This is a genomic window from Leptolyngbya sp. AN02str, from assembly GCF_050565595.1.
GTDB lineage: Bacteria > Cyanobacteriota > Cyanobacteriia > Elainellales > Elainellaceae > Kaiparowitsia.
The window spans coordinates 230,687-288,357 of record NZ_JBNXVR010000001.1 but is presented as its reverse complement, the minus strand read 5'-3'; the positions used below and the strand labels follow the sequence as shown (position 1 = coordinate 288,357).

The window sequence follows — 57,671 nt, the reverse complement described above, 5'->3', positions numbered from 1 at the left end:
GAGAACTGGCGGAGTAGCTGGCTTGTGATGTGATGGGGCGATCGCTAACGGAGGTCATACGGTTTCAACACAATGTTTGGTAAATGGTGAGGTAATCCCAAACCTAGCCTAGAGGCTCAACAGCAGCAGATGCATTCTTGGCGGCGCCAATCATCATACACGGTGCGCCCAATAATCTCGTAAATCATACCGATAGTTGATCACTTTGCAACCCTTTTGTTACAGGATTTACGAGTTTTGCGTTCACTTGGGCGATCGCCAGGCATCTCTTTCGGCTCAAGCTATGGCCAGGGAGAGCTTTCGGCCCAAGCTTAAGCCTCAATCGGGGCACGGTTGGGTTTGCCTGCGCGTCACCCAGCAACCTTGCTTCTAAACGATCGAGCTATTGCCTTTGTAAAGCAGAGATTTCCATGCAAACTTTGGCAAAGCTAACATGCGTCGCCAGCGCCAGGGCTCTTGATAAAGCCGATACAACCATTCCAGGTTGTTATTTCGCAGCCAGCCAGGAGCGCGAACTTTGGTTCCTGACCAAATATCGAAGCTACCACCTACCCCAATCCACACTGAGTTGGGACACAGGTCGCGATGGTTCAAAATCCAAAATTCCTGCCGGGGAACACCCAAACCTACCAAAATTAAATCAGGCTGGAGGTCTTGCAGGGTTTGCTGGAGCTGGTTTTGATCTTCGACAAAGCCATGCTGGACTCCCGCGATCGCCAGTCCTGGGGCTCGCTGTTGCCACACGGCGGCGGCGCGTTCTGCCACACCAGGTGCGCCTCCATAAAAGAAGACGGTGTAGGGTTTTTGCGGCGATCGCTCTAGCAGGGTTTCCGCCAGCTCAATGCCTGGGCAGCGGTTCACCCGTTTGCCTCGCACGCGCAAATACAGGACAACTCCAGCCCCATCGGGAATCACCAGTTCCGCCTGCCGAATTACCGCCGCTAGCGGTTCATCTTGTTCGGCCTGCATCGCCATTTCGGCGTTGAGCGTGACCACATGAACGCCAGCCTTTGCCTCAAGCTGTTGCATTAACCAGTCGGCATAGCTCGGTAAAAGATGAATGGGTAAACCCAGAACAGAGGCCAACTCTGGACTAGAAGCTTCGCGTGAACTGTTGACGGTTTTGGGCATGGTACCGAGTGTGTTGGGTGCCCCAAACGGGCTGCATTTTTCACCCCAAATCTTAACGCTAATTGCGGTGATTATTGCTGTATCGCACCAAAGCCCCTGCCCATTGCAGTTTCTCTCGCAGTGTTTGAAAGTAGGAATAATTTTCTCGCAAAATAATAAACTGCGCCTGACAGTCTGCCATGCGAATATCGACCCGTTGCCCTGGCCAAATAGAGGTCGCCAGTACGCCATCCATCCACAGCTTGGTGGATAGGTCGCGATCGGCTAAGGGCCAAATGCTCACGACCGAACCTGCCGGTAGAACGATGGGCCGACTGGAGAGACTGAGCGGGCAGATGGGTGTCACGGCGATCGCATCCATTCCTGGATGAATAATGGGGCCATTGGCCGCAACTGTGTAACAGGTGGAACCTGTGGGTGTCGCAACAATCAGTCCATCTCCCTGATATTGGTCAACAACTTCGCTATCAATCTCCATTTCCAAAATGGAGGTAATCATGCGATCGGCAGAGGCTGGCTTAACGCACATTTCGTTGAGTGCCAAGAAGCGATCGCTCATGGGCTCCAAATTCGTGCGATTTCCCTCAAAAGTGGTGGCTTGCAGCATCATCCGGCGCTGCACCGCAAAGCGATCTTCTCGCAACCGTTCCCAAACGACTTCCGTATCTTGAAACAGCTCAAGCGACTCTGTCAAAAAGCCCAAATGCCCGCCCACATTCACCGCCAAGATGGGAATTCCATCCGCAGCAAGGTTGCGTGCTGCTGCTAGGGCAGTGCCATCGCCTCCCAATACCACCGCAAGATCGATGGGCTGGGCTACAGATGCCAAAAACACGGGGTAAGGATTGTCTTTGGCCCCACTTGGCCCCAACAAAACCCGGCAACCCCGTGCCTCAAGTTCTTTTGCGCAACGCTCTGCCCAACGTTGACTGTTAATATCTCCGGCCTTGTGAGCAATAATGACCTGTTTTAACTGCACGTTCTTCGGCTATTTGCTAGCAATCACACAAGGAAGAGATTCGAAGCTTACTGCGCTTTGGCAAGCCAAAAGCCTCAAATGGTTGCTCCTCGCTCTACCACTTCAGCAGATTGAATTCCTGCATATCAACCGTATCGCGGTTTCGGTAGATCGACAGTACGATGGCCAAGCCAACCGCAGCTTCAGCAGCGGCGATTGTAATCACAAATACCGTAAACACCTGTCCCTTCACTTGAGCAGAATCTAAATAGTTGGAAAATGCCATCAGATTCAGGTTCACCGCATTCAGGAGTAACTCAATCGACATGAGCACCCGAATTGCATTGCGACTAGTGACGAGGCCATAAATGCCGATGCAGAACAGAGCCGCAGCCAAAAGCAAAAAATACTGAAGTTGCATAATCAAACTCAACGCTATATCGAATCGTGCACACAAAGCCTTAGCGGCGGCCCCCAGTGAGTTCACGAGGACGCTCTGGCAACGTCAAAACTGACTTTCGTTCGGCTGCAGTATCTGGCAAGAACTCGCGGCGTGCCAGCACGATCGCCCCAATCAACGCCATCAGCAGCAACACCGAAGCCAACTCAAACGGTAGCAAAAAGTCGCTAAAGAAATGCTTGCCAATCTCAACCAGTGCCGCATCTCCTGCAATAGGCCCCGACGAAATGACCCAAGGAGTTGACAGAATCATGGCAGACAAGAGACCAAACAATCCCACGCACACCAACGCAGTGGCGGCACGTCCTAGCCAAGCATTTTTCACCGGGTTGAAATCCTCCCGTTTGTTCACCAGCATGATTCCAAACAGGATCAAAACGTTGACAGCTCCGACATAGATGAGAATTTGGGCTGCAGCCACAAACCCCGCATTCAATAAAATGTACAGGCCGGAAATGCTAATGAAAACTCCGCCCAACAAAAACGCTGAATAGACAATGTTGTCGAGCAGTACGACACCCAAAGAAGTTGCCAGCATCATAAATGCCAGGATGCCGAGAGATACAATTTGAACGCCTTCTGCCAGGTTCACTGCGTTGTGTACTCCAAGTAAAGGGTGTATAGACTCAAGCGTCACTGCGACTATCGTGACAGGTTTGGTTCATTTCTGAGCCAGAAGTGAGAATGACATTCTGCATCTAGTCAGCGCTAGGAGCAGGAGGGGTTGCCTCTTCCAATGCTTCTAGAATTTCGGCAGGTAGTTTGCCAGCTCGCTGTGAGCCTTTGGGGAGGTCGTGCGGCTCGGTGATCCCTTTGGGCAGATAAACCAGCTCGCGCAATGGAGTCACCATGGGGTCTTCTGTCACCTTGTAGGGCAGGCGACCAAGGGCTACGTTGTCGTAGTTCAGCTCGTGGCGATCGTAGGTTGACAGCTCATATTCTTCGGTCATGGAGAGGCAGTTGGTAGGGCAATACTCTACACAATTGCCGCAAAAAATGCAGACTCCAAAGTCGATGCTGTAATGGTTGAGCTTCTTCTTTTTCGTCTCTTTATTAAATTCCCAATCGACAACGGGCAGGTTGATTGGACACACTCGAACGCAGACTTCGCAGGAAATACACTTATCAAACTCAAAGTGAATGCGACCCCGGAATCGCTCGGAGGGAATGAGCTTTTCGTAGGGGTACTGCACCGTAATGGGACGACGCTGCATGTGGTCAAAGGTGACAGACAGACCCTGCCCAATATATTTGGCGGCCTGAACTGCTTCTTTGGTGTAATCGCCAACTTGTTTGAGAAATTTCAGCATTGGAATGTTCTCTCAGGCTCAAAGGATGGTCGGTAGGGGGTGGAACTCAGGCGAGTTTTGAGTTCTCAGAGTGGTTGGGAGGCCAGGCTGGGCGATCGCCCTCATGGATTACGGATATCCAGATTTATGGAAGAGCTCGGATCACTCTAGCCCCCAAAGGCAATGGGGAAGGCTAACTTGAGGCCAGCAGTTGCGAGTAGATTGACCAACGAGATGGGCAACAGGAACTTCCAACCCAAATCCAACAGTTGGTCAATACGAACACGGGGCACCGTCCACCGCAGCAAAATGGCCAGGAACAGCAGCAAATAAGCTTTGAACAGCGTCATCACAATCCCAAGGGCTGCTGCGATCGCCTGGAACCACGAGGCCGATTCGCTAACGCCCAGCATATTGGCCAGCCAGCTTACAGGCACGGGCGATTCCCAGCCGCCCAGGTACAGCACCGAAAACAGCAGCGCCGACAGCACCAAGTTGGCATAGGAACCGGCGTAGAACAGCATGAACTTAACAGCGCCGTACTCAGTTTGATATCCGGCTACCAGCTCTTCTTCTGCTTCGGGCAAGTCAAAGGGCATGCGTTCGCACTCTGCCAAAGCGGCAATCCAGAAGATGATAAAACCGATGGGTTGACGCCAAACGTTCCAGCTCAGGATGCCGTAGCCCGACTGCTGGTTCACAATGTCAACCGTGCTGAGGGAGTTGGACATCATGACGATCGCCAGGACCGACAGCGCCAAGGGAATTTCGTAGCTAATCGACTGGGCCGCCGCCCGCAGGCCACCCAAAAGCGAGTACTTATTGTTGGAAGCGTATCCCGCCATTAGCAAGCCAATGGGCACAATGCTCGACAGCGAAATCCACAGAAAAATGCCGATGCCCAGGTCTGTAATGAGGATATTTTGACCGAAGGGAACAATCAGAAACGACAAGAACACTGGCACAAACACGATGATAGGAGCCAGCGCAAAGAGCCACGGATCTGTCTTGGCTGGAAAGACATCTTCCTTGGTTAAAAGCTTGAGTACGTCGGCAACAGGAACCAGCAGACCCTGTGGCCCCATGAATTCTGGACCAATCCGCTGCTGAGCTGCCGCAGAGATTTTGCGCTCCATCCAGGTGGAAACTAGGGCAAGCACAGTGACCGCCCCGACAATGATGACCATCGGCAGGGGAAGCCAAACAACTTTGGCGACGGCATAGGGAAGGCCCAACCCGTGAAGGAGTTCAATAAAACTTCGCTGTAGGTCGATTCCTGAATCCATGACAGTTCCGGTGCTGACGAATAGATAGGTAAGCTGAGCCCAAAAGATGGAAGATTCCAGCAAATTGCCCAGAGGTGCCCAGTTGATGAAGTTCTCTTATTTAAGATTTCTTACCAACTCTCTGATTCAGTATACCGATTAACTGAGTCGCTATAGGCTTGCTGGCCATCTTCAAACATGACAAATTCCTGGCTTATGAATAAGTCTGACTGAATACAACCCAAAGCTTATCCATTTCATGGAACAAGGACTATCATTAATTGCTATCGCAAGCGAGTCGATCCGCCAAAGTAGTTGTGCAAATTCCCAGTTTTCCGGAAGCGAATCATCCATTGGTCAAATCCCTCTCTCACTATGGGGATCAGGAATTGCTGGCACTGTTTCAAAAAAATCCTGATGCAGGGCAGTACTTCACCGCGATTTTTTGCCGCTACAGCCCTCTGGTGTATACGCTCATTGCCAATACGGCGCGATCGCCTGTGCAGGCCGATTATTTGTTTGCCCAAACTTGGCGGCATGTGTTCTACGAGCTCAACGGTTTAGAATTGCCGCCCGATCCGTCCAAAAAATCGCTGCAATCCTGGCTGCTCAATGTAACGGCGAACTGTGTCAACACGATTGAGCTGCCGCCAGTGGAAGAAATTCACTATTCGTTGGATTCGGCACCGCCGCCACTGTGGTGCTATGTGGAGCGATCGCTCGGCCAACTGTCGCCGCTCCAACGACTGATGGTGCTCATGTCGCAAACCTACCATTGGAGCGAAACACGTATTGCTGCTTATCTTCAAGCAGAGGGCGAATATATTTCTCCTGCCGATGTCAAGGCACAGTTGGTAGAAGCCTATCGCCAACTCGAGACTGGTTTGCCAGAGGATATTTCCACAATTTACCTGGAGCGCAATTCGCTGGTGCGGCCTGTGAATGATGATTCCACCCGCTCTGGCACAAATTGATCAGCCCAAGGAATGGGGGGCGATCGCATCATTTGCCAAAAGTTCACTGAAAAAACTGTCAGGTTTGGAGAATAGGACTTACGCACTTTATCCAAAAAACATTCAACTGCGTCAGTCCTGGAGAATTTAGATAAACCGAAGCGCTCATATTTGCGTAGGCGTTGAGCAAGCAAACATGGGCGCTTCCGAAAATTGTGCACTGCAAAACCCCTTAGCTACGCCCTGAACCAAAACTCATGTTGGAGCACGAGGTTCGCGCAGGACGATCCATACATTAGCTTTGACGAGTGCAAGGGATGCTAGGTGAACAGTTGAATGCCGTGGTATGTCAGGCAGTCTCTGGCGTTAGTTTACGTCTACGCCGCCTTCAAGATCGATGCTAATGGCTGTGCGATCGATGGCAAAATCTTCAGTCGCCGTTAGATTTACTTGAAGTGTGCCGGATGGGCTATCGGGAACGATGGTGGCTTCTAGCAATCCACTATCAATGCGACGAAATGTGAGCGTGCTGGGTAGAGCTACGCCAGAGAGCTCTACACTTTCAAATGCTCTCAGCGTGCGAACATTGGTATCGTCTACCAGTTGGTAGGCGATCGCGGCCCCAGTTTGGTTAGTTAGGGTAATAGTGACCCGACCAACCACTGGAGTAATGTAAGCTTCGGGAATGGGCAGAGGCTGGGCGATCGCCGATTCGGTGACCATCGCTGTCAATCCACTACTCAGCAGCACTCCCAGCATGCCGCCTCCCAACATCAACCGTTGGAGACGGGAGCGATCGCCAGGGTGTTTGTTGTGATTCCGCTTCATAACCTTTCCTCCAGTTCTTCATCGCCGTGGGGCTCTAGGCCTGTTTCCTGCATCAGCGTTCCAGACGTTTTGGCTCAAGGGGGTGGCTTTACGGTTAGGAACCTTGCTCGATGTAAAACTTCCTACTCTTCAGAACCAACACCCATCGCCAAAATTCCGTACAGCTAGGGTGTAAGACTTCACATAAGTTCAATATGTTTCAGCGAATGGAATTTTCTTGGAACGGGGAGCGCTAATCTGAATGGGCGATCGCGCTACCCATGAGATGCCAGCATTTCTCTGAAACTCTTGTATATAAAGCCTTGTGTGGGAGAAATTCTGTTGGGTTGCCTACCGTTCAGCTAGCATTAGGTTGGCAACTCTGCCGAAAAATCTTCACATTTTGTAAATTCGTAAGGCCCCAAGATGGCTCCCCATAGGGATTTGCCTGTGGCGGGATCAACCCCCCGGTCGTAACTCTTAAACCAGCCCTGTCCAGCCTCAAACCCCAACACCACCTGCCGCGTTTCGCCAGCATATTGAAAACAGCATTTATCCTCTGGGTTGGGAATGGCGCGGCATGCGGTCGCCTCCAGAGTCAGGTTAAGCCCACATCCCGGTAATAGCTCCAAGTCATTGGGCGAGAGCTGGCGCAACCGCTCGGGATCGGCTCCAGCCCCGATCACCCGCTCGGCCTGCCGAAATGCATAGTACTGCACGCGACTGGGGGTACCATCTATGGCTTCTTGCAAAACCAAAATTCGCTGTCGATAGGCATTGGTGGGGTAGAGTGCGTTAGCCTGCTCGGCAAAAATTGCCAAATGGCCGTTCAGCCGAAAAGGCAGGGGCCGATGCCAAAGTTGCAAATGGACAAACCATGTGGGTTGCTCCATGGCTTGGGCTTTGTTGTTGAAGGTGCCAGCAAGCCATTGGGCAAGGGTAGTTACGGATGGGGTGCTCATGTTGCAAAGCCGATGTGTGAATGGAACGAAACGTTTAGCCTGATCAGTATCTGATCAATACAGTACCGTTTGATGGAATGGGGCTTTTGTTTTGCCGTGCGATCGCCCCCATGCTTCTCTCTCAATCTAGAACTCTGCCTTGACCGAGATCTGCATGATGGACACCGAGACCCTAAAGCGCAATTTACACCACCATTTGCGAGAGGTTGTGCGCGATCGCGACCCGTTTTTGGCAACGGCAGGACACTTCTATGTGCAGCAATACCTTCAGCAGCAGTTGGGGCAGTGGGGCGGGGTGCAAGCTCATGAGTTTACGGTGAAGGGTCGCCAGCACACCAACTGGATTTTGACACTGCCGCCCATTGATGTGGCGCAACAGCATAGACCCTGCTTGGTCATTGGGGCGCATTACGATACTGTGCCGGGTTCTCCTGGTGCAGATGACAACGCGACAGGCATTGCTGTGCTATTAGAACTGGCCCGAGCGTTGCAGAGCCAGGGCGCGCGGTATCCAGTTCGGCTGGTTGCGTTTGATTTAGAAGAATATGGCCTACAGGGAAGTCGGGCGTATGCGGCGATGCTGCACCAACAGCGGCAGCCCATTCGCCTGATGCTGTCGCTAGAAATGTTGGGCTATTGCTCAACGCAGCCGCACTCTCAGCGCTATCCGGCCGGGCTACAGCGCTTTTATCCCAATTGCGGCAATTTTATTGGGCTAATTGGTAACTGGAAAACAATTTTAGACATGCGGCATCTGCGATCGCACATTCTTCGTTCGGGCCATGTCGGATGTGAGTGGCTGCCCGCAGGCGATCGCGGCCATCTTGTGCCCGATACCCGCCGGAGTGACCATGCCCCCTTCTGGGACTTAGGCGATCGCGCCATCTTAGTCACGGATACCGCCGATTTGCGCAGTCCCCACTACCACAAATCCAGCGATCGCTTGGATACGCTGAACCTGGATTTTTTGACTGGTGTGTGTGCCGGACTGATTGCTGGAATTCGGACCTTGAGGTAGCTAAAAATGGTGGAACGATCCTGCAACGTTTATCGCCACAGGTTTTTCCAACATGACTTGTGACCTAATTCTCCCAGCGCACCAACGATGTGAGCAGAAATAGCACAATCGCTGAGCCAATAATTGCCGGGATGATCAGCACACCCTGAAAATCCCAGTAGAGCCATGGCAAGCTCAAGTTAAAGCGGGTTTGCAGGAGGGCAAAAGCCCAATCGCCTAGCCAAACGCCAACCAATCCAACCAAAATCAGACCCATCAACCCACCTGGAACTCGGCGGGGCAATAAAATCGTTGCAATGCCAGCACATATCAGCGCTACAACGACTTGAACGGTTAATTCAGAGATGTTCATGTTGCTGCACTTGTTATAAAGCTATCGAGCAAATCAGAGGGTTACCAATCTGCCCAAACAATCTGCATGATGGCGTACGATCGCGGTTTGTCTATACAAACTTGCACCACCCTCAATATGCCCAGAAAAACGCTAAAAGTATTGCGATGCCTAACATCTGGTGAGGTCTTGCAATCTAATTTAATGGGGGTGCGATCGCTCTGCTTCTCTGTACAGCACCAACCAGTCTGAGAACCAACCTGCTGCTTTTAGATGGTTCAGATGTACGGTATCGATCCCAAGTGTGAGCGCGTTACCGCCCCAACTCCTCCGCCCGTTGGCTTGCGGCTCGTACCGCCTCAATGAAGGCCGATCGCATCCCAGCCTTTTCCAACGTGGCAATCCCTGCAATGGTTGTCCCACCTGGGCTTGTCACGCGATCTTTCAATTCGGCAGGGTGCATTCCTGTGCTCCGCAATAATTCTGCTGTGCCCAATACTGTTTGCAGGGCAAGCTGTGAGGCGATCGCCCGGGGTAAGCCCGCTGCTACCCCGCCATCCGCTAATGCTTCAATCACCAAAGCAATATAGCCAGGGCCCGAACCCGAAAGTCCTGTCACCGCATCCATCAACTTTTCGGGAACTTCCACCACATCTCCCACAGCCCCAAAAATGCGACGAGCGGTATCCGTATGGGTCGCTTGGGTGTATTGGCCCAGGGCGATCGCTGTCATCCCTGCACCCACCGTTGCAGGCGTGTTGGGCATGGCGCGCACTACAGGCTGCTGAGGAAAAGCCGCCTCCAATTTCGACAACGGCACCCCAGCCAAAATAGAAATCACAAGCCGATGGGTAGAAAAATGAGAATCTTTCAGCTCCGCAACAATCGCATCAAACCCCTGTGGCTTAATGGCCAGCAGCACTACCTCCGCCTTGCGAACAACAGCGGTATTATCGGCCGTAACTTCGACTCCATATTGCCGCGTTAAAAAATCACGCCGACTTTCCAATGGATCACTCACCCAAATGTGATTTGGTGCGTAAATTTGCTGTTCTACCAAGCGGGAGAGCAGCGCCTCGCCCATTACGCCGCCACCAATAATTCCCAACACGGTCAAAAAGCCTCCCTATCGCCACCCGAATCAACAGTTCAAACAAAAACGACTCAAATAAAAACGAGTAGAGGCGGGCAACACAAAGTTACCCACCTCAAGCTTCGACAAAATCCCCAGATTAACAAGCGCTCGAAACGTAACCGCTTAGCTAAACGTTACCCTACAGTTTTATCACTGCAAAATAGCACTGAAAAAGAGGGCCAACCTCAAGGCAGCACGATACACGTCAGCATTGCTGAGGCTGTAATAAAGCTAGGCCTAGGCCATCCGAGCTTGATCCGCAGTCCAAGCAGGAGCAGGAGTCATGGGACGGGTGGTCCGCATAGGCTGCTGCATGCCCAGATCGTTCATACCCTGCTGCTGAGTACTGACCTGTACGCAGTTGGGGGTGAAGAGGAAAATGCTTTCGCCAATGCGCTCTTGATGGCCGTCAATGGCATAGGTACCACCAGCCACAAAGTCAACCGCACGTTGGGCTTGATCTGGGTCCATGATAGTGAGGTTCAGCACAACTGACTTGCGCTCACGCAGAGCCCGAATAGCTTGGGGCATCTCTTCGAAGGTGCGAGGTTCCATCACCACGACTTCGGACATACCGCCAAGGGCACCAGGCATGCCAATTACGTTGCTTAAGCCAGCGCTTACAGGTGCTTCGGGTGCCATGACTGGACGCTCTCTCATACTACGACGACGACGAGGTTCTTCATCTTGAAGAGGCTGAGCATGCTCTTCTTGATAGAGATTTTGGTACTCTTGACCATCCATCTCTTCGTACTCGTACTCATAATCTGCTGGGTCATTCAGACCAACAAAGTCTCGCAACTTACCGAAGATACTCACGGCTTACGCTCCATCACGACTAGTTAAGTTAACTGGAGATTGCATCTAAATCAATCAGATTCTAAAGCTTTTAACACAGATCAATGCTTCATCAGGAATGCGCAATCAATGTGGCTCTTTAGAATGAATTAATCTTTGAACCTGTACGAAGCTGGGGCAACAAACAGGTTAAGGTTTCCTGGTTTGAGTCCACAGTATACATCAAATTCAGAAAATCAATCCTTTTTTGCAATTGAGTTAGGTGGAAAAATCCTAATATTTTTGTGGTAGTTCACGCTTTGTTACACGATCGCCCAGGGGATGGCCTACTTCTACTGCAGGGTGACCCTTGTTTAATATGAGAAAAGAGGTTTAAAGGGGGCTTGGAAGATGCCGGTTCTTGAGTGATGGAGTGCTAACTTCATCACGTTGTAATTGGGAAAAGATCGGCTAGGCTTTGCAGTAAGAGAACGGTTGTATGAAGCTTGTCATGAATCGCGTTGGGCGATCGCGTGGTTAATTTCCCTTTAAACCAAAAATAGAAGCTATCGATCAAATCGATCGATAGATCAGGTCGACTTGATAGAAAAGAATTTTGAAAAAGGATAGCCTCGTTTTTGGATTACAGCTCACCAAATATTAGGTATTTAAACTCGGTGGTAGAAGGGGCGATCGCCTCTACAGAAACACACTTTGCTGTCCAACAGAGTAAAACCTATCCAGCGCGATCGCCAAATAGAGTCCGCCCTAGCCGCACAAAAGTTGCTCCTGCCTGTACCGCCAGCCGATAGTCATTCGACATTCCCATCGATAGCTCTTCCATCCGGATAGATTTTAGAGAACGTTGCTGAATGGTTTGCGCAAGCTGATGAGTTCGTTTAAAGACATCCAGCGTTGCCTCGTCCGGTAACCCAAACGGCGGAATGACCATAAGCCCAGTAATATCCAGATGCTGGCATTCATCCAGCGCCGCCAAGTCGGCCAAAAGCTGCGCCTCATCCCACCCAAACTTCGTTGGGTCCGGCAGCATCTTAACCTGAAGACAAACATGAGGACGCAGTTGGTGCTGTGCTGCCAAACTGTCTAACCGCTGGGCCAGCTTCAAGCTATCAACGGAGTGAATCCATTGAAAGATTTCAAGCGCTTTTCCAGCTTTGTTGCTTTGTAAATGACCGATGAGATGCCAGGTGACATCTGCTAAGTCGGTAAGCTGTTCTTGTTTCGTGATAGCTTCTTGAATGCGACTTTCACCAAAGTGGCGAACGCCAGCCGCGTAAGCAGCCCGCATGGCTGCGACCGATACTTGCTTGGTAACCGCAATAAGCTGAACTGACACAGGCAAAACTTCGCGAATCTCTTGAATTCGCTGAGCAATCTGACCTGCATCAAAAGAGCCGAGGGAATTGGCTACAAAATCGGCCATGACGGAATCTTGTCTGAACAAACCCTCATCATGCTAAGCCGAAATGAACGTTTCGCGTCAACAGATTGATCCTGCAACCGCCGTGTTTTGGACTAAGGATGGGTTATTTCAGGTACGGATTGGTCACAAGACCGTTTGTGCGATTTTGCCGGGCACCCATGGATGCTGCCCAATACTGTCAGAGGCGCTCATGGTTCAACTCGGATCAGGATGACTTTCCTGGCTGATACGAACTCGCTACCCGGCATCTGTGACAGCCACGGAGGGCATCGCACAAGCTTGTCGGCTTGAATACCAATCTAAGTTACTGGAACGTTTGCTTATAAACGCGCTGAAGTTCGGTATACGCTAGCGCATCGCCTTCCCGGCGTAAGGTGCGCAGGCGGTTTTCGAGAAGAACGCGAGCATCGGCACGGCTCATGGGATCAAACTGTACGCCGTCGCTGCTGGTCGTCACCATGAAGAAGAGACGCTGAGCGTATAGCGTCGCAAATAGCTCTTTTGCAACTTCGAGATGACACACGCGGTAGAGTAACCCAAAGGTGGGATGGTTGAGGTAGGATTCTGAGTTCATGGAACCTTGGGCTGCTACTGAAGCCGCAATCTGAGCGATTTGAGCGGATTTCATAGAGGGTATGGAAAGGGTAGGTGGGTGATAGAGAGAGAAACACCGAGGGAGCGGTGCAGTTCACGTTTTCTAACGTTGAGACGAAAGAATTCTGGTCTCTTTGGGGCAGTACAGCGGAACACCAACGATGGACATCGATTGTGCAAGCTTGGCTGTGAACCAGCTCTTGAGGGAAGGGATGAATGAAGCTTTTGATAATGGTTGGACGCTAAGCGGTTGAGCTTAACCCGAAGGGTGGCTAAAAAATATTGCGGTCGCGATCGCATAATCGGTGTCGTGGCTGAGGCTGAGTTGCCACTGACCGTTGCCCTGTTGAGCTGCAATGACGGCCGCTCGACGGTGGAGGCAAACCTGAGGGGCTCCATTGGCAGTACGTTGAATTTCAACGTCCACATATCGAATATCTCGCCAGCCTGTGCCTAATGCTTTGACGATGGCTTCTTTGGCGGCCCAGCGGCCTGCCAACTTTGCGATGCCCGATGCGATCGCTCGGTCAGCAAAAGGTTGCCAACAGTCTTGCTGTTCGGTGGAGGTGTAAACGCGCTCTAAAAAGCGATCGCCAAATCGTTCTAGAGCTGATTTAATACGCGGGATGTAGACGATATCTGTACCAATGCGAATGTTCAAATCAGCACACCCATACGGATATGCTATTACTTTATGTTAAATTGTGCCGCGTCGCTACAAAAACAAGTTTTCCATCGCTTTGTAAATGTAAACTACACGACGTTACTATCCGTTGCATGGCATTGCAGGTGTAGGATGTCGCCTCAAGCGTTCATCCCGCCCCAAACAACACGTGCCACAATGAGCGCACTCAACGCCACAAAGACGAGTCCATCAATAGGCCGAAATCGCAACTGATGCCACGGTAAGCGATGCTGCTGGGCATTGGCAAACCCTCTCACTTGCATGGCGGTCGCAGTTTGCTCGGCCCGCACCAGCAGGTTGTCCACCAGCCGTTCCGACACCATAACGCCCACCTGGGTCGAGCCGCGAAATCCTAGCTTTTTCCAATTAATGGCCCGAGTGCGGACCGATCGCACCAAATTTTGAATTTCTTCCAATACCAGTGGAATAAAGCGTAGCGCCAGCGTCAAGGTCAGCACTACTTCCGATACGGGCAACCCAAACCGATTGAGCGGGCGCAAGAACTGTTCAATACTTGCGGTCACCTCTTCCGGGGCTGTGGTGAGCAGATACAAATTTGTACTGGCCAGCAAAGTAAAGATGAGGGTGCCAACTCGGGTAGCCAAATCGAGCGATCTGCGAGTGACTCGAAGTGGCCCTTGTTGCAGCATGATGTATCGATAGTCGGTGGGCTGCGGTAGCTCTGGAACTGGTTCAGGTTCGCGAATACTAGCTGTTTCTGCGAACTCATCGATGGGCAAGCGTGGCTGATGGCTCACATTTAAGCCATCTGGCGCAAACACTGTGACACAAAATAGCAATAGGCTAAACAGGGTGACTAAGCCCATTTGCTTCCACCAAACCCGGAAAGGCAAGCGAGTACTCAACATGAGCAACAGCGCCCATCCAGCTAACGAAAGCCGCCAAAATGGGCTAGCGGCAATTGGCGTCAGCAAAAAGGCCATCAGCCACGCAAACTTCATCCGGGGATCAACCCGATGCAGCCATGTGACAGGCTTTTCCAGGTATAAGCCAATCGGGAGCGATCGCAGTAAATCCATGCCGCCTACACTCGAGTTGCCCGGTTTGCAGTTGAGCGTTCCATTTCTCGAACCTTTTTGCCTCGCCAGAAGAGACGCACTGGCGTGCCAGTAAAGCCAAGGCTTTGCCGAATTTGTCGCTCAATGTACCGCTTGTAATTATCGCCAAATAACTTGGGATCATTCACAAATAGGGCTATCGCAGGGGGTTGTGCAGATACCTGGGTGCCGTAGTAGATTTTGCCTTGACGCCCCTGGCGTGTTGCAGGTGGTGAGTGCCAATTCACAGCTTCTTCTAGCACTTCATTAATAACTGACGTAGAAACTCGGCGCTTGTGCTGTTCGGCGGCGGTATCCACCAATTCCAAAATCTTCTCAACCCGTTGTCCAGTCTGGGCACTCACAAAAATCATTTCTGCCCAATCGACAAACCGGAGGCGATCGCGCACGATTTTTTCGTAGTCATAAATGGTGTAAGAGTCTTTCTCAACCGCATCCCATTTGTTGACAACAATCACGCAGCCCCTACCATCTTCAGCAATACGGCCTGCCAGCTTTTGATCCTGCTCGGTCACATTATCTAGCGCGTCAATCACCATCAGCACAACATCGGCCCGCCGAATGGCCTTGAAAGCGCGATTGATGCCAAAAAATTCGGGGCCGTACTCTACATTTTTCTTTTTTCGGATACCTGCTGTATCCACCAAGCGGTAGCGTTTACCATCCCGCTCAACCACGGTGTCAATGGCATCCCGTGTGGTACCCGAAATTGGGCTAACAATAGCCCGTGACTCGCCCACAAATGCATTCAGCAAGCTTGATTTGCCCACGTTTGGTCGCCCTACAATCGCAACGCGGGTTTCTTCAATGGCCTCAAGTTCGTCTGTGGTTGGCAAATGTTCAATGAGCTGATCCAAGACTTCGCCAGTGCCATTGCCATGAATGGCCGATACGGGATGAGGTTCACCTAGCCCCAACTGCCAAAACTCGGCTGCTTGAATCGCACCCTGTTCAACCGATTCGCACTTGTTGACCACTAACACTACAGGTACCGATTGCTGACGCAGCCAACTGGCAATCGCCTCATCTGAGGTGGTAATGCCTGCTTGCCCATCTACCACGAATAGCGCCGCACTCGCCTCGGTTAGCGCGGTCATCGCCTGCTGCCGAATGTAAGGCAAAAATTCGGAATCGTCATCAAAGACAAGGCCACCTGTATCCACCACTTGAAATTCGCGATCGCGCCAATAGGCATCCCGATATGTGCGATCGCGAGTTACACCGGGCTCATCATGCACAATTGCATCTCGCCCCTCCGCCAAACGATTGACCAACGTTGATTTACCAACATTGGGACGACCAATAATTGCAACAATAGGGAGAGCCATGGCGAAGGTGCAGATTAGCACAACAATAGATAATACCTACCTATTCTCGCTCAGAAAGGCAGGAGTGGGGGGCCAAATGGCAGCAATTACCCGCAATTCAGCCAGACGATCGAACAACCTGCTTTAGCGAATTGTCCGAATTGCAGCTTGGGCTTCACGCTGAAGCCCCTTTGCAATCCGAAATAGCTCTTGTCCAGTATGGAGATAGTGTTCGCTATAACTCGTGACAAAACGCTCCAACTCATCTAAGCCGTCTCCCGTTTGGTTGAGGCAATAGTAGAGATGGGCTGCTACCCCAGCAACGCTGGGCGGATTGGGCATGGAGCGAAAAACCCCCTGCGCCTTTGCCAAGGTTGATCGACACTCGTCTAAATACGCCTGAAAATCTTCCAGCAGCTCATCGTCAAACGGATCGGCCGCCAGAGCATTTACCTGCTCTTTCAACGGTTTCAAAATTTGATTCAGCAGGCGATTGACAGGTTGATAAACGCGACGAATCCAGTGCTGAACCTGTTCATCGTTGTCGTGTCCGGTTTTGCGCTTGCGGTATTGCTCTTGGGCTTCTGCTGTGCGGGCTTGGCGATCGGCTACAGTTGTTGATTCTTCAGCGTTGCCAGAATGATACTGGAGCCGTTGGTCATATCGTTGACGCCGCTGCGGATCGCCCAACACTTCATAAGCAGCGTTGATCTGCGCAATTTGCTCATGCCCTGCTGCATCAGGATTGGCATCGGGATGAAATTGCTTTGCCAGCCGACGATAGGCTTGTTTTACTTCGGCCTGGGTTGCCTCCGGGCGAACGTCTAGGGTTTCGTAATAATTGGGTGGCCTGGTCATGCACCTATTGTAATGACTATGTAGAGGCACTTACGGCCAGTAGTTCTGGGTCTTGGAATAAGGGAGTGCTCAGGTATCGTTCGCCAAAGCTAGGCTGCACCATGACAATCAGTTTCCCTTCATTCTCGGGCCGTTTGCCAACTCGAATGGCTGCGGCTAGGGCAGCTCCACTCGAAATTCCGGACAACAAACCTTCCTCACGGGCAAGTCGTCGTCCATAGGCGATCGCTTCATCATCGGCGATCGCAATCACCTCATCAATAATGGAAACATTCAGCACATCAGGCACGAACCCAGCCCCAATCCCCTGAATCTTATGAGGTCCGGGCCGTCCGCCACCCAACACAGGGCTATTGGCAGGTTCAACGGCGATCGCTTGAAAGGCTGGCTTCTTCTGTTTCATGACTTCCGCAACGCCCGTCAACGTGCCCCCCGTTCCAACACCCGCCACCAAAATATCAGCACGCCCGTCCGTATCCTCCCAAATTTCCAGTGCAGTTGTTCGCCGATGAACCTCTGGATTCGCCGGATTTCTAAACTGCTGGAGAATATAAGCATCTGGCAATTCTTCCACAAGCGCCAGTGCCCGTTGAATACAGCCGCTCATGCCTTCAATTCCGGGAGTGAGCTCCAGTTCTGCTCCATAAGCTCGCAGCATAGCCCGTCGCTCAGAGCTCATCGTATCGGGCATCGTCAACACCAACCGATAGCCTTTTGCGGCTGCGGCCATTGCGAGTGCAATGCCTGTATTGCCAGAGGTTGGCTCCACCAGCACCGTCTTGCCTGGATAAATCTTGCCTTCCCGCTCTGCCGCTTCAATCATGCTGATCCCAATCCGGTCTTTCACAGAAGCCGAAGGATTCATTCCCTCAAGTTTGACGACAATCTCAGCCAAGCAACCCTCTGCTTGGGGAATTCGGTTTAACCGAACAAGCGGTGTCCGACCAATAAGCTCCGTAACATTGTTGGCAATGCGCATAGTTCACAACATCCCATAAGTGAGGAAATGACAATAACCTTAGCCTGCTGTAAAAGCACCTTAGGTGCTTGCGTTTGCTTTCTTGAAAGAGGCTCACCGCAGAAAGAGCAATCAAAGAGCCGATAGATCTAAGTGATTAGATGTAATACATAATGTCCAATTGTTTTCGGGCATCTCGCTTTTCTACCAAATCTTGTAGGGTGTGGTTTTGTAAAACTGCATCGGCAGCGTGCCCAGCTTCATTCCACACTTCTAGAATCACCATTCCTTCAACGGACTTTGGGTCTTTGCTTCCATCTGGAGCATGAGCGTCCGCTCCTTCAATACAGTTGATCACTTCCAGGAGCGTAATCTTCCAAGGTTCTCGGGCGAGTACGTATCCACCTTTTGCTCCCCGCTGACTGCGTACTAACCCTGCTCGCCGTAACGTTGCCAGCAATTGCTCAAGGTAGCGATCAGGAATTTGCTGCTCAGCGGCAATTTGCCGAATCTGCATTGGTTCGCCTGAACTAAAATGTGTCGCCAGTTCAAACAGTGCTAGCAGTGCGTACTCACTCTTACAAGACAGTTCCACAAGCTGATCACAATAAAGAATTCCACTCACTTTAGTATATCCCGGTTCTCCACCGGGGTTTGTCATATTTTTATGTGGATATTCGCTTTAACGAAAATACTGAGCGCAACCTAACCGATTTTCCACCTGTGTGCTCAAAATTCTACGGGTTCAGTAGAGTCCTAGTTCTTTTCCATACAAAAAAGCCCTGCTATACAGCAGGGCTTTTTAAGCTCAAAACATGAAGCTAAGGAGTCATAAAGGCTCCACTAGCTAATTAGAAGCTGAAGCTGGTGCGCAGTGCGCCAACAATCACATCTTCGTTGTTGTTGTTGTTGCCAGGATCTTGTACCCAGATGATTCCAGGCGTGATGCTGATGTTGTTGTTCAAAGGAATCCGGTAGAAACCTTCGATGTGCAAGGAGGTATCGCTACCCGTTGCACCACCACCAGCGAACTCATAGATTGCATTGTAGGGAGGAACACCCACAATCAGACCTAGCAAGCTACCTTGAATACCCAAGTCTTCGATACCCAGAGTACCTGCATAGGTCCAAGCGCGTCCATCGCCCAATCCAGGACCGTCAAAGATTCGGCTGTCGATGTAGCTGACCCAGCCACCAATGTTGATTGCTTCGGCCAAGCGGTAGTTTGCGCTCAAACCGTAGGCGTTGAAGACACGGGAACCAACAGTGGGAATCCCGAGAGCATCGGTTTCAGCATTGTTGAATGCGTTGACGTAGGTCAAAGCGACGGTCAAATCGCCAGGACGGAAGGTCAACTGACCGAAGGCAGTATAACCACCGTTGAATAGACCATTTTTGTCAGAAGAGTCGAATGCTGCATCGGTCAAGTAACCAGCACCCAACTGAATGCTGTCGGTTAGGTCGAAGGTTACACCAGCACCAGCACCTTGAGGACCCAAGTCATAGATGGGGTTGTAGCTGAAGTAAGACAAACCGCCATTCTCAGCATCATCTAAGGGGCTAACGGTCGTAACGATATCGCTGATACCTTCACCCACTGCACCAACATAAACGGTAGCGGGACCTACAGGGAAGTAGTACTCCAAACGGCTGACGTTCAGATCGTTACCGCTGTTATCGGTAGAGGTAGCATAGGAGAACGCAGTTGCAGAGCTACCGAGTTCAGGGAAGAGAGAACCAAAGGTACGGCTGATACCTGGGCCACCGCTGGGAACACCAGAGAAGTCACGGAAGTTTCCGAACTGTAGACGGGTTCTCAAACGGTCAGAGCCGGTGAAGCTGGTGTCGAAGTTCAGGCGAACACGGCTTTGCAGCACGGTGTTGTTGCCTGCGGTGGGGCCATCCAACACATCAGCTACGCTGAAGATGGCGGTACCACGAAGCTTGGTGGTAGTGGAGAACTGGTTCTCTTCCAATTCACCAACAGCGGCTTCCAATGCATCTACGCGACCACGGAGAGTTGCCAGTTCAGCAGCGAACTCACGCTGAAGAGCTTCGATACGCTCGAGTTGCTCAGCATTCACGGGGCCAGAAATTGCATCCAAGCAAGCGGCCAAACCAGCAGCGAACTCATAACGAGTCAATGGACGGCTACCGCGGAAGGTTCCATCGGGATAACCTTCCAAACAGTCCAAACCACCGAGTTCTTCGGAGTTGGCCAAGAAAGAAAGCGCTTCGTAAGCCCAGTCGGTGGGGCTCACATCAGAAAACTGAGTAATAGAGGTAACCTGAGCCAGAGAGCCTGCGCCACGGCCTTCGTTGCTATACTCCATCACTTGATCGAGAGTTGCAACGGAAGGAGTGGATTCTACAGGGGCAGTCTGTGCCATTGCAGAAGAAGAGAGCAGTGCTGCTCCCAAAACCGCTGGAGCACCCAGCAGAGAGTTCCATAGAAGCTTCGACAGCATTATCGTGTCCTCACACCTTTAGCTAAAAAGGACTCACAATCTATTCGTTTATAGCACTGCGAGACGGAGACTGTATGTCTCTACAAGATACAGATTAGCAAAAAAATCTGGTGTGCGTCCCCTTTCAGTAGGCTGAATTCTATACGCAGAGTCGGTTTCAGCCTTTTTGGAAATGATCTGCGAAAAATTTCGAAGCTGAGGAAGGGGGCAGTTTCGAGGCTAAGTTAATGTCGTCTTTGGTTTCTTAGGCTAGAGCTTAGAAATAATTGATGCGAGCTGAAAGTCTTTGTCTGTGAGGCCACCAGCGTCGTGGGTGCTGAGTGAAACGGTCACTTTGTTGTAGGAAATTGCCAAATCGGGATGATGGCCAGCGGATTCCGCAGGTTCTACTAGCCGATTGACAAAATCTATGGCTTCAGTAAAGTTGGCAAAGGTTCGCACTGACTGAATTGTTTTGCCCTGAAGAGACCAGCCTTGAATCTGGTTGAGCTTTTGCTGAACCTCTACTTCTGATAGTAATTGAGACATTAGCCATGCTCTCCTTCACTGCTAAACAAAATCATCAATTGTGAAACTTGCTAATGAGAGGCTTAAAAAACTATCCGCTCTTACTCGGAGATGCAGAACATTCGTGAAAAGGAATGTTCAATTCATCATTTGAGTAAGAGCGGTGTAGCGGATCATCAAGTTGAACCTGACTGCCGGGAGAAACTTTTAGCCTTCCCAACACGTTTTGAGTCGGACTCTATGCAGAGTTGAGCAGACTTATAGAACTGCCCCGGCCCACAGCCGGCTTGCTCCAACCTGACGACCCATTCGTTTACTACTATCTTGCATGGGCACCACCTCCTGTTTCTCTAAAGTTAGAGCTTAGTACTACGGTTTACATGCTTTCATGCATAAAGCTAAAAGCATGCGTGAAATATAACACATGCAACCTGGAAGTGGAGGCTGCAGATGAAGCGATCGCCATACTTCCACAAACGAAAATTTCAGTATAGCCAGATTTGACGAAAAAGCCCCTGCAGATGCAGGGGCTAAACCTATTCGCTGAAGTAAATGAGAGCCTTAGCAGTAACGATTAGAGAGCGTTACCACGTGGCAGTACCTCTTCAGGGAATACAAAGCTTTCGTGAGGCTGGTCTTGAGGTGCCATCCAAGCCCGGATGCCCTCGTTCAGCAGGATGTTCTTCGTGTAGAAGGTCTCAAACTCGGGGTCCTCTGCCGCGCGCAATTCCTGCGACACAAAGTCATACGCCCGCAGGTTCAAGGCCAACCCGGCAATCCCAATGCTCGCCATCCACAAACCCATCACTGGCACAAACAGCATGAAGAAGTGCAGCCACCGCTTGTTCGAAAACGCAATCCCGAATATCTGTGACCAGAATCGGTTCGCGGTGACCATCGAATAGGTCTCTTCCGACTGGGTCGGGTTGAACGCGCGGAAGGTGTTGGCTTTGTCCCCATCCTGGAACAGGGTGTTCTCCACGGTCGCTCCGTGAATCGCGCACAGCAGTGCACCACCCAAAATGCCAGCCACTCCCATCATGTGGAAGGGGTTGAGGGTAAAGTTGTGGAACCCTTGCACAAACAAGATGAAACGGAAGATGGCTGCCACCCCAAAGCTGGGTGCAAAAAACCATCCCGACTGTCCCAATGGGTACAGCAAAAACACGCTCACAAATACGGCAATTGGCCCTGAGAAGGCGATCGCATTGTAGGGACGGATGCCCACCAAGCGTGCAATCTCAAACTGACGCAGCATGAAGCCAATCAGCGCAAAGGCGCCGTGCAGGGCCACAAATGCCCACAAACCGCCGAGTTGACACCAGCGGGTGAAGTCCCACTGAGCTTCGGGTCCCCACAAAAACAGCAGGGAGTGTCCCAAGCTGTTGGGAGGGGTCGATACGGCAACAGTCAAGAAGTTACAGCCTTCCAAGTAGGAAGATGCCAACCCGTGGGTGTACCACGAGGTGACGAAGGTGGTGCCGGTAAGCCAGCCGCCCAAGGCCAAGTAGGCACAAGGGAACAGCAGAATGCCAGACCACCCCACGAAGACGAATCGGTCGCGCTTTAGCCAGTCATCGAGGACGTCGAACCATCCTCGATTGGCTTGCGCTCGTCCCATTGCTATGGTCATCGCGCGAATCTCCAAATGCTTGACAAACAAAAAATGAACTGAATGAGTTCTCTAAAGCCTGCTCTTTTGAGAGGAGCTGTTAGGCAGTTCCCAAATTGTGAACAGACTTTACGTTTCTTTACTATTCGATCATTATAGCGATCTGAATCTAGAATGCTATCCCCAGACAGTGATTCATTCAAAAACGAGCTTAAAGCTGCGCCTAATCAAGCTTTGCGTTCTATATCCAGAGGTTTATTTGAAGATGAGTATTTAGACTCATGCTGAGATGAATTGTCTGGTTTTGTGGGCTTTGTCACGGCTGAGAACCGTTTGAATCTTTTAACTCTTTACAAATTAAGGTTTACAAATTTTTAAGGGACGGTGATGTGGAGGGATTACGCGGAGGGATGCTCTGCAAGCAAAAGTAGCGACTGTAAGGGGATAAGCTTGGATTTGGGATTGTTGGTGTGTTGTGGGTGGCTAGAAGCGAATTGCCGCGACGGTCTGGATTTGTGGTGTCGTGGTGTTGGCTGATTTTGATTGGCGTCGTACCTTTGGCTTTGGGGAAGCCTGGGACAAGGCGGTTAAACTTTTGCGATACTGAAGTGGTGTTTGCGTTTAGTCTTTAGATCGTGTCAACGAAGGTGTTTGGTCCCTCATGTACATTATTGATGTTGCGTTAAAGGAAACTCCCTCGCTGGTGTCGGTGCAGCGGAAGGCTGCAGAAGATGCTGAGGCTCTATATCAGAAGGTGGTGGGGGCGATTCAGTCGGGAAGTCCGATGACGCTGGAGCTGACTTGTGAGAAAGAGGTTGGGAAAAAGGTATGTGTGCTGGTGAGTGCGATCGCTGCTGTACAGGTTTCTGAGCGTACGGGTGTGGGTGGCTCATCGGGTCGGCCTCCTGGGTTCTTTGCACTGTCGGCTGAGTAGTGTTGCAGCGAATCATTAGGAGTTTTCTCCAGTTAAACCATTGGAAATTTGACTGGAGAAAATTTGATTAAGAAAATTGATTGAAGGGATGTTTGCCCAACTCTCTCATTGAACTTGATAAAACTTTGGTCTCAGCGCTTGTGCTAGCTGTGATGAGCGTATGCACTAGCTGATAGCTGATCAGATTAGCGAGTGAGATGACTAAATTGCCTTAGCGGGTTGGAGGAACAAATTTAGCGTGGTGGCGAAGTATATCCTCGAAATGAACGATGGAAATAGATGAGCAAAGCTGCGATCGCCATTCATAATTTGCATTTTCAATGGGCAAACGGCACGCCTGTTCTTCGCGATTGCTCGTTAGAGGTGCCCAGAGGAGAATTTTGGATGCTGTTGGGCACCAACGGTAGTGGTAAATCCACGTTGCTGAAGCTGCTAACGGGTTTGCTGCAACCCCAGTCGGGCCGAGTTGATGTAGTTCAGCCTTTGGGGTTTGTGTTTCAAAACCCCGATCACCAATTGGTGATGCCGACAGTTGGGGCCGATGTTGCCTTTGGCTTAGGGGCGGACAATCTGTCCCATGCAGAAGTGAAGCAGCGGGTAGACGAGGCTCTTGCTGCCGTGAACTTAGGCCATTTGAAGCGGCGTCCAATCTATGCGCTGAGTGGTGGACAAAAGCAGCGGGTTGCCATTGCGGGTGCGATCGCGCGTCACTGTGACGTGCTGCTGCTCGATGAACCAACCGCATTGCTAGACCCCGACAGCCAGCTCGACTTGGTGGCCCAGGTGCGGCAACTCGTGAAGCACCGGGGTATTACAGCCCTGTGGGTTACCCATCGGCTGGCCGAGTTGGACTATTGCGATGGAGCTTTTTTGTTGGAAACCGGCCATGTTGTTGATTCGGGAGAACCAGAACGGCTAAAACGACGTTTATTGCGTCAGGCTGTTTAGATTGGCGCTTACGCTGATCGGCGATGGTGAATAGCTATCCTCAAGCCCCGTTTGATTGATTTGACATCAGTTTCGGTTCACGGCATGTTTGCGTGTGCAATATGAACGAAACATGGGTCTTCGGTTTATCCAGACCTAACGTTACTGAGAAGAAAGCATAAATTCGTTACAGATCTCAATAAACAAGGCATTATAAAGGTTAGACAAGGTTTACCGAGTCCAGTCCTTATGCCGCGCAAAGCTCCCGAAGCGATCCTCTTAGTCGATGGCTACAACGTCATTGGAGCTTGGGCTGACTTAAAGGCAATTAGCGATCGCGAAGGGTTAGAAGAAGCTCGACGAACCTTGGTAGAGCGTTTGCTCAGCTATAGCGCTGCGAATGATTACGAGACCGAGCTTGTGTTTGATTCGCACTACCAAGAAACGCCCGGAAGCCGTGAGCGATTAAACTCCTATTTTTCGATTTACTACACCGACTTTCGCCAATCGGCAGATACCTACATTGAGTGGGTATGTTCGCAATACCGCTACGACATTCGCAAGCATAGTCAACGGCTGATTGTTGCGACATCTGATCGGGTGCATCAGCAGACAGTTCAGGGCTATGGCGCGAACTGGATTTCGGCTCAGCAGTTGCGAACTGATGTGGAATGCACCACAGTCCGGGTGCGCCATCGACAAAAGCAACCCAAAAAATCTTCTGGAAGGTTTTTGGCGCGATCGCTCGATCCGGTTGCGCAACAGCGGTTGGCCGAAATGCGAAAAGGCTTGAACCTGGAATGAGAAAGTTTTCCCCAAAAAATTGCGTGATGGGCTTGCGAAGAAAAAGCATTTCTGGTTAATATAAGATTCGGCTCGGCAATCCTCCGTAGCTCAGTGGTAGAGCGGTCGGCTGTTAACCGATTGGTCGCTGGTTCGAATCCAGCCGGGGGAGTTTTCAAAAAAACTAGAGAAAAGACCGCTTTTCAAATTCGAAAAGCGGTCTTTTGGGTTTGAATCTGCTGAATTTTGCCATGGCAGGTTTTCCCAGAGGCGATTCGTCCGTAGGATGGGGGTATGAATGATGCCAACCAATGGCGATCGCTCTGGACGCTCGATCCGGCGATCGCGTACCTTAACCACGGTTCCTTTGGAGCAACCCCCAGAGCGGTGCTGGCCCAGCAAAACGAGTGGCGACAGCAGGTTGAAGCAGAACCCGTTCAATTTTTTGCGGAGCGCCTAGAACCCTTGCTGGATCATGCGCGCACCAAGCTGGGTGCGTTTTTGGGGGCAGATCCGGCTAACTTGGCTTTTGTGCCCAATGCCACAACGGGCATCAACACGGTGCTGCGATCGCTGGCCTTGCAGCCGGGGGACGAGCTGCTGGTAACGAACCACGAATACAACGCTTCGCGCAATGCCCTGGATCGGGTGGCTGCTTTAACACAGGCAACAATTGTTCTAGCCGAAATTCCTTTTCCTTTGGAGAGAGCCAGCCAGGTGGTTGAAGCCGTGATGGCCAAGGTGAGCGATCGCACTCGATTATTTCTCATCGACCATGTCACCAGCCAAACGGCCCTGGTGCTGCCGATTCAACCGTTGATTTGCCAATTGGCTCAGCGCGGAGTCGATACCCTAGTGGATGGTGCCCATGCTCCCGGCATGATTCCGCTAAATCTGGAGGAGCTAGGAGCGGCCTACTACACCGGAAACTGCCATAAATGGCTGTGTGCCCCCAAAGGCAGCGCTTTTTTGTACGTGCGCAAAGAATTTCACGCTCGTTTGCGACCGCTGGTGATTAGCCATGGAGCCAACTCACCCCGACTTGAAGGTGTCGCCCCACCAGAGCAGGCGCGATCGCAATTTCGGCTAGAGTTTGACTGGGTCGGCACAGCAGATCCAACGCCCTACCTGTGCATTCCCCAGGCGATTGAATACATGGGCTCGTTGCTGCCGGGGGGATGGCCCCAACTCATGCAGCACAATCATGAACTGGCTGTGGCGGCGCGGAACCTGTTGTGCGATCGCCTGCATGTGCCCGAACTCTGCCCTGCCGAGATGCTTGGGTCGATGGCGGTGGTGCCGCTGCCCAGCCATGCTCCAGCAACCCTGTACCAAAGCCTCTTTCAAGAATTTGGTATTGAGGTGCCCATCATGCCGTGGTGTGAGCCCTATCCCTTGCTGCTACGGGTATCGGCGCAGCTTTACAACACCCTGGCGGATTATGATGGGTTGGCGCAAGCTTTGACATTGCTATTGAAACAAGAGTAGAGCCTGGTGAACGGTCGCGACTGGAAATGGTTGGTGCTGTGGATAGGGTTGGGGGCCGTGCTGCGATTTGCCAACCTGGCCGACAAGCCCGTATGGACAGATGAATTTTCCACCATTGTGTTTGGCTTGGGCAACAGCTATCGCACCATTCCACTCAATCAGGTGATCTCGTTTTCCGATCTGGTGGCTCCGTTGGTGGCTCGTCCGACGGCTGACGTGGGCGATGTGGTGCAAAATTTGTTGACTGAGAGCAATCATCCACCGTTGTATTTTGTGCTGACTCACCTGTGGGTGAAGCTTTTTGGTGCAGGTGATGGTGTGGTGTCGATTTGGCTGGTGCGATCGCTCGCGGCTGTATTTGGTGTCCTCACGATTCCGGCGATGTTTGGGCTGGGTTGGCTGACGTGGCGATCGCCCCTGGTGGCACAGTTGGCCGCAGCGTTAACCGCCGTTTCCCCCTTTGGGATTTACCTGGCGCAGGAGGCACGGCATTACACCTTGCCGACCCTGTGGGTGATTGCGTCCTTGGCGTGTTTGGTGATTGCACTCCAACACATTCATGCTAATCGACCGATTCCGTTGTGGGTGTGTGGATTGTGGATTGTTGTGAATGGTTTGGGGGTGGCGACCCACTATTTTTTTGTGTTGACGTTGGCGGCAGAAGGGCTGGCAATTGTGGGTCTGGCGATCGCCCACATTCGCATGGGTAAGCCTTGGCCTGGACAGGTTTGGCGACGGTTTGCCTGGGTGCTGCTGGGTACGATAGCAACCACGCTGGTATGGCTGCCGTTTGTGCAGGGCATTGGCGACTCGGAGTTAACGCAATGGATTTATCGTCGCAACCGCCAGGGATTTGAATGGCTGGAACCGCTGGGCCAACTGTTGGCCAGCAGCGTGACGATGCTGTACCTGCTGCCGATTCAATCGCCGATGCAGTGGCTCAGTACAGTGTCGCAAGTGGCGCTGGTGGTGCTGCTGCTGTGGAGCCTGCCCTGGATGGTGCGAGGTTGGGTGCAGCAAGAGCGCGACCGCCCAGTTATGCTGCAAGCTCTGGGTGGATTTGTTGTAGGTGCGATCGCCCTGTTTTTAATCAATTCCTACGGATTCAGCCGCGATCTCACCAGCGCCTTTCGTTATAGCTTTGTGTACTATCCTGCTGTGTTGCTGCTAGTGGCGGTGTCGCTTAACCAGGTGTGGATAGATGCTCCGAGCGATCGCTCCAAACATGCTGTGAAGTGGTGGCTGCGTGGGCGCGGCAGGACTGTGGTTGTAACGGTATTGGTATTGGGCTGTGTGGGCAGTATGGCTGTGGTGAGCAACCTGGCCTACCAAAAAACTCACCGCCCTGAGCGCATGGTTGCCATTTTGCAGCAGGAGTTTCAAGCTCCAACGCTGTTGGCCATGTCGCATTTGTCCCATGGGCAAACAGGCCGCATGATGGGCCTTGCGCTGGAGTGGCATCGCCAAAATGCCGATCTGCCGGAACCTCAAGTGCTGCTGGCTCAAGATGACTCCAATCGAGAAGTAGCGATTGCCACCTTGCAAACAGCGCTGCAAACCCAGCCACGCCCCCTCAACCTGTGGGCTATGAACTTTGAAGCGACTAAAACCCCAGTATTAGACGCCATGTTGCTGCAAATGCAGTGCGTATCAACCTCCGAGGTGCGTCGTGCTGATGGGTATCGGGCTCAGCGCTATCATTGTTCGGCTTAGCCAGTGTTGGCCGGGGGCTATAGGGAATGATTTAAACCTGAGGCTTTAGACGTTGGATCAACTGGTGAGGACGCAGAACGCCCTCAATGCGATCGACAGCTTCTCCCCGCTTAAACAGAACCAGCGTAGGCAGCGCATGAATCTGGTACTTGGTGGCTAACTCGGGGTAGTTATCGGTGTTGATTTTGACAATGCGCAGTTTGGACTTCATCTCTCCGTTCACTTCTTCCAAAAAGCGGGCCATCATTTGACATGGCCCACACCACGGAGCATAAAAGTCAACGAGCAACGGTACATCCGACTCTGCAATTAATTCTTCAAACGTTGCAAATTGTTTTTTGACTGCCATAGGTTTCTCCCATTTCTGCATGGGGGGAGCATTACTTCCATCCTAGTCGCTGCATTTTGGAACGTGGGAAGGTGTCCCAAATGGCTTAATATAGCTTTTGGCTTGAGCGACAGAGATAGCGCTGGCTGAAGTGCACTTGCACTAAGTTTGGCGATCGCCCGTCAATTTTGCCTATCCCTGCGCAATTTCATCCTGCGTTGTATTGAGAGGTTGTTTCATGTCTACCCATCAGCTTCAAGACAAAGTTGCGATTGTGACTGGAGCCTCACGCGGCATTGGTCGAGCGATCGCCTTGGCTCTGGCAGCAGAAGGGGCAAACGTGGTGGTGAACTATGCCAGATCTAGTGGGGCAGCCGATGAAGTGGTAAATGAGATTGTTGGCATGGGACGCGAGGCGATCGCCCTTAAAGCAGATGTATCCAAGCTTGATGAAGTAGAGGCCCTGTTTAGTGCGGTCATGGATAAATGGGGCCGCATTGATATCCTGGTCAACAATGCAGGCATTACCCGCGATACGCTGCTGCTGCGCATGAAGCCCGAAGATTGGGATGCTGTGATTAGTCTCAACCTATCTGGCGTGTTTTTGTGTACGAAAGCCGCCAGCAAAATTATGCTGAAGCAAAAAAGCGGCCGCATCATTAACATTAGCTCTGTGGTAGGTGAGATGGGGAACCCCGGTCAGGCGAACTACAGCGCCGCTAAAGCAGGCGTGCTGGGCTTTACCAAGGCGGTTGCCAAGGAGCTGGCTCCTCGCGGTATTACGGTTAACGCGGTAGCTCCTGGCTTTATTGCAACAGATATGACTCATGACCTCAAGGCTGAAGGCATTCTTCAGTTCATTCCCCTGGGTCGCTATGGCCAACCCGAGGAAGTGGCGGGTTTGGTACGCTTTTTGGCAGCAGATGCGGCGGCAGCTTACATAACTGGCCAAGTAATTAATGTTGACGGTGGCATGGTGATGTCCTAACGGTCAATTCAATTCTTCTGAATCAGCCGAAAAAGATAAAGGGATTGGAGTATGCCTCCAATCCCTTTGCTTTTCCCGGAAAACGGTGAATGAGCTTATGCAGCGGCGTAGGCCGAGAGAACAATGTGGCGATCGCAATCAATTGAGAGCCAGCCTTCTTCTCGCAATTGGCTAATTAGCCGAGTAATGGTAACCCGCGTGGTACCGATGGCATTGGCCAATTGCTGATGGGTTAACCGCACACTCAATCGCGTTTCGGTGCCGACGGGCTGGCCAACTTCGCGCTTGAGCAACAGCAGCAAATGCCGCAGGCGATCTTCAACCCGGCGGTAACCCACCATTGCTAGCACGGCTTCGGTTTGCCGCAGCCGCCGCGCCGTGTGTTGAAAAACCCCCTGAGCCAACAAGGGAGATTGCTCAATTTCGTCCCAGGTCAGGCGCATGACATCCACATCAGTTAAGGCAGTGGCATGATACGGACGAATGATGGTGAGTGGCAGGCCAAACGGCATCGAAGGACAGGCCAATCCGAGTAGAGCTTCATCTCCTGTGTCGTAAAAGGTTCCGAGCTGCACCACCCCACGGCACACGATCCACACTTCACGAGGCAATAACGGGATCTCTTGTCCGCTGCGAAATGGCTGTAGCGTTCTTCCCTGATACAACTGTTCAAGCAACCGACGCATATCAGGAATTGAGGCAGCGTCAATGGAGAATGGCTGTAGCATATCAACCTAGTCTCGTCTTGTATTGTTGCTTACACCTTATGTGCTGGAGCTAAAGACGAGGTAATTGCCAGGTTTACGCGAGGTTAAGTTATGCTTAGCGATCGCCACCATTATTTAGCATTTTTGCAAGTGCAATCGCGATTGAGTCCGCCCAATTTCCGCTCACTCGCTACAATTCAGCACAACCTTCTGGGATATCCTGTATACAGTGATGCTTAATTCATCCCACGGCTTTTAACAAGAATGCAGCAATTTTACTCATCGACTGGGCAATCGGGTTCAACGTGAACTATGATCTAGCACTATCAGGTCAGATTGTTTTGGTGCGTTGACTTTACCGGCTGTGCGCGTTGATTGACATATTGATAAAGGCAAGCACTCTTTTGGTGAACCGTATCTTTCAGCCTACGGATTCCACACGTTCACTTCGCACTCCACCCGCCTCATTGGCGGCTATTGTAGAAGGTGGAGCCATGCGTAAGCATGTTTCGCTGGTTCATGCAGTGGGGCAAATCAACGCTGAGCGAAACATGGTTCAGTTTGGTTGGTATCAGCCGCCTATTGGGTTTGACGCCGCAAAATTTTTATCTTGGCTCCTGCGCTACATCGAATTGGGGAGCTGCAATATTACAGGCACGGTTGGGCAATCGCTTGGCTGCGCTTGTAGGGTTAGTTGCTGGCTTGCCGATTGGCAAGTTAGTTCGGTTCTGTTCAGTGATTGATTGTCTAGGAGAAGCGATTCATGCTACACCGCAAGATCTATCAGCTCTGTTGTGATGGTCGCGAAGTTTGGATTTTTTTGCGGGATCAGCAGCGCTGGATCGAGCGAGCTCGTATTCTCGATATCGAAGGTGATCTTGTGACAGTTCGATACGAGTCGGAAGAGGAAGACGAAATTTGCTCCTGGGAAGAAATGATTCGCCTTGAGAGCATTGGGTCAGTAATGCAGAAGTTGGCAACGGTTCCCCGTGGTGATTCCGAGCCGCTTGTGTCGGATGATTGCCCTGAGGCAGAGCGAATTCGCGATCGCCATCCCGAAGCGAACGATTAAGCTCAACAGTAAGCTTGGTCGTCTGAGTGGTTCTCTGCCAGGATTACTGCTGTCGTTGATGGCTAGGTCATGTACTTCGATTGATCGGCCATCACGTCCTTGATTCAGTCGTGAATTAGGTGATGTTGAACCACATGCTGATCAAGATGATGGCAATGGCTGTTCAGCTCAACCAAAACTGATTGATTGGATGGGTTTGGTTGCTTGATTGCCTATTGACAGCTTTATTGTTATTCAAATTACGTCTTCCCAAGAGCGATGGGGTACAGCGCTGCAAGCTGTACCCCAATCATTTTGGATAAATTATTGGATAAAAATGCTGGATTGACTGATGGCAGCTCAAATGATAGGCGGCTCAAATCACGCCTCTATTGTGGGTATCTGTGCGATCGCAACGCAATTGCTTAAACAAAACTCTCATCTGTCGCAAGGATTCGCGTGTGCAGCTTTATAGGTTTGCAGATATCATTCACTGAGTGCTGATCAAACGGTAGCGGGAGTCCAATCCCTTTTGATTAGTCCAGCGAATCAGTGCAGCGCATTTTAGTTATTGAAGGTAATGCATCTACTGGCAAATATGTTGCCAAAAGAGACGACAATAACCAATAAAAGCAAAAAACCGAACCAACTGGCTTTGAGCTTTACCGTATGTGCTACGTCTACCCCATTTGTTAACTTCTGAATCACTTCCCAGATGCAAGTTCAACATCTGTTTCACCTCACGGCCTTTTTACTGGCTGCGGCAGTTGTCATTCTCAGTACCCCCATCGTCAAAAAGATCGGGCTCAAGACTGGATATGTGGATAAGCCAGGTGGCAGAAAAGTACACCAGCGCCCCATGGTGCGCCTGGGTGGCGTTTCGATTTTTTTGGGAACGCTCATTGCCCTGTTGGTGGTTTGGAACATGGGGGGCTTTGGTGAGCTGTCTCGTGAAAGTGACTACGAAATTTGGGGCGTGGCGCTTGGTGGGATTGCCTTCTTTTTAATTGGGCTAACCGATGATTTGGTGGGCTTGTCGCCTCTGTCGCGGTTGGTGATGCAGTTTACGGTTGCTTCCTTTGCTTGGTTTGCTGGAGTGCAAATTAACTTTTTGACCATCCCTTATCACGGGATGACGCAGCTGCCGCCGTGGATTAGTTTGCCGATTACGGTGATTTGGCTGGTGGGCATGGCCAATGCAATCAACTGGATCGACGGCCTGGATGGTTTGGCAGCTGGGGTATCGGGCATTGCTGCTGTGGTGATGCTCGTGGTGTGCCTGTTTATGAATCAGCCTGCTGCTGGGCTGATTGTGGCGGCGCTGGGGGGTAGTACGCTGGCGTTTTTGCGATATAACTTCAACCCAGCCCAAATTTTTATGGGAGATGGGGGCGCTTACTTTATCGGCTTCACCTTGGCGGGTGTTGGGGTGATTGGGCTAGTTAAGGGCGTTACAACGGTGGCAGTGCTGTTGCCCTATCTGATTTTGGCGGTGCCGATTTTGGATATGTCGGCGGTGATTCTCGATCGCCTGCGGAATGGAAAGTCGCCGTTTGTCGCGGATAAGCGGCATTTGCATCATCGCTTGCTGGAAGCGGGCTTGCCCCATCGCATGACGGTTCTCTTTATCTATTCGCTCACGTTTTGGGCGGGTAGTTTGGCGCTGGCGTTTTCGGGAATTCCCAGTGGGCTGGCCTATGCGATCGCGGGTACCGTGCTCCTAAGCTACACCGGATGGAAGGCGAGAAAGCACGCAAGACCGTAGCTTTAGGGTCATTTGCTTTAGACTAAGGAACGTTAGGGATGCGTTGGATCTACCGATGGCGGTAGTTTCCTGCATGCGTAATGATTTTTCTTGTATGACGTGTAGCAACCATGACCGCGATTTTGGGCCGTGCAGAGGCGATTAGCGCTGAAGTGATCTGTGTGGGCACAGAGCTGCTGTTGGGCGATATCCTCAACAGTAATGCCCAATATTTGGCTCAAGAGCTTGCCAAGCTGGGTATTCCGCACTTTTATCAAACGGTGGTGGGCGACAATCCGCTGCGACTCCAAAAGGCGGTGGCGATCGCCTGCGAGCGAGCCCGTATTCTCATCTTTACCGGGGGCTTAGGGCCAACTCCCGATGACCTTACTACCGAAACCTTGGCCGATTTCTTTGGTGCTCCCCTAGAAGAACGGCCCGAAGTCATTGAAGACATTTTGCAAAAGTATGCAGCGCGGGGGCGAGTGATGACTCCCAGCAACCGCAAGCAGGCGCTGGTTCCCCAAGGCGCAGCCGTGTTGCCCAATCGACTGGGGACGGCACCGGGCATGATTTGGGAGCCCCGTCCGGGGTTGCTGTTGTACACGTTCCCTGGCGTTCCTCGGGAAATGAAGTCAATGTGGCAGGAAACAGCCGTGCCCGATCTACGACAGCGAGGGTTTGGGCAAGAACTCATCCACAGCCAAATGCTGCGGTTTTGGGGGGTGTCTGAGTCGGCATTGGCAGAGCAGGTGGCACCCTTTTTGGATTTGCAGAATCCCACGGTGGCACCCTATGCGGGCCAGGGCGAGGTGCGACTGCGGGTGGCAGCCAAAGCCCCAACGAAAGAAGAGGCGATCGCCCTGATTCACCCTGTGGCTGAGCAGTTGAAGGCGATCGCTGGATTGGACTACTACGGCAGCGACGACGATACGTTAGCGTCGGTTGTAGGTCAATTATTGCTGAAAGCAGGGCAAACGCTATCGGTGGCGGAATCCTGCACGGGTGGCGGGTTGGGGCATTTGCTCACAGCCATTTCCGGCAGCTCTGCCTACTTTTGGGGTGGGGTTATCTCCTACGACAACTCGGTCAAGGTATCCATGCTGGGAGTCAACGAGGCGGATCTGGCTCAGCTCGGAGCGGTGAGTGGTGTGGTTGCGGAGCAAATGGCGGTGGGTGTGCGATCGCGCCTCAACACCTCCTGGGCACTCAGCATTACGGGCATTGCTGGCTCTGGTGGCGGAACTGAGGAGAAGCCTGTTGGGTTGGTCTATATCGGCATCGCTAGCCCCGATGGCAACGTGGAGAGCCACAAAATGCAGTTTGGGGTGCATCGTGAGCGCGACTTCATTCGCTACTTGAGTGCGGCCACCGCATTAGATTTACTGCGACGGAAGTTGTTAGGAGCGGTGTAAACTTCACCGCCACCTGTCCCCCAAATCCCTACAATAAAAGGCAATCCTCTCGCATTCACGTCCTATGGTTGCCACCCTTGCGGATACTAAAACCCGCCTCACTGAGCTGATCGATCGCTACAAGCACCGGGTCGATTTCCTGTCGATTCGGTTAGAGGAGGCAGAAGGCACCGACATCTTGCTGCGAGGCGGCAAGGTGGAAACCATGAGCGAAGGCATTTCCATGGGTGGGCAGGTGCGGGCCTGCTTCAAAGGCGGCTGGGGATTTGCCAGCTTTAATCGGCTGGATAGCCTGGAGCGACGATTAGAAGAGGCGATCGCCGCTGCTCGCATGGTAGGCGACGAAGAAACCATCCTGGCTCCCGTTCCTATCCTGCAAGATTCGTGCCAACTTTTGCTGACGGGAACCGACCCACGCCACATATCCCTGGCGGACAAGAAGCAGCTGTGTGGTCGCTATGCCGAAATTTTGCAAAGCCTGGACGATCGCATCACCACCACATCGGTACGCTATGGCGACAGTATCCAACACATGCTGCTGGCCACCTCCGAAGGGACGCTGATTGAGCAAACCTGGGTGGATATGGAAATGCGCTTTGCCGCCACCGCCCGCAACGGCGAAACCGTACAAACCGGACGCGAAACCACCGGTTCCCGTCGAGCCTACGAAGACCTGGTGAGCCTGGATGATGTGGTGCTGGGCGCGGCTCAACGGGCCGTGAATGCGCTGGCGCTGCCGCCCGTCAAAGGCAATACCTATACCGTGGTCATCGATCCCATCCTGACAGGATTGTTTGTGCACGAAGCCTTTGGCCACCTGTCGGAATCGGACATGATTTACGAAAATCCCGATTTGATGGAGGTGATGACGCTGGGGCGACGATTTGGCCCTAAAGAGCTACAAATTTTTGATGGAGCCGCGCCGGAAGGACACCGGGGCAGCTACGCCTATGACGATGAGGGGGTTCCCGCCAGTACCACCCAACTGATTCGGGATGGCGTGCTGGTGGGGCGACTGCACTCGCGGGAAACGGCAGGCAAGATGGATGAAGCCGCCACCGGAAATGCCCGCTGCCTCAGCTACCACTATCCGCCTATTGTACGCATGACTAATACCTGGATTGAGCGCGGCGATACGCCCGTGGCTGACCTGTGCAACGACATTTCCGAAGGAGTGTATGCGCGCAACTGGATTGGCGGCATGACCAACGGGGAAATGTTTACCTTTACAGCAGGTGAAGCCTGGATGATTCGCAATGGGCAACTGGCGGAGCCTGTGCGGGATGTCACGCTGTCCGGTAACGTGTTCAGCACGCTGGCGGATATTGAGGCCATTGGTGACGACTTCTTTTGGGATGAGTCGGGTGGCTGCGGCAAGGGCGGCCAGAGTGGGCTGGCGGTGGGGTGTGGTGGCCCCAGCCTGCGGATTCGCAATGTGGTGGTGGGCGGTGAAGCCGCAGAATAAGCGCTCATGTTCCCAATGGGCATGACTCCTTCTACTTGGCCAGAGCCAATCAAGCGACCTCTGCGCTATCTCCGAAACCTGGCGCGATCGCTCCGACAGTTACCCACCCTGAGCGATCGCCTGACTCGGCTAGAGCAGCTCGCCAGCCTGCTCACCCACAATGTCAAAATTTCGGCCTATTACCAGGCAGATGCGGAAGTTGACAGACGGCAAGCTTCTCCGCTCAAACCTCTGAGTCCACCAGATGCTAGCCAGCTATACGCGGGACTGTGCCGCTATCAAGATTTCACCACCGATTGGTATCGCTATTGGTGCCATCAACTGCAAACGCGCGTGATTTTCCATCGCAAGCAGTGGGAATGGGGCTGGATTTTGAACGCGATGTACCACAGCGATCGCCTACGTCCAGGAGTGTGGGCGATTGGGTTTGGTAGCGGTCGGGAACCGTTGCCGTCGCTGCTGTGCCGTTATGGTGTGCGAGTGCTGGCGACCGATCTGGATGCCGAAAACCCCAATGCCGCTGCTTGGAGCGTGAGCCAGCAACATGCCGCATCGCTGGCTCAGTTGCACTATTCCAACTTGGTTTCTCGCGAGGTGTTTGAGGCGCAGTGCCAGTTTCGAGCGGTGGATATGAACCAGATTCCGGCAGACTTGTACCAGCAGTTTGACCTGTGCTGGTCGAGTTGTGCGTTAGAGCATTTGGGTACGTTGGAGCGAGGCTTGCAGTTTATTTGCCATTCGCTGGCGGTGCTGAAGCCGGGTGGTGTGGCCATTCACACGACAGAATTCAACTTGTCCTCGAATGGGGAGACGCTGGTGGAAGGGGGCACGGTGCTGTATCGCCAGTGCGATCTGGAACAGTTGGCGCAGGAGCTAACGCAGCAAGGCCATCGGGTGATTCCCCTGTCATTTGATGCGGGGGACTGCTTTTTGGATGGGTATGTGGATGTGCCGCCCTACAGCCTGGATGCGTTTTTGTGGGATGTGGCGCGAGATGGCTTCACCTCCATGCCCCATTTGCGGCTGGCGATCGCCAATTATGCTGCCACCTCAATTGGTCTGGTAATCTTCAAAGCCGATGCGTCAGAAACGATTCATTGCGAGACCTAAAGCCCCGAATCCCAATGGTGGAAATGTGCGCTACCGTGGGTGCGATCGCCCAATGTTGGCTGCCGATTGCAGCATAGTCCTGGGTGAAATGGGCCACAGTCGCCATGGGTGCAAATTTTATGAGACAGCTTGGAATTGCATTGTCGAGTCTCCTGGCGGCCGGTTTTGTAGGAGCGGTGGGGCTGACTGCCGAGGTAGTAGCGCCGCGTCCAGCCCACAGCGCCGAACGATTGACCACATTTGTTGGACCACTTCAGCTTTCGGTATCGATTGATGAGCTAGAAACATTTGCGGAAACGGGGCAGGCATCGGGTACGTTGGGGTTAGTGTTGCGATCGCTCAACGAACCGACACAGCTACGATTTCGCCAGGGGTTGCAGCGATCGCTCAAGGTCAATGCCGAAACCATGGCCCGCATCACCTACATTCCCATGGTGGAGCAGGTGATCCAGAGTTTGGGCAACGCCTTCACCATGCCATCGGGTCGCAACGGGTTTTCGGCCCTTCGCTCGGCGCTCATTCTTACCGCGGCGAACAAGCCCGACGGATGGACTGCAATTGACGTGATGCGACAGTTTCCCGCAGAAGAAATTCGCCTCAATATTGGCTATTTACGGGCGGTGGCACGGGAGCTATCTACTACGCTGGTGTCGCGCGATGTAGCCATTGACCTGATTTTGCAGGAAGCCCAGCGAGAAGCCGCTAACGAGCCTGCGATCGACTATGCCCAACTGCCTGATTTGAGTGAGCCGGGGCCACATGGCTATACGCGCGATCGCTTCACCTTCGACATTCAGGCCACCCGGGCCACGCTGCAAGGGTTAGCCAATCGCTATCCCTTACGAGTCGATGCCTATGTTCCCGAAGGTGTGAGCGGTCCGGTGCCCGTGGTGGTGTTTTCCCATGGATTTGGGGGACGGCTGACGGATGGCCAAACCGTGGCGGAGCATCTCACCTCTCACGGATTTGCCGTGCTGGTGCCAGAGCATGTTGGCACCACAGACACCTTCCGCAGTGGCTTTTTGCAGGGGCGATCGGGCGACATTATGAGCCCGATTGAGTACGCCAGTCGCCAGCTCGACATCATCTATATGCTGGATGAATTTGAGCAGTTGGCGGCATCTGATCCCGACTGGGCCAATCGTCTGGATCTGCAAAACGTGGGCGTGATGGGCGCTTCCTTTGGTGGGCTCACGTCGGTGACGGCGGCGGGTGCCAGTTTTTCTCCATCCCGCTTAGCCCCTCAGTGTAGCCAGGGGTTAACTCAGTTCAATCCGGCGTTTTTGCTGCAATGCCACGCCCGGTTTCTGCCGCCGACAGATTACAACTTTGCCGATCCCCGCATTAAGGCAGCATTTCCCCAGTACCCCATGGGCGCAACGCTGTTTGGCCCTTCTGGTATGGGAGATATTCAAATTCCCATGCTGATTTTGGCGGGAAGCCACGACCTGTTGGCCCCGGCGGTGTATGAGCAAATCCCGATGTTTTCGTGGTTGCGATCGCCCCACAAATACCTGGCGCTGATGGTTCCCGGCACGCACTTTTCTACCAGCAGCCCCAGCAACGTGGCCATGATTCCGCCACCGTTACGAGGCCCCGATGCGACGATTGGCCGTCGCTACCAGCGCGCCCTCAGCGTCGCCTTCTTCAAAACCTACCTGAGCGGCAATTCCGAAACGTCGGAGTATTTGCCCTATCTCACCTCGTCCTATGCTCAGGCCATCAGTCAGCCCGAGATGCCAATTTACGTCATCCAATCCCTGACACCGGAGCAGTTGGCCCCGGCCTATGGTGGCATTCCACCCGGAGCAGAGCAAATGCAAGCCGAGGCGATCGCCCAACGTCCGGATCGCGTGCTAGACGACATTCAACAGACCGGCCTGCTGCGGGTGGGGATTCGCACCGATGCGGCTCCGTTGGGCTACATCGATGCCGAAGGTCGCTGGGCGGGCTACTGCTTTGACCTGGCGAATCAGTTGGCGAGCGAGTTGGCGCGATCGCTGCCTGCCAGTAGCGATCGCCCCCTGGGGGTGGATGTGATTCGGCTTCCGTCGTCTTCTGAGAACCCATTCGAGCTGGTGCAAAGTGGCGCGGTGCATATGGAATGTGGCCCAAATTCAATTCAAACTGGCGCTACGACTGTCACCTTCTCTGAGCCGTTTATGGTGACGGGAACCCAGTTTTTGGTGACGGATGCGGCGCGATCGCGCATCAACCTCTCTGACTTGGCGAACGGGTTGGCGGGTGTGAAAACGGGAGTGCCAGAACGGAGTCGGGTAGAGGAACTGGTGCGCGATCGCTATCCCCGTTCGACTGTGGTACCTTTTGCTGGAGAGGGGGTCACCCAGAATGGGGTGCAGGCCGTGACAGACGGGACAATCGACACCTTTGCCAATGACGGCTTGCTCCTGTTAGGCGAGCTGGCTCGTCAAGATGCGGCCGCCCAAACGTTAACCCTGGTGCCGTCTCAGCCGCTGAGCTGTGACTTTTACGGTTTGGTGCTGCCGTCAGGAGATTCGGCATGGCGCAATACTGTCAACCGTTTCCTGCGCAGCGAGACCGCCTTAGACACGCGGCGCGAATGGCTCAGCAACTTTTCGGGAGATGCGCTCACCACGCTCGACTTTTGTTTTCGGTAGCGCGATCAACCCTTGAGGCACCCTTGAGGCATGGGAGGAATGACCCCTATCGTTTTTCTCTATACAGCGAGTAACCTGCGAAGCGCATAGGGTAAGGTTCTAAATGGAGTGACGAGGCTGAGCCTGGGGCTGCTCGTCATTCGCGAATTGCAAACCACCATTCCTGGATTCATCATGCCGATTGGAGTCGCTGCGGGTGTCGCCATTCTGCCTATTCTGACGGTGCTGTTGCTGTTGGTTGGGGTACGCTTGCCTGCAAGCCGTACGATGCCCATTGCCTTTGGGGTGACGGTGGCGATCGCTCTGCTGGTGTGGCGGGTGCCCTGGAATTGGGTCGCTGCTGCCTCCATTCAGGGATTAGTCATTTCAGCCGAAATCCTCTACATCGTGTTTGGAGCCATTTTGCTGCTGAACACGCTGCAAGCCTCCGGTGCTTTGCAAGTGATTCGCCAAAGCTTGCTATCGGTGTCGAGCGATCGCCGGGTGCAAGTCATCATCATTGCGTGGCTATTTGGCAGCTTTATTGAAGGGGCGTCGGGCTTTGGGACGCCAGCGGTCATGTGTGTGCCACTGCTGGTGGCGATTGGATTTCCGGCAATGGCCGCTGTGATTGCAGCGCTGATTATTCAAAGTACACCTTCCACGTTTGGCGCGGTGGGCACTCCCATTGTGGTGGGCATTGATGCCGGATTGAGCGGAGTCGCTGCGGTGGAACAGGAGATTGAACAGCTAGGGCTGAGCTATGGGGAATATCTTTATCAGATTGGGGTAACGGCCTCGATTGTGCATGGCGTGGTGGGGACTTTTTTGCCGCTGATCCTGGTGGCGATGATGACAGCCCTATTTGGTGAGCTGCGATCGCCCTGGGAGGGGTTGGCCGCCTGGAAGTTTGCGCTGTTTGCTGGGTTGGCCTTCACAGTGCCCTATACCATCACGGCTCACGTTCTGGGGCCAGAGTTTCCCACGTTGATAGGTGGTCTCGTGGGGCTAGCCATCGTTGTGCCCGTGGCCAAACGGGGTTGGCTCATACCCCGCCAATCATGGGATTTTCCCCCACGCGAGCAGTGGAAAGACATTTGGTCGGGGAGTCAAGTGCTGTCGCTGTCGCCGATACAAACTGCCATGAGTCCGGCGATGGCCTGGTTGCCCTATGTGCTGGTGGGGGTATTGTTGGTCATTTCGCGGGTGGTGCTTCCGGTCAAAACAATCTTGCGATCGCTCCAGATCAGTTGGCCCAACATTTTGGGAACCACCCTTACCGCGACCACTCAGCCGCTATACCTGCCACCCACCATTCTGTTAATCGTTGTTGCCATCACCTACGGCTTGCATCGGATCAAACCATCGGATATGCAACGGGCCTTGGGCGATGCCTTGCCTGTTATTCGTCAGGTAACTGTCGCGCTGGGGGCGGCGGTGCTGCTGGCGCGGGTGTTCATTAATTCGGGCACCAATGCCATTGGCCTTGCCAGTATGCCTTTGACGTTGGCGGATGGCATGGCAGCGATCGCGGGGCAATTTTGGGCACTGGTGGCTCCGGTTGTGGGGCTACTGGGTGCATTTGTCGCAGGCAGCGTCACTGTTAGCAATATGATGTTTTCGCTGTTTCAGTTTGGTGTGGCCAGTCAGTTGCAGCAGTCAACGCCGCTAATTTTGGCGTTGCAATGTGTGGGTGCGTCGGCGGGCAATATGGTGTGCGTGTCAAATATTGTGGCGGCGGCAGCGACGGTTGGGCTGATGGGGCGAGAGGGGCTGCTGATTCGGCTATTGCTGATTCCGTCGTTGTACTACATCGGATTGGCAGGCATTTTGGGACTCTTGCTACTGTAGCAACTGGGGAATTAAGGCTATCCCCATGCTTACCGTGGCTCTCATCCCCAGCCCTGCTCCCAATGGTGGACCATCAGGACCTGTAGCAGCCCTGCGTCATCTGTCGTCTATTTGGGGGAAGATCAGAAGTGCGGTGTGACAAGGTGCGCATTTGTTTGTGGGCGATCGCGCCGCATCCTCATCTTTCTCACCAGGCAAACTCTTTTATAATTCAGGTGTACTAATTTGAGCGATGCTATGGTAGTTGAGCCTGAGCTGTGTCGCTGTGCCTGGGTGAAGCCCGAGCCATTGGAGATTGCCTATCACGACCTGGAATGGGGTGTGCCCCAGCATGACGACACGCGCCTGTTCGAATTCCTAATTTTGGAAGGAGCGCAAGCCGGACTCAGTTGGTCTACCATCCTCAAAAAGCGCGAACATTACCGAGAAGCCTTCGACGGATTCGATGTGGAACGAGTGGCGCAGTACGACGATGACAAAGTTGCCATGCTGTTGACCAATCCTGGCATTGTGCGCAATCGGCTCAAGGTGCAGTCCGCTGTCAAGAATGCCCGATCTGTACTGGAGATCCGCGCCGAATTTGGCACCTTGGATGCCTATGTATGGCAGTTCGTGGAGGGTGCGCCGATTGTGAATGGGTGGCGATCGCTCTCCGACATTCCCGCCGAAACGCCCGAATCTCGTGCCATGAGCAAAGATTTACTCAAGCGCGGCTGCAAGTTCGTCGGGCCAACCATTTGCTATGCCTTTATGCAAGCCTGCGGACTCGTCAACGACCACACCACCGACTGCTTCCGCTACACCGACCTCACCTGATATCTGACCCATCCAAAATCACAAATCCAAAATCCAGCATCCCGTATCCCGCGCACTAGCATCTGTCCCAGCAACTCGCTAGGCTACTAAACGTACCCTCTAACCCAAACGTTCGGTTCATGAGTCAAACGGTTTCAGATATTTCGGTGAACACCATTACAGGCGAACCCAAGAGCCTGAGTGATTACAAAGGCAACGTGCTGCTTATTGTCAACGTTGCCTCCTACTGTGGCTACACCCCGCAGTACACCGGCCTCGAACAGCTCAACCAAACCTTTGGAGACAAAGGTTTGCGCGTGTTGGGCTTTCCCTGCAACGACTTTGGCGCTCAAGAACCCGGCACCAACGAAGAAATTCAGCAGTTTTGCTCCACCAAATACGGTGCAACCTTCGAAATGTTCGACAAGGTGCATGCCAAAGGCCCCGAACAGCATCCTCTGTACCAGCGCCTTACCAGCACCCCTCCCGCTGGCGATGTCGCCTGGAACTTCGAGAAATTTTTGATTAGCAAGACGGGTGAAGTCGTTGGTCGGTTTAAGAGCAGCGTTGCTCCTAACTCACCAGAGCTGATTGCGGCGATCGAAGCGGAATTGGCAAAGTAACGGTCTCAGTTAAGAATTTGGGCTACTGGCGATCGCGCCTTGTCGATTTCAAGGTGAATGCAGGTAGCCCATTCCTTTACAATATGTAAAGTTAATGAAAAGGACGGGGCGAATGCGAGTCGCGATCGTTGGTGCGGGTTTGGCAGGTTTGGCCGCAGCCGTTGAGTTGGTGGATGCAGGCCACGAGGTCGAAATCTTTGAGTCGCGTCCCTTTGTGGGCGGCAAGGTGGGCAGCTGGGTGGATGCCAACGGCAACCACATTGAAATGGGGCTGCATGTGTTTTTCAATAACTATGCCAACCTGTTTGCTCTGATGAAAAAGGTAGGCGCTTACGAAAACCTGCTGCCCAAAGAGCATGTTCACACCTTCATCAATCGCGGTGGCGATGTGGGTGCTCTTGATTTCCGTTTCCTGGTAGGCGCTCCCTTCCACGGCCTCAAGGCCTTCTTCACCACGGGCCAGCTCACCCTACAGGACAAGTTGCAAAATGCGATCGCCCTCGGCACCAGTCCCATTGTTCCCGGTTTGGTGAACTACGACTTTGCCATGAAGCTGATTCGCGATTTGGATGGCATTAGCTTTGCCGACTGGTTCCGCAGCCACGGCGGCTCGCAAAATAGCCTCAAGCGCATGTGGGACCCGATCGCCCTGGCTCTTGGCTTCATCGACACGGAAAACATATCCGCTCGGTGCATGCTCACCATCTTCATGATGTTTGCCGCCAAAACCGAAGCCTCGCGCCTAAACCTGTTGGCAGGTTCCCCCGCAGAATACCTGCTCAAGCCCATCATCAATTACATTGAGGCCAAGGGTGCCAAAGTCCACACCCGTCGCCAAACTCGCCGCATCGAGTTCCAGGACGAAGGCGGCTCCACCACTGTGACGGGCATTGTGGTCGCCAACGGTGAAACCGAAGAAACCATCACCGCCGATGTTTACCTTGTGGCCTGCGACGTGCCCGGTGTGCAGCGCCTCTTGCCCCAGGAATGGCGCAAATGGCCCGAATTCGACAACATTTACAAGCTGGAAGCGGTGCCCGTTGCCACCGTACAGCTGCGGTTTGATGGTTGGGTGACCGAGCTAAACGATGATGCCGCCCGCACGCAACTTGGCAAAGCTGCCGGGATTGATAACCTGCTTTATAGTGCTGACGCAGACTTCTCCTGCTTCTCTGACCTCGCCCTCTCCAGCCCCAAAGACTACTACCGCGAAGGCCAGGGTTCGTTGATGCAGGTGGTGCTCACCCCCGGCGACCCCTTCATTAAAATGAGTAACGAAGACATTGCCCAGCACGCCCTCAAGCAAATCCACGACCTCTTCCCCTCCTCCCGCGACCTCAACATGACCTGGTTCAACGTGGTGAAGCTGGCCCAATCCCTCTACCGTGAACAACCCGGCATGGATCCCTACCGCCCACCCCAAAAAACCCCCGTCCCCAACTTCTTCCTCGCGGGTAGCTACACCGCCCAAGACTACATCGACAGCATGGAAGGGGCCACCATCTCCGGCAAACAAGCCGCCGCCAGAATCTTGGAACCGACAGGATATCAAGTGGTGGGAGAAGGTCTGTTCCGTTATTAGAGAGCAGGATTTAGAGGCTAGGAGCTAGGATTTAGGGGCTAGAACTGAGTTGGGAGGATATGGTTGGGAATACATAGCTTTCGGGAGTTGAAGGCTTGGCAGGTGGGAGTGGATGTTGCTGAGAAAATTGATCGAATCACCTTTCAGGTTCCTGATTGCGAGCGCTATGGATTGATGAGTCAGATGCAGCGAGCGGCTGTCTCCATGCCATTTAATCTTGCTGAAGGCCATGCCAAAAGTTCCACAAAAGAGTGTCTGTTCTACGTCTCTGTGGCTTTGGGCTCCTTAGTTGAACTTGAAACTCAACTCCTCCTGGCAAAACGCCTGCCTATATCGACGATGTCCAAGCGATCCTAACCCTCGATCACCTTAACGAACTGGGCAAAATCATCCGTGGCCTCCAAAAAGCTCTCAAATCCAAATTTCCTATCCCCTAACTCCTAGCCCCTCCCTATGACAAACTGGCTCGAACATACAGTCCAAATCGAAATCGATGCGCCAATTGATGTGGTGTGGTCACTCTGGTCGGATTTGGAGCAGATGCCTCAGTGGATGAAGTGGATTGATTCGGTGAGGGTGCTGCCAGAGAATCCAGAATTGTCGGAGTGGAAGCTGGCGTCGGGTGGGTTTGAGTTTCGCTGGCGATCGCGCATTGTCAAAATCGTGCATCACCAAATCATTCAGTGGGAGTCGGTGGATGGGTTGCCCAATCGGGGGGCAATTCGTTTCTATGACCGAGGGGGCGATCGCTCGATTGTGAAAATGACCGTTGGCTATGGCATTCCAGGCATTTTGGCGCGGATTATGGACAATCCCATTTTGGGTCGCATTGTGGAATCGACGCTGATGGCGGATCTGGAGCGATTTCGGCAGTATGCGGTGGTGGCAAAGTCATCGGGCGATGCCTAACGATTTGGATAGGTGCATGGGCTGATTCCATTGGGCAGGCGATTGATGAGGGCGATCTCCTGCCAGAAGCGTCAGACTTTGTACTTTTGTATCTCGCAATACGGTGTGGCCCGGTTGCAAAACCTATGGTGCATATCAGGAGCCGTGCTTCGCCCTGGTTCATTCGTAAATGGGGCGATCGCGTTCCACGATGCCTTCATAGCGATGCATTGCAACCTTCACCGAGCGACCCCATGAAAAAGCATTATTCCGTTGCAATTGTAGGCGGCGGACAAGCAGGTTTGTCCATGAGCTACTGCCTCAAAGAGCGGGGCTTTGACCACATCGTGTTTGAAAAGCACGAGATTGGCCACTCATGGCAGAACAAGCGGTGGGATTCATTTTGTCTGGTCACGCCCAACTGGCAGTGCCAGCTTCCGGGGTTCCCCTATCCCGGCAGCGACCCTCACGGGTTCATGCAAAAAGACGAGATTGTGGAATACATCAAAACCTACGCCGCTTCGTTTGAACCGCCCGTGTATGAGGGGGTTGAGGTGTCGAGTCTGCGCAAGAATGATTCGATGGGTGTGTTTGAGTTGACCACATCGATGGGAGACGTTACGGCAGATCAGGTAGTGATTGCAGTGGGTGGCTACCATTTGCCCAAAATTCCCAATTTATCAGCGCGGTTGTCCAAATCTATCGGGCAAATCCATTCATCGGAGTACCGAAATTCCCAATCCCTACCGGAAGGAGCCGTGATGGTGGTGGGGACGGGCCAATCGGGCTGCCAAATTGCGGAAGACTTGCATCGCGAGGGCCGACAAGTTCACCTATGTGTGGGAAGTGCACCGCGATCGCCCCGTCGCTACCGAGGCAAGGACGTGGTGGATTGGCTCGACCAAATGGGCTACTACGACCTGTCGATCGATGAGCATCCCCAAAAAGAAAAGGTGCGCACCAAGGCCAATCACTACGTTACCGGGCGCGATGGTGGCAAAGAGATTGACCTGCGGCAGTTTGCCCTGGAAGGCATGCAGCTCCACGGCCATCTTAAAGATATTGATGACGATGGTACGCTCTGGTTTGCTGACAATTTGAAGCACAACCTTGACCAGGCGGATGCCGTCGCCGAAAGCATCAAGAAAAGCATTGACCAGTACATTGAGCGCCGTGGCATTGATGCACCCATGGAGCCACCCTATCAGCCTGTGTGGGAGCCCCAGGAAGAGGTGCGATCGCTCAACATGACCGAGGCCAACATTGCGGCGGTAGTGTGGTGTACAGGCTATCAAGCCGACTTTAGTTGGGTGGAGGTTCCGGTGTTTGACGGCAAGGGCTATCCGGGGCACGAACGCGGCGTTACAACGGTGCGGGGTTTATACTTCCTAGGATTACCTTGGCTGTATACCTGGGGTTCGGGCCGATTTTCGGGAATTGCCCGTGATGCCAGCTACCTGTCGGATTACATTGCCGCTCGCCAAAAAACAACTCACTCCAACGCCTGGAGCGTTGTGAATGAGTTCTTGTTGGGCTCTTAAGAAGCTTGGCCTACTCTGAGGCTGGAGTTATTCTTCTTCTTTGAGCTGGGGTCTAGAAGAGGGGACGGTGAAAGCGGAGAAGATGCTACCGCCGCTAGAAGCAGAGCCTGTTTGGCTGGCGGGTTTGCTGTTGAGGCTGGTGCTGGCCTGAGGCAAGTTGGTGACAGAATGGCACAGCAGTGTCAGCACACAGGAGCACACCGCTAACGAAACCAAGTCGAGGTTGCGGGCCGAAAACATATCGGCTCGTGCGGCGATCGCCTGTGCTTCAGTACGTCGGGAATGCACATTCGACTGTTTGCGATGACGAATACGGGTCTCTAGCACAGGTTCGATCCTCAACTTGGCTCTGTAAAAAAACAAGCGGCCGCAGCGATGGCAAATCGGGAAAAATTTAGCCGCTACTCTGTAGACTACCCAACCTGCCAATTTGTTCACGCACTCCACTATAGCGATTGGCCTTTGCTTTGAGCCGGGTTTATTTTTGGAGGGAGTAGGGAGTAGGGAGTGGGGAGTGGGGAGTAGGGAATCGGAAATCAGAAATCGAAAATTGAGAGCGGACTTGCAACTGCCTTGCAGCTGCTTGACCTGTCCCAGTTCAGCAAGATCGAGACCGAAGGGCCTACAGTCGAAGCGTGAACTGGCGGGCGATCGCAAACTGGATCATCAGCCACGGATGGCGGGTAGTTTGCAGCACGTGAGGTCGAACAAAGCGACCACAAACGAGCCTTCCTAAGCCCTTTGCTTTGGCGTGGAGGCGAGCCAACCCGTATCGCCAGGGTGCCCAGATCCCTGTTCCCGCATAGGTGGGACAAAAGGTGAGCGGACCGTACAGCACATCTGCCCGATGGATACCGCTAAATCCATGGCGGCGATGTTCGGGATTGGGGATGCCGCCATGTTCGCCATAGTTGCGAAATGCCACATAATTTTGCAGGCCGCGATCGCGCAAAAAACGGTCAATTGTGGAATCGAAGGTGGAGTAGCCTTTGCCATACTGGGCCGTTACCCAGTCCACTAAGCTGCATAGATGAGCCGCGCCTTGAGGCGTAATCACATAGGCCACTAACGATGTGGAAAATCCTTCTGCAAAGCCGTGAGGCGATACGCTGTAAATCTGGGGAGCGCAGGTATACAGCCAGCCCAAGCCAACATTCGCCTGCCGGACATCAAACGGAATGGGCAAATTCGCCATGTCCACCACTGGCACAAAGTCTGCTTCCATAATCAAGCTAGGAGTTGGGGCGATCGCTGCCTGTTTCCAGGCTTGGCTGTGGTTCACCATGCAGCGATAAATGGCAGCGGCTCCTTCCAATTCGGGCACATCGAACTGACGCAACACTTGATAGGTAAGCCCTTGCTGGGCCAACTGCGCTTCTAGGCGATGGGTCGATTCTCGATAGGCAATGACAAACGCTTGTCCCACCCCTTGCCGAAGCGATACCTTTACGCCCGTCGGCATGGCCAACGGGCGTATTAACTGGGGCGATAGAGCAGAATCACTCATTCTCATATCCATTTTGGATCCAGGCAAGATCCACAACCTTGTACTCTAGTGCTGATTCCCAATCAGGACTGTTTTGAGGATGCTTTACACCCAGAAAATCATTCCGAGGCAGGACTAACGTACTCTGAGAATAGAAGACTCAATTCAAGCGTAGAAGGGCATGACTGCGATCGCATCAACACTAGAGACGATAGTTAACGCCGATGCCATATACCCATGGGAGCGTCTCGCCTCAGACTGGCAAACCCGACTGTCTCAAGCCGTAGCTCCTGCTACGAAATGGCCGACTTTCGTGTATCCCTCCACCGTTGACCAACTGGCAGAAGTGTTGACCTGTGCCAACCGCGAAGGCTGGCGAGTGTTGCCCTGCGGTGGTGGCTCCAAGCTGGCGTGGGGCGGCTTGGCCCAATCGGTCGATGTGGTGGTGAGTACTGCACGGTTAAATCGCCTGATTGACCACGCTGTGGGGGATATGACTCTCACAGCCGAAGCGGGAATCGCTCTGGCAGATGTGCAGCGCATTTTGGCGCAACATAACCAGTTTTTGACGCTGAACCCAATAGCCGCATCGACTGCAACGCTCGGTGGTATGGTGGCCACAGCTGATGCAGGTTCCCTTCGCCATCGCTACGGCGGCGTGCGCGATGTGTTGATTGGTCTGTCGGTGGTGCGGGCCGATGGCCAAGTGGCAAAAGCGGGTGGCCGTGTGGTGAAAAATGTCGCCGGCTATGACCTGATGAAGCTGTTTACAGGATCGTGGGGAACGCTGGGAATTTTGTCACAGCTTACGTTTCGGGTGTATCCCCAACCAGAAGCGTCGCAGTCGGTGGTGTTGCAGGGGGATGTGGATGCGATCGCCCGACTCACCCAAACTTTGCTGGCCTCTGCGCTGGCGCCCACGCAAGTAGACTTGCTCTCTAGCTCCACCCTGAAAACATTGGGATTTGGCAATCAGTTGGGCCTAGCGGTGCGGTTTCAAAGCATTCCCATCAGCATCGAAGCTCAGTCGCAACAGCTGGTGGAATGGGGGAAAGCGTTGGGTATCTCTGGGCAAAGCTTGACCGAAGCCGATGACCAAACTCTATGGCAGCAATTACAAGAATTATGGGACGGTTCCCTCACTGAAGCGGTTGTAACTTGCAAAATAGGAGTAGTCCCTTCTAACGCGGTGTCAGTGCTAGACAAGCTGAACGCGCTCGCTCCACTTCAACTGGGGCAAGTGCATGCGGGGGTTGGGCTGGGCCGACTGTGCCTCAGCTCTGATCTGGCTACCCCTGAACTGTTGGCAAGCTTGCGACAGCTTTGTGAAGCGCATTCCGGATTTTTAACGGTGCTACAAGCGCCGCCCGCCCTTAAGCAACAAGTGGATATGTGGGGCTATTCTGGCAACGCGCTTCCCATCATGCAACGCCTCAAGCAACAGTTCGACCCCAAGGGCATTCTCAGCCCTGGCCGCTTTTTGCCGGGTATTTAACCCCAAGATTTCACCCCATTATTGTTGAGTCCGATGACGCAAACCACCGAGCCTTCCAGCAATCTTCCCATCCTTTCATCTCTGGCGGGCAGCACCCAGGGAGGAACTGGATTCGATGCCGATCATCCTCCCGATCCCAAGCTGATTGATACCTGTGTGCACTGTGGGTTTTGCTTGGCAACGTGCCCTAGCTACCGCGTGATGGGAACGGAAATGGATTCGCCACGAGGCCGCATCTATCTCATGGACGCGATCAACGAAGGAGACGCACCACTGGCCACCTCAACCGTGCAGCATTTTGACTCTTGCTTGGGGTGCTATGCCTGCGTCACCACGTGCCCATCGGGTGTGCAGTACAACCGATTGATTGAAGCAACGCGTCCGCAAATCGAGCGGAATTATGCGCGATCGCTCCCCGATCGACTGCTACGAAAACTCATTTTCTCGGTCTTTCCCTATCCCAACCGGATGCGGGCTCTGTTGCGACCGTTGGGCGTATACCAGAGTTCGGGCTTGCAGCGAATGGTGCGATCGCTCGGCTTTCTCAAGCAAATTTCGCCCCAGTTGGCGGCCATGGAATCGTTGCTGCCCCGGCTCTCTTCCCAAGCCTTTCGCGATGACTTGGGTGAGCGGATTCCAGCGCAAGGCCCGCAGCGCTATCGGGTGGGCATGATTTTGGGCTGTGTGCAGCGATTGTTTAATCCCGAGGTGAATGCCGCCACGGCGCGGGTGCTGTCGGCCAATGGCTGCGAAGTGATTATTCCCCCTGTGCAGGGCTGTTGCGGTGCCTTGCCCCACCACCAGGGCCAAGAGGCCCAGGCGCAAACTTTGGCTCGGCAAATGATTGACACGTTTGAGCGAGCTGATGTGGACTACGTGCTGATCAATGCCTCTGGTTGCGGCCACACGCTAAAGGAATATGGTGAGCTGCTGAAGGATGATCCGCAATACCAGGAGCGGGCGATCGCCTTTGTGAAGAAGGTGAGGGATGTGCAGGAATTTTTGGCTGAAGTTGGCTTGACGGCTCCTCTACATCCGTTGCAAGATGAACCGCTCACCCTGGTGTATCAGGATGCGTGCCACATGCTGCATGGCCAAAAAATTAGCCTACAGCCGCGCCAACTATTGCGGAAAATTCCTGGAGTGCAGCTGCGGGAGCCCATCGATGCGGCCCTGTGCTGTGGCAGTGCAGGCGTCTACAACATTCTGCAACCAGAGGTTTCGGATGAGTTGGGCCAACAGAAGGTGACCAATCTGCTGAATACCGGAGCCACGGTGATTGCCTCTGCCAACATTGGCTGTTTTGTGCAAATCAGTAAGCACTTGGAGCGGCAGGGCAAAGTGGTTCCCGTATTGCATCCCATGCAGCTGCTTGACTACTCGCACCGAGGCATAGCGCTTCAGGATGCGATCGCGCAGCAGGCTCATCAGCAGGCTGCATTCAACTAACGATTGCCTATCACGAGTCTGAGTTGGAATCCGCGATCGCCCCTTGTTGAGCTTTCTGGTTCGGCGAGGGGCGATCGCTTTCCCCATTGCTCATGCCCAGGGCACCAGCCATCATTTGTGGAGACATGTCATGGCCAGTCCGCAACATTTGCTGGGGCATGCCAATCTCAATGCCATGTTCCTCAAACGCAAACAGCATTCGCTTGCGAAACTCTCGCCCGACCAGATATTGCTGCAATGGCTGAGTTTCAATCCACAGTCGAATCAGAATTCCTGCATGGCTCACGTCATCAATTCCCAAAACTTCCGGTTCTTTGATGAGTTTGGGCTGCCATTCAGAGTCGTGATAGAACTCATCGGCGATCGTATGCAGTACATGAAAGACCTTGCGAATGTCGGCATCGTAGGCCACGGTAATCGGCAGATCGACCCGAGACCAGACTCGGGTAAGATTCTGCACCTGATTGATCAAGCTATTAGGAATGGTAATCAGCCGACCTTCGGCATTGCGCAATTGGGTAATGCGCAGGTTCATGTTCTCTACCAAGCCCGATACCTGATCCACCTGAATAATGTCGCCAATGCCGTATTGGTCTTCCACCAAAATCAGAAACCCATTGACCAGATCCTTGATCAGGTTTTGGGAGGCGAGGGAAATGGCAAAGGCGAGCACCGCACCAAAGGTGAGAACCGATCCGGTTGGCACTCCCAACAAGCTCAGCGCCCACCCACCGGCGATCGCAAAAATCGTGAAGGTTTTGAGTCCCTTGAGGACTCGCACAATCGTTGAAATGCGCAGCAAGCGTCGTTGAATGATGTCACCTTCAAAGGGAAAAAACTCATTTTCTTCCCAGGCTTTGGCAAAGTGACTGATCAGCAAGTCACCGATGCGGTTGAGCAACCCTGCCAAAAACCAAATGATGAGAATGCTGATGGGCGTGAGCCACACCGCATTGGAAAAAGCGCGTGTGCCTGGAAAGAGGGACAAAATCCAGCGGATACCGCCCAGCCAAATGAACGCTAATCCCCAAAAATTGAGCCATCGCAAAAACGAATTAATGTTGAGACGACGCTCTAGATTGGGATGTAGCTGGAACACCCCCCAAAATGGGAAACGATTGACCGCTGGCAATGGGCCAAACCCCGTGGTGATGCGAGTGTCGGCCGTAGCTCCGGCGCGGGCGTCGGCCTGAACCTGGGCGCGGCGCTCTTGCAAGAGGCGAAAGCGATAGTTCAAAATGCGGCGGATGTACAGCATGATGGCCGTAAGTACCAGCATCCCAAACCCAATAAATACAGCCGATTGAGCTTGCTCCAATAGGGCGGCAGGTTGGCGCTCTCGTAGGGCTGCTTGTACCGTTTGCTGCAAGGTATCGCGCCAGCGTTCGGCCAGTTCTTCAATGGTGGTGCCGTAGTATTGGGCGTCGGTTCCAGTGACGGTGAGCAAAAACTGGCTTTGCGACTCGGAACCATCGCGAGCGATGAGCACCGTATCGTTGTTCAGCCGAGCGACTACCACGACAAACGTTTCTGGATCGAAGCGAGTGCTGTAATTAGCCGATTCAACTTGGGTGGGTGGGGCGATCGCAATCACTGCTCTCAGGTTGTCTTGAATTTCCTGAACCCGGTCTTCCACCAAAAATTGTTCATTGGCGGGCACGTTTGCCTGGGGGGCCGATTGCGTGACGCGAAATAGATTGCTGCCTTCAAATTCCACCAGCATGACTTCTAGGTTGCCAACTCGCTCAACGCCTACCGGGCGAGAGGTTGCGCCGGGTTGTACCGCAGGCGTTGGCAAGGAAGGCAGTGCGCTGCTGCGTGGAGCCATTTGTAGTAGCAACACCACAGCTAGGCTTGTGGCGATCGCCCCCAGCACAACTCCTCGCCATCCGCGCCAAAGTCGGTGAAATTGAAGCATTGTATTTCTCCTCACTCAGTGAAGCCTAATACTGCACTGAACGATAGTAACGAAAGATTGCAGTGAAAGGTTCCCTCCTCGTTCCGAGGTGAAATGGCCCACCCCATGTGCTATGCACGTGGCTCACACCGACTGCCGCAAGCCCTGACCCCGGTACAGAACCTCCTCTAGTCGCTGGTTCTCCTCTCTCCTTCTTCTCTCGACTCCCGACTCCCACCCCTAACCTCTACCCCCTATCCTGCAACCCATACGCCCAATATGCCGATCGCAAATACCACACACGCAAACCCGGTAGCAAAAATCGTTTTAGCGGTTGGCGATAGATCGTGGATATATCGCTGGGTTGAAGTTTGTTGGCGAGCAGTTGAGCGATCGCCCGTCCGCTCCAGGTGCCTGCTGCTACCCCATTGCCATGAAAGGCGATCGCATGAAACACACTGGGGTCGTCTGGCAGGGAGCCAAGATGGGGCGTTAACGTTGCCGAACCGCACACTAGCCCACTCCAAAAATGGGTCATTTCCACATCGCGCCAAGCCGGAAACATTTGCTGAAAGCTACGAATCATCTCGGCTCGACGGCGATCGCTCTCCTGCGCACTACCCACGGTGCCACCCCGACTGCCAAAGAGAAATCGGCCATCGGCCAACAGCCGAAAGTAAAACAGCAAGTTGCGGGTATCAAACACGGGGGTTTCGGTCTGCCAGCCTTGGGCTTTGCGCTCTGCTGGGGTGAGCGGCCGCGTGGTGAGAATAGCCGACAGCGTGGGCAGCAGCACCCCTCGAAAGGCCGGGTGCAAGGTTTCCTGCGTGTAGCCATTGGTGGCGACGATCACCCGTTTGGCCCGCAAGGTGCCGCCGGGAGTTCGCAACTGGTGCCACTCACCCAGTTTCTCCCAATGGGTGACTGGAGAACTGGCGTAGATGGTTACGCCTCGACGTTGGGCCGCAGTGACCAATCCCCGCGTGTACTTCATTGGGTTGAGCCCAAAGCCGACACCAACATGCAGCGCCCCGTGCGCCTGGGGACTGGTGTAGGCGTGTTCTGCCAAATCGTTGACCGTCCAGAGCTGGCAGGGATAGTTGGCAACCTGGGTAAAAAACTCAGCCTCAGTTTCTAAATCTTTCCAACGAGAGGGCTGATGAGCCACCTGAATTTCGCCGTTTCCCTGCGGATCGATGGCGAGTTCTTCTGCTGCTGCCAAATGCCGAACCAGGTCTACACCATCCCGCTGATGCTGAAAGAACCGTCGCGTTTCGGCCTCGCCAAAGTGTTGAAGCAGATCGGGGTGCGATCGCCAGGTAGAGCCCACACAGGCAAACCCACCGTTTCGTCCCGAGGCACCCCAAGCCGGGTTTCCCGCTTCCAGCACCTCGGCCTGAATGTGGTGATCTTTGGCAAGGTGCAGGGCGGCAGACAGTCCGGTGAGGCCGCCGCCGATAATGGCAACTTCGGTGGTGCGATCGCCCTGCAATGCTGGAAAGTCGTGGGCTTGAACCGAGGGAACCGTCGTTTCCCAAAAGCTACCGACTGGACGCGTGCGATCGTAAACAGCGGAATGGTAGAGGTTCGTCATGCTATCAAAAACGCTGCCTCGATTCTACAAGGCTCGTCGATTCAGAATCTGTATGGCTGAGGAGGCAAAACACATACCCATTTGCAAAAAGTCATGTGGGCAGAAGATTCAATGTCTGGGTTCTGAGACAAACGGCTTGCCGCACTTGCCGTTCAACCCTTAACCTTATCAACAGCCCTTGTAGAGTTGGACTGGCGATCGCCACCGTATCGTGCATGGAAGGCTTCATTGTTTCCCTTGTCATTTTCACCGCTGTTTTTGCCATTTTTGGCATGGGCCTCAATCTCCAATGGGGCTTTACTGGGTTGATTAATTTTGGCCATGTTGCCTTTATGACGATCGGTGCCTACACCACGGTGTTGCTGGCCATCGCGGGAGTGCCGATGCTGTTGGCTATGATTGCGGGTGCGATCGCCGCCTCTCTTTTGGGATTGGGCATTGGTTTAGCCACCTTGCGTCTGCGAGAAGATTACTTAGCGATTGTGACCATTGGCATTGCCGAAGTGATTCGCCTCATTGCGGTCAACGAAGAATGGTTGACCCGTGGCACCTTTGGGCTACAAGGGTTTCCGCTACCCCTGGCGCAGTTCAACCCAGCGCTGCCGATCCGAGTATTGATGGTGCTGGTATTAGCCGCCGTAGTGGGCTTGGCTTACTGGCGCTTCTTTGCGTGGCTACGTCGCAGATTCAAAGACATTCCCAGTGGGGCGATCGCCAAAACGGGCGTGATTGCCTTGGGCTACATCGTGTCCCTAGTGCTGCTGCTGTTTGGGATTGGGGTAGGAGCTAGCCAGCTCAAGCGAATGGCCACCCTGCCCAATTGGGTTCTGGGTGGGCTACTGTTAGGGGCGTTGGTTGCGGTGCTGTGGCTGTATACCTGGCTGAATCAGCGGTTGACGCATCGCATTACGGCTTGGTCTACCAGCTTGGGTCTGGTGATGTCGTTGATTTTGGCTGTGTTGGGCATTTTTGTCTTTGGCTATGCCAGCTCTGCTGTGTACAACTACAGCAACAATCCCAGTAAAGCGGGGCTGTTGCTCATTTCCGTACTGCTGACCGCGCTCATCTTTTGGGGGCTAGAGGTGTTGGTGCGATCGCCCTGGGGTCGTGTACTCAAGGCCATTCGGGAAGATGAAGAAGTTGCCAAAGCCCTGGGCAAGAATGTGTTTTTCTACAAGCTGCAGTCGCTGATGATGGGCGGCTTTTTGGCAGGAATTGCAGGGGCGCTGTACGCATGGCAGCTCACCACAGTCTATCCCGACAACTTTCGCCCATTGGTCACGTTTAATGCGTGGACCATTGTGGTGCTGGGCGGTGCAGGCAGCAATGTGGGCACGCTGCTGGGAGCCACAATCTTTTGGGCGTATGACACCATTACCCGCTTTGTTCTGCGCGACATTGTGCCCCTGGAAGATGCTCGGTTGGGTGCGTTTCGCATTATGATTATTGGCCTCATTCTCATGGTTCTCATGATGTGGCGGCCGCAAGGGATTTTGGGAAATAAGGAGGAACTCACTCTTGGTCGATAAGGCGATGAATATGGGCGATCGCTCCAACACGGCTCCAACAACGTCCGCGATCCTCTCTGCCCGCAACCTTAGTAAGAGCTTTGGCGGTGTGCATGCCGTCAATAACGTGTCTTTAGATGTGGCACCTGGCAGTATTACTGGGCTGATTGGCCCCAATGGTGCCGGAAAAACTACCCTGTTTCAACTGTTGTCCTGTTTTCTTCAGCCCGATCAAGGGGAAGTGCTGTTTGATGGCTCCCCCATTCACACCCTTCAGCCTTATCAAATTGCCCAACAGGGCTTGGTGCGTACGTTTCAGGTGGCGCGGGCGCTGTCTCGTCTGTCCGTTATGGAAAACATGCTGTTGGCAACGCAGCACCAAACAGGAGAATCGTTTTGGAATGTATGGCTGCGATCGCGCCAGGTGGCCCAGCAAGAACGCGAACAGCGCGATCGCGCCTTTGAACTGTTGGAGATGGTGGGTTTGGCGGCCAAGGCCAATGACTATGCCGGAGCCCTTTCGGGTGGACAGCGCAAGCTGCTGGAAATGGCACGGGCGCTCATGGTTCGCCCCAAGCTCATTTTGCTAGATGAGCCCGCCGCCGGGGTGAACCCCACGCTGATCAACCAAATTTGCGAACACATTGTCAACTGGAATCGCCAGGGCATGACGTTCCTCATTATTGAGCACAACATGGATGTGATTATGTCCTTGTGCGATCGCGTGTGGGTTATGGCTGAAGGACGCAACCTTGCCGATGGCAATCCCGCCGAAATTCAATCCAATACACAAGTTTTAGAAGCTTATTTGGGCCAATAATTCGTCTGTCCATTTGAGCCGAAAAGTGGGCAAACCGTGGGGCTACTTTCGTGAGAGCCGGGTAAAACTCCACAAACAATTGGCTCGTTCTATGAGCGATCGCGTCAGAATTGTCGCTGATGAGTTGGGTAAAGCCAGCCGCCCATCCCTACGAAACCCTCTGCTTTGGTGGCCTAACCTGTTGATTGCTTATCCAGATTGGGCATTCTGGATGGTGATACTCACGAAAGTGATGAATTCATCTCTAGGCAGTGATTCAAGCTGGGGCACAGT

55 protein-coding genes and 1 tRNA gene (2 of these 56 running past the window's edge) are annotated in these 57,671 nt (G+C 53.1%); 27 read left to right on the top strand and 29 right to left on the bottom strand.

The genetic code is table 11. The features are described 5' to 3' along the window. The 7 genes from ftsE to nuoH form a co-directional block, all read right to left on the bottom strand. A protein-coding gene (gene ftsE / locus ACQ4M4_RS01255; RefSeq protein ID WP_430682626.1) for a cell division ATP-binding protein FtsE crosses the window boundary here: on the bottom strand, positions 1-58 show its start. Its footprint begins 719 nt before the window's first position; only the first 58 of its 777 coding nucleotides appear in the window; it begins with the start codon at positions 56-58; its stop codon lies beyond the left edge, outside the window. A 311-nt stretch (positions 59-369) separates the two neighbouring features. Beyond that, on the bottom strand, positions 370-1,131 hold the full coding sequence (locus ACQ4M4_RS01250) for a WecB/TagA/CpsF family glycosyltransferase (RefSeq protein WP_430682625.1): 762 nt from the start codon (positions 1,129-1,131) through the stop codon (positions 370-372). A gap of 58 nt (positions 1,132-1,189) precedes the next feature. Further along, positions 1,190-2,110, bottom strand: coding sequence for an NAD(+) kinase (locus ACQ4M4_RS01245; protein WP_430682624.1), 921 nt, complete (start codon positions 2,108-2,110; stop codon positions 1,190-1,192). A gap of 94 nt (positions 2,111-2,204) precedes the next feature. Then, the gene (gene nuoK / locus ACQ4M4_RS01240) at positions 2,205-2,510 is read right to left on the bottom strand and encodes a photosynthetic/respiratory NAD(P)H-quinone oxidoreductase subunit E (RefSeq protein ID WP_430682623.1); all 306 of its coding nucleotides are present in this window, start codon (positions 2,508-2,510) and stop codon (positions 2,205-2,207) included. A 40-nt stretch (positions 2,511-2,550) separates the two neighbouring features. Beyond that, the gene (locus tag ACQ4M4_RS01235; protein ID WP_430682622.1) at positions 2,551-3,141 is read right to left on the bottom strand and encodes an NADH-quinone oxidoreductase subunit J; all 591 of its coding nucleotides are present in this window, start codon (positions 3,139-3,141) and stop codon (positions 2,551-2,553) included. A gap of 106 nt (positions 3,142-3,247) precedes the next feature. After that, on the bottom strand, positions 3,248-3,856 hold the full coding sequence (gene ndhI, locus ACQ4M4_RS01230; protein WP_430682737.1) for a photosynthetic/respiratory NAD(P)H-quinone oxidoreductase subunit I: 609 nt from the start codon (positions 3,854-3,856) through the stop codon (positions 3,248-3,250). A 149-nt stretch (positions 3,857-4,005) separates the two neighbouring features. Then, the gene (nuoH, locus tag ACQ4M4_RS01225) at positions 4,006-5,124 is read right to left on the bottom strand and encodes an NADH-quinone oxidoreductase subunit NuoH (protein WP_430682621.1); all 1,119 of its coding nucleotides are present in this window, start codon (positions 5,122-5,124) and stop codon (positions 4,006-4,008) included. Between the two features lie 296 nt (positions 5,125-5,420). Here nuoH and ACQ4M4_RS01220 point away from each other — a divergent pair, with 296 nt between their 5' ends. Beyond that, positions 5,421-6,077 (top strand): RNA polymerase sigma factor, encoded by a 657-nt coding sequence (locus tag ACQ4M4_RS01220; protein ID WP_430682620.1) that lies wholly within the window; start codon positions 5,421-5,423, stop codon positions 6,075-6,077. Positions 6,078-6,422: 345 nt separating this feature from the next. Here ACQ4M4_RS01220 and ACQ4M4_RS01215 read toward each other — a convergent pair whose 3' ends face one another. Together ACQ4M4_RS01215 and ACQ4M4_RS01210 are read right to left on the bottom strand one after the other, a co-directional pair. Continuing rightward, positions 6,423-6,884 carry a hypothetical protein gene (locus ACQ4M4_RS01215; protein ID WP_430682619.1) on the bottom strand — a complete coding sequence of 154 codons (462 nt, stop codon included), beginning with the start codon at positions 6,882-6,884 and terminating at the stop codon, positions 6,423-6,425. 347 nt (positions 6,885-7,231) lie between these two features. Beyond that, positions 7,232-7,825 carry a chromophore lyase CpcT/CpeT gene (locus ACQ4M4_RS01210; RefSeq protein WP_430682618.1) on the bottom strand — a complete coding sequence of 198 codons (594 nt, stop codon included), beginning with the start codon at positions 7,823-7,825 and terminating at the stop codon, positions 7,232-7,234. Positions 7,826-7,979: 154 nt separating this feature from the next. Here ACQ4M4_RS01210 and ACQ4M4_RS01205 point away from each other — a divergent pair, with 154 nt between their 5' ends. Then, the gene (locus tag ACQ4M4_RS01205) at positions 7,980-8,843 is read left to right on the top strand and encodes a M20/M25/M40 family metallo-hydrolase (RefSeq protein WP_430682617.1); all 864 of its coding nucleotides are present in this window, start codon (positions 7,980-7,982) and stop codon (positions 8,841-8,843) included. Between the two features lie 64 nt (positions 8,844-8,907). On the opposite strand, the gene ACQ4M4_RS01200 is transcribed toward ACQ4M4_RS01205, so the two are convergent. The 14 genes from ACQ4M4_RS01200 to psbD all read right to left on the bottom strand — a co-directional run bounded on the left by ACQ4M4_RS01200 (position 8,908) and on the right by psbD (position 22,619). Continuing rightward, on the bottom strand, positions 8,908-9,195 hold the full coding sequence (locus tag ACQ4M4_RS01200; protein WP_430682616.1) for a GlsB/YeaQ/YmgE family stress response membrane protein: 288 nt from the start codon (positions 9,193-9,195) through the stop codon (positions 8,908-8,910). Positions 9,196-9,487: 292 nt separating this feature from the next. After that, positions 9,488-10,285, bottom strand: coding sequence for a pyrroline-5-carboxylate reductase (proC, locus tag ACQ4M4_RS01195; RefSeq protein ID WP_430682615.1), 798 nt, complete (start codon positions 10,283-10,285; stop codon positions 9,488-9,490). A gap of 261 nt (positions 10,286-10,546) precedes the next feature. Next, positions 10,547-11,128, bottom strand: coding sequence for a cell division protein SepF (locus tag ACQ4M4_RS01190; protein ID WP_430682614.1), 582 nt, complete (start codon positions 11,126-11,128; stop codon positions 10,547-10,549). A gap of 694 nt (positions 11,129-11,822) precedes the next feature. Further along, positions 11,823-12,530 (bottom strand): YggS family pyridoxal phosphate-dependent enzyme, encoded by a 708-nt coding sequence (locus ACQ4M4_RS01185; protein ID WP_430682613.1) that lies wholly within the window; start codon positions 12,528-12,530, stop codon positions 11,823-11,825. A gap of 304 nt (positions 12,531-12,834) precedes the next feature. After that, positions 12,835-13,158, bottom strand: coding sequence for a transcriptional coactivator PipX (pipX, locus tag ACQ4M4_RS01180; RefSeq protein WP_430682612.1), 324 nt, complete (start codon positions 13,156-13,158; stop codon positions 12,835-12,837). 222 nt (positions 13,159-13,380) lie between these two features. After that, positions 13,381-13,785 (bottom strand): holo-ACP synthase, encoded by a 405-nt coding sequence (gene acpS / locus ACQ4M4_RS01175; protein WP_430682611.1) that lies wholly within the window; start codon positions 13,783-13,785, stop codon positions 13,381-13,383. Between the two features lie 143 nt (positions 13,786-13,928). Then, complete coding sequence (locus tag ACQ4M4_RS01170; protein ID WP_430682610.1) at positions 13,929-14,849, bottom strand: energy-coupling factor transporter transmembrane component T family protein; 921 nt, start codon at positions 14,847-14,849, stop codon at positions 13,929-13,931. A gap of 5 nt (positions 14,850-14,854) precedes the next feature. Next, positions 14,855-16,216 carry a ribosome biogenesis GTPase Der gene (gene der / locus ACQ4M4_RS01165; RefSeq protein WP_430682609.1) on the bottom strand — a complete coding sequence of 454 codons (1,362 nt, stop codon included), beginning with the start codon at positions 16,214-16,216 and terminating at the stop codon, positions 14,855-14,857. A gap of 123 nt (positions 16,217-16,339) precedes the next feature. Next, positions 16,340-17,053, bottom strand: a complete 714-nt coding sequence (locus ACQ4M4_RS01160; RefSeq protein ID WP_430682608.1) for a J domain-containing protein — start codon at positions 17,051-17,053, stop codon at positions 16,340-16,342. A gap of 16 nt (positions 17,054-17,069) precedes the next feature. Beyond that, positions 17,070-18,032 carry a cysteine synthase A gene (cysK, locus tag ACQ4M4_RS01155; protein ID WP_430682607.1) on the bottom strand — a complete coding sequence of 321 codons (963 nt, stop codon included), beginning with the start codon at positions 18,030-18,032 and terminating at the stop codon, positions 17,070-17,072. A 136-nt stretch (positions 18,033-18,168) separates the two neighbouring features. Beyond that, a complete protein-coding gene (locus tag ACQ4M4_RS01150) occupies positions 18,169-18,606 on the bottom strand; it encodes an RrF2 family transcriptional regulator (RefSeq protein ID WP_430682736.1) in 438 nt (145 codons plus the stop codon). 256 nt (positions 18,607-18,862) lie between these two features. Beyond that, on the bottom strand, positions 18,863-20,479 hold the full coding sequence (locus ACQ4M4_RS01145; RefSeq protein ID WP_430682606.1) for an iron uptake porin: 1,617 nt from the start codon (positions 20,477-20,479) through the stop codon (positions 18,863-18,865). Positions 20,480-20,728: 249 nt separating this feature from the next. Continuing rightward, positions 20,729-21,007, bottom strand: coding sequence for a 4a-hydroxytetrahydrobiopterin dehydratase (locus ACQ4M4_RS01140; protein ID WP_430682605.1), 279 nt, complete (start codon positions 21,005-21,007; stop codon positions 20,729-20,731). Positions 21,008-21,560: 553 nt separating this feature from the next. After that, positions 21,561-22,619, bottom strand: a complete 1,059-nt coding sequence (psbD, locus tag ACQ4M4_RS01135; RefSeq protein ID WP_430682604.1) for a photosystem II D2 protein (photosystem q(a) protein) — start codon at positions 22,617-22,619, stop codon at positions 21,561-21,563. 640 nt (positions 22,620-23,259) lie between these two features. Between psbD and ACQ4M4_RS01130 the strand changes: the two genes are divergently transcribed. The 6 genes from ACQ4M4_RS01130 (at position 23,260) to ACQ4M4_RS01105 (ending at position 28,443) form a co-directional block, all read left to right on the top strand. Continuing rightward, positions 23,260-23,532, top strand: a complete 273-nt coding sequence (locus ACQ4M4_RS01130) for a hypothetical protein (protein WP_430682603.1) — start codon at positions 23,260-23,262, stop codon at positions 23,530-23,532. Between the two features lie 279 nt (positions 23,533-23,811). Next, entirely contained in the window at positions 23,812-24,480 is a 669-nt protein-coding gene (locus ACQ4M4_RS01125) for an energy-coupling factor ABC transporter ATP-binding protein (RefSeq protein WP_430682602.1), read from the top strand. 228 nt (positions 24,481-24,708) lie between these two features. Then, a complete protein-coding gene (locus tag ACQ4M4_RS01120) occupies positions 24,709-25,263 on the top strand; it encodes an NYN domain-containing protein (protein ID WP_430682601.1) in 555 nt (184 codons plus the stop codon). A gap of 79 nt (positions 25,264-25,342) precedes the next feature. After that, positions 25,343-25,414 (top strand) — tRNA-Asn (locus ACQ4M4_RS01115). A gap of 122 nt (positions 25,415-25,536) precedes the next feature. Further along, positions 25,537-26,730 carry an aminotransferase class V-fold PLP-dependent enzyme gene (locus tag ACQ4M4_RS01110; RefSeq protein WP_430682600.1) on the top strand — a complete coding sequence of 398 codons (1,194 nt, stop codon included), beginning with the start codon at positions 25,537-25,539 and terminating at the stop codon, positions 26,728-26,730. Positions 26,731-26,736: 6 nt separating this feature from the next. Beyond that, positions 26,737-28,443 (top strand): glycosyltransferase family 39 protein, encoded by a 1,707-nt coding sequence (locus ACQ4M4_RS01105; protein ID WP_430682599.1) that lies wholly within the window; start codon positions 26,737-26,739, stop codon positions 28,441-28,443. 31 nt (positions 28,444-28,474) lie between these two features. On the opposite strand, the gene trxA is transcribed toward ACQ4M4_RS01105, so the two are convergent. Next, complete coding sequence (gene trxA, locus ACQ4M4_RS01100; RefSeq protein ID WP_430682598.1) at positions 28,475-28,792, bottom strand: thioredoxin; 318 nt, start codon at positions 28,790-28,792, stop codon at positions 28,475-28,477. A gap of 217 nt (positions 28,793-29,009) precedes the next feature. On the opposite strand from trxA, the gene fabG reads away from it, so the two are divergent. Further along, entirely contained in the window at positions 29,010-29,759 is a 750-nt protein-coding gene (fabG, locus tag ACQ4M4_RS01095) for a 3-oxoacyl-[acyl-carrier-protein] reductase (RefSeq protein WP_430682597.1), read from the top strand. A 95-nt stretch (positions 29,760-29,854) separates the two neighbouring features. Here the strand turns inward: fabG and ACQ4M4_RS01090 are convergent, their stop codons facing one another. Further along, positions 29,855-30,487: a Crp/Fnr family transcriptional regulator gene (locus tag ACQ4M4_RS01090; RefSeq protein WP_430682596.1), complete on the bottom strand. Its 633-nt coding sequence runs from the start codon at positions 30,485-30,487 to the stop codon at positions 29,855-29,857. Between the two features lie 742 nt (positions 30,488-31,229). Here ACQ4M4_RS01090 and ACQ4M4_RS01085 point away from each other — a divergent pair. From ACQ4M4_RS01085 to ACQ4M4_RS01025, 13 genes are all read left to right on the top strand, one after another. Continuing rightward, positions 31,230-31,538: a DUF6679 family protein gene (locus tag ACQ4M4_RS01085; RefSeq protein WP_430682595.1), complete on the top strand. Its 309-nt coding sequence runs from the start codon at positions 31,230-31,232 to the stop codon at positions 31,536-31,538. Positions 31,539-32,232: 694 nt separating this feature from the next. Next, the gene (locus tag ACQ4M4_RS01080) at positions 32,233-33,282 is read left to right on the top strand and encodes a glycosyltransferase family 4 protein (protein ID WP_430682594.1); all 1,050 of its coding nucleotides are present in this window, start codon (positions 32,233-32,235) and stop codon (positions 33,280-33,282) included. Between the two features lie 110 nt (positions 33,283-33,392). Continuing rightward, positions 33,393-34,676: a competence/damage-inducible protein A gene (locus ACQ4M4_RS01075; protein WP_430682593.1), complete on the top strand. Its 1,284-nt coding sequence runs from the start codon at positions 33,393-33,395 to the stop codon at positions 34,674-34,676. A gap of 64 nt (positions 34,677-34,740) precedes the next feature. Next, on the top strand, positions 34,741-36,141 hold the full coding sequence (locus ACQ4M4_RS01070; protein ID WP_430682592.1) for a TldD/PmbA family protein: 1,401 nt from the start codon (positions 34,741-34,743) through the stop codon (positions 36,139-36,141). A 21-nt stretch (positions 36,142-36,162) separates the two neighbouring features. Then, a complete protein-coding gene (locus tag ACQ4M4_RS01065; protein ID WP_430682591.1) occupies positions 36,163-37,251 on the top strand; it encodes an SAM-dependent methyltransferase in 1,089 nt (362 codons plus the stop codon). A 119-nt stretch (positions 37,252-37,370) separates the two neighbouring features. Next, the gene (locus ACQ4M4_RS01060; protein ID WP_430682590.1) at positions 37,371-39,890 is read left to right on the top strand and encodes an alpha/beta hydrolase; all 2,520 of its coding nucleotides are present in this window, start codon (positions 37,371-37,373) and stop codon (positions 39,888-39,890) included. 108 nt (positions 39,891-39,998) lie between these two features. Continuing rightward, entirely contained in the window at positions 39,999-41,720 is a 1,722-nt protein-coding gene (locus ACQ4M4_RS01055) for an L-lactate permease (protein ID WP_430682589.1), read from the top strand. A gap of 237 nt (positions 41,721-41,957) precedes the next feature. After that, positions 41,958-42,536, top strand: coding sequence for a DNA-3-methyladenine glycosylase I (locus ACQ4M4_RS01050; RefSeq protein WP_430682588.1), 579 nt, complete (start codon positions 41,958-41,960; stop codon positions 42,534-42,536). A gap of 119 nt (positions 42,537-42,655) precedes the next feature. Continuing rightward, positions 42,656-43,138 carry a glutathione peroxidase gene (locus ACQ4M4_RS01045; RefSeq protein WP_430682587.1) on the top strand — a complete coding sequence of 161 codons (483 nt, stop codon included), beginning with the start codon at positions 42,656-42,658 and terminating at the stop codon, positions 43,136-43,138. 112 nt (positions 43,139-43,250) lie between these two features. After that, a complete protein-coding gene (gene zds, locus ACQ4M4_RS01040; RefSeq protein WP_430682586.1) occupies positions 43,251-44,720 on the top strand; it encodes a 9,9'-di-cis-zeta-carotene desaturase in 1,470 nt (489 codons plus the stop codon). 63 nt (positions 44,721-44,783) lie between these two features. Further along, entirely contained in the window at positions 44,784-45,077 is a 294-nt protein-coding gene (locus ACQ4M4_RS01035; RefSeq protein ID WP_430682585.1) for a four helix bundle protein, read from the top strand. A gap of 96 nt (positions 45,078-45,173) precedes the next feature. Then, positions 45,174-45,629, top strand: a complete 456-nt coding sequence (locus ACQ4M4_RS01030; RefSeq protein ID WP_430682584.1) for an SRPBCC family protein — start codon at positions 45,174-45,176, stop codon at positions 45,627-45,629. A 233-nt stretch (positions 45,630-45,862) separates the two neighbouring features. Next, positions 45,863-47,149, top strand: a complete 1,287-nt coding sequence (locus tag ACQ4M4_RS01025) for an MSMEG_0569 family flavin-dependent oxidoreductase (protein ID WP_430682583.1) — start codon at positions 45,863-45,865, stop codon at positions 47,147-47,149. Positions 47,150-47,176: 27 nt separating this feature from the next. On the opposite strand, the gene ACQ4M4_RS01020 is transcribed toward ACQ4M4_RS01025, so the two are convergent. Continuing rightward, positions 47,177-47,476, bottom strand: coding sequence for a hypothetical protein (locus ACQ4M4_RS01020; RefSeq protein ID WP_430682582.1), 300 nt, complete (start codon positions 47,474-47,476; stop codon positions 47,177-47,179). A gap of 295 nt (positions 47,477-47,771) precedes the next feature. Beyond that, entirely contained in the window at positions 47,772-48,656 is an 885-nt protein-coding gene (locus ACQ4M4_RS01015; protein WP_430682581.1) for an LPS biosynthesis glycosyltransferase, read from the bottom strand. A 160-nt stretch (positions 48,657-48,816) separates the two neighbouring features. Here ACQ4M4_RS01015 and ACQ4M4_RS01010 point away from each other — a divergent pair, with 160 nt between their 5' ends. Together ACQ4M4_RS01010 and ACQ4M4_RS01005 are read left to right on the top strand one after the other, a co-directional pair. Next, on the top strand, positions 48,817-50,130 hold the full coding sequence (locus tag ACQ4M4_RS01010; RefSeq protein WP_430682580.1) for an FAD-binding oxidoreductase: 1,314 nt from the start codon (positions 48,817-48,819) through the stop codon (positions 50,128-50,130). A gap of 33 nt (positions 50,131-50,163) precedes the next feature. Further along, positions 50,164-51,579 (top strand): (Fe-S)-binding protein, encoded by a 1,416-nt coding sequence (locus ACQ4M4_RS01005; protein WP_430682579.1) that lies wholly within the window; start codon positions 50,164-50,166, stop codon positions 51,577-51,579. Positions 51,580-51,589: 10 nt separating this feature from the next. On the opposite strand, the gene ACQ4M4_RS01000 is transcribed toward ACQ4M4_RS01005, so the two are convergent. Then, positions 51,590-53,497 carry a mechanosensitive ion channel family protein gene (locus tag ACQ4M4_RS01000; RefSeq protein ID WP_430682578.1) on the bottom strand — a complete coding sequence of 636 codons (1,908 nt, stop codon included), beginning with the start codon at positions 53,495-53,497 and terminating at the stop codon, positions 51,590-51,592. Between the two features lie 226 nt (positions 53,498-53,723). Next, a complete protein-coding gene (locus tag ACQ4M4_RS00995; protein WP_430682577.1) occupies positions 53,724-55,070 on the bottom strand; it encodes an NAD(P)/FAD-dependent oxidoreductase in 1,347 nt (448 codons plus the stop codon). 215 nt (positions 55,071-55,285) lie between these two features. On the opposite strand from ACQ4M4_RS00995, the gene ACQ4M4_RS00990 reads away from it, so the two are divergent. The 3 genes in view from ACQ4M4_RS00990 to ACQ4M4_RS00980 are tightly spaced (at most 25 nt apart) and all read left to right on the top strand, a layout consistent with a single transcriptional unit that may run on beyond the window. After that, the gene (locus tag ACQ4M4_RS00990) at positions 55,286-56,599 is read left to right on the top strand and encodes a branched-chain amino acid ABC transporter permease (RefSeq protein WP_430682576.1); all 1,314 of its coding nucleotides are present in this window, start codon (positions 55,286-55,288) and stop codon (positions 56,597-56,599) included. Next, a complete protein-coding gene (locus tag ACQ4M4_RS00985; RefSeq protein WP_430682575.1) occupies positions 56,589-57,398 on the top strand; it encodes an ABC transporter ATP-binding protein in 810 nt (269 codons plus the stop codon). Before ACQ4M4_RS00990 ends, ACQ4M4_RS00985 begins: the two co-directional genes overlap by 11 nt. Positions 57,399-57,423: 25 nt before the next feature. Next, positions 57,424-57,671 carry the 5' portion of a hypothetical protein gene (locus tag ACQ4M4_RS00980; protein WP_430682574.1) on the top strand. It continues 49 nt past the right edge of the window, so 248 of the gene's 297 nt are visible here — the first part of the coding sequence; its start codon is at positions 57,424-57,426; the stop codon falls past the right edge of the window.

Excerpts from the sequence above, each read along its gene's own strand:
- ACQ4M4_RS01140 (WP_430682605.1), bottom strand. The coding sequence starts at position 21,007 with ATGTCTCAATTACTATCAGAAGTAGAGGTTCAGCAAAAGCTCAACCAG.
- ACQ4M4_RS01025 (WP_430682583.1), top strand. The coding sequence starts at position 45,863 with ATGAAAAAGCATTATTCCGTTGCAATTGTAGGCGGCGGACAAGCAGGT.
- ACQ4M4_RS01050 (WP_430682588.1), top strand. The coding sequence starts at position 41,958 with ATGGTAGTTGAGCCTGAGCTGTGTCGCTGTGCCTGGGTGAAGCCCGAG.
- ACQ4M4_RS01170 (WP_430682610.1), bottom strand. The coding sequence starts at position 14,849 with ATGGATTTACTGCGATCGCTCCCGATTGGCTTATACCTGGAAAAGCCT.
- ACQ4M4_RS01120 (WP_430682601.1), top strand. The coding sequence starts at position 24,709 with ATGCCGCGCAAAGCTCCCGAAGCGATCCTCTTAGTCGATGGCTACAAC.
- ACQ4M4_RS01250 (WP_430682625.1), bottom strand. The coding sequence starts at position 1,131 with ATGCCCAAAACCGTCAACAGTTCACGCGAAGCTTCTAGTCCAGAGTTG.
- psbD (WP_430682604.1), bottom strand. The coding sequence starts at position 22,619 with ATGACCATAGCAATGGGACGAGCGCAAGCCAATCGAGGATGGTTCGAC.
- fabG (WP_430682597.1), top strand. The coding sequence starts at position 29,010 with ATGTCTACCCATCAGCTTCAAGACAAAGTTGCGATTGTGACTGGAGCC.
- pipX (WP_430682612.1), bottom strand. The coding sequence starts at position 13,158 with ATGAAATCCGCTCAAATCGCTCAGATTGCGGCTTCAGTAGCAGCCCAA.
- ACQ4M4_RS01080 (WP_430682594.1), top strand. The coding sequence starts at position 32,233 with ATGCAAGTTCAACATCTGTTTCACCTCACGGCCTTTTTACTGGCTGCG.
- ACQ4M4_RS01030 (WP_430682584.1), top strand. The coding sequence starts at position 45,174 with ATGACAAACTGGCTCGAACATACAGTCCAAATCGAAATCGATGCGCCA.
- ACQ4M4_RS01200 (WP_430682616.1), bottom strand. The coding sequence starts at position 9,195 with ATGAACATCTCTGAATTAACCGTTCAAGTCGTTGTAGCGCTGATATGT.
- nuoK (WP_430682623.1), bottom strand. The coding sequence starts at position 2,510 with ATGCAACTTCAGTATTTTTTGCTTTTGGCTGCGGCTCTGTTCTGCATC.
- ACQ4M4_RS01000 (WP_430682578.1), bottom strand. The coding sequence starts at position 53,497 with ATGCTTCAATTTCACCGACTTTGGCGCGGATGGCGAGGAGTTGTGCTG.
- ACQ4M4_RS01060 (WP_430682590.1), top strand. The coding sequence starts at position 37,371 with ATGAGACAGCTTGGAATTGCATTGTCGAGTCTCCTGGCGGCCGGTTTT.
- ACQ4M4_RS01185 (WP_430682613.1), bottom strand. The coding sequence starts at position 12,530 with ATGGCCGATTTTGTAGCCAATTCCCTCGGCTCTTTTGATGCAGGTCAG.
- ACQ4M4_RS00995 (WP_430682577.1), bottom strand. The coding sequence starts at position 55,070 with ATGACGAACCTCTACCATTCCGCTGTTTACGATCGCACGCGTCCAGTC.
- der (WP_430682609.1), bottom strand. The coding sequence starts at position 16,216 with ATGGCTCTCCCTATTGTTGCAATTATTGGTCGTCCCAATGTTGGTAAA.
- ACQ4M4_RS01075 (WP_430682593.1), top strand. The coding sequence starts at position 33,393 with ATGACCGCGATTTTGGGCCGTGCAGAGGCGATTAGCGCTGAAGTGATC.
- ACQ4M4_RS01205 (WP_430682617.1), top strand. The coding sequence starts at position 7,980 with ATGATGGACACCGAGACCCTAAAGCGCAATTTACACCACCATTTGCGA.
- ACQ4M4_RS01125 (WP_430682602.1), top strand. The coding sequence starts at position 23,812 with ATGAGCAAAGCTGCGATCGCCATTCATAATTTGCATTTTCAATGGGCA.
- ACQ4M4_RS01010 (WP_430682580.1), top strand. The coding sequence starts at position 48,817 with ATGACTGCGATCGCATCAACACTAGAGACGATAGTTAACGCCGATGCC.
- ACQ4M4_RS01045 (WP_430682587.1), top strand. The coding sequence starts at position 42,656 with ATGAGTCAAACGGTTTCAGATATTTCGGTGAACACCATTACAGGCGAA.
- nuoH (WP_430682621.1), bottom strand. The coding sequence starts at position 5,124 with ATGGATTCAGGAATCGACCTACAGCGAAGTTTTATTGAACTCCTTCAC.
- ACQ4M4_RS01215 (WP_430682619.1), bottom strand. The coding sequence starts at position 6,884 with ATGAAGCGGAATCACAACAAACACCCTGGCGATCGCTCCCGTCTCCAA.
- trxA (WP_430682598.1), bottom strand. The coding sequence starts at position 28,792 with ATGGCAGTCAAAAAACAATTTGCAACGTTTGAAGAATTAATTGCAGAG.
- ACQ4M4_RS01090 (WP_430682596.1), bottom strand. The coding sequence starts at position 30,487 with ATGCTACAGCCATTCTCCATTGACGCTGCCTCAATTCCTGATATGCGT.
- ACQ4M4_RS01070 (WP_430682592.1), top strand. The coding sequence starts at position 34,741 with ATGGTTGCCACCCTTGCGGATACTAAAACCCGCCTCACTGAGCTGATC.
- ACQ4M4_RS01065 (WP_430682591.1), top strand. The coding sequence starts at position 36,163 with ATGACTCCTTCTACTTGGCCAGAGCCAATCAAGCGACCTCTGCGCTAT.
- ACQ4M4_RS01015 (WP_430682581.1), bottom strand. The coding sequence starts at position 48,656 with ATGAGTGATTCTGCTCTATCGCCCCAGTTAATACGCCCGTTGGCCATG.
- ACQ4M4_RS01130 (WP_430682603.1), top strand. The coding sequence starts at position 23,260 with ATGTACATTATTGATGTTGCGTTAAAGGAAACTCCCTCGCTGGTGTCG.
- cysK (WP_430682607.1), bottom strand. The coding sequence starts at position 18,032 with ATGCGCATTGCCAACAATGTTACGGAGCTTATTGGTCGGACACCGCTT.
- ACQ4M4_RS00990 (WP_430682576.1), top strand. The coding sequence starts at position 55,286 with ATGGAAGGCTTCATTGTTTCCCTTGTCATTTTCACCGCTGTTTTTGCC.
- ACQ4M4_RS01145 (WP_430682606.1), bottom strand. The coding sequence starts at position 20,479 with ATGCTGTCGAAGCTTCTATGGAACTCTCTGCTGGGTGCTCCAGCGGTT.
- zds (WP_430682586.1), top strand. The coding sequence starts at position 43,251 with ATGCGAGTCGCGATCGTTGGTGCGGGTTTGGCAGGTTTGGCCGCAGCC.
- ACQ4M4_RS01160 (WP_430682608.1), bottom strand. The coding sequence starts at position 17,053 with ATGACCAGGCCACCCAATTATTACGAAACCCTAGACGTTCGCCCGGAG.
- ACQ4M4_RS01085 (WP_430682595.1), top strand. The coding sequence starts at position 31,230 with ATGCTACACCGCAAGATCTATCAGCTCTGTTGTGATGGTCGCGAAGTT.
- ACQ4M4_RS01210 (WP_430682618.1), bottom strand. The coding sequence starts at position 7,825 with ATGAGCACCCCATCCGTAACTACCCTTGCCCAATGGCTTGCTGGCACC.
- ACQ4M4_RS01110 (WP_430682600.1), top strand. The coding sequence starts at position 25,537 with ATGAATGATGCCAACCAATGGCGATCGCTCTGGACGCTCGATCCGGCG.
- ACQ4M4_RS01005 (WP_430682579.1), top strand. The coding sequence starts at position 50,164 with ATGACGCAAACCACCGAGCCTTCCAGCAATCTTCCCATCCTTTCATCT.